We start from the raw sequence: 54,660 nt of genomic DNA, 5'->3' as shown, positions 1-54,660 counted from the left end.
GGCGCAGGGCCATGGCGAGCGCCGAGCCCTTGGGCGCCAGCGTGTAGCGGGCGAGCCAGTCGACGAGGCGCCGCAGGGGCTCGGACAGGGGCGCCACCCCGATCCGTCCCGTGACGGGCCGCAGGTTCGAGCCGGACGGGCTCTCGGCGAGGGCCCAGACGACGCCGATCGTCTCGCGGGGTCCGAGCGGCACCTGCACGACGTCGCCCTCGCCGAGCGCCATCCCGGGGGGGACGGCGTAGCTGTAGGCGGTGTCGAGGGCGAGCGGGATCAGGATCTCGGCGGTGACGGGCATCGGCTCGGGGGCATCGCGAACTGCATTCTGCATCCTGTCAGTGATTTGTTCTATATATGTACTCTCCACGTTCGTCGAAATGACGATTCAGTGCTCATGGTTGCCCCCGCAAGCCCAGCGCCAGCGGCAGGGCGAGCAGGCTCAAGCCCGCCATGGCCCGGAAGGCGTGCGCCCCGAAGGCCTCGTAGAGGTAGCCGGAGGCGAGCGTCACGGCCGCGCCCGCGAGCCCGAGCCCGACCGTGCCGTAGAGCGTCAGCGCCGTGGCGCGCAGCCGTTCCGGCACCTCCCGTTCGATCAGGCCGAGGCAGGCGAGGTGCAGGAGCGCGAAGGTCAGCCCGTGCAGGATCTGGGTGCCGGCGAGCCAGGGGACCGCGCTCGTCTCGGCCATCACGCCCCAGCGCAGGGCGCCGGCGGCGGCCGCCAGCATCAGCCCGCCGGCGCAGCCGATGCGGGCGAGCAGCCAGGGTCCCGCGAGGAGGAACACGAACACTTCCGCGGCGACCGCCTCCGACCACAGGAGGCCCGCCGCGCCGGCCCCGATCCCGGCCGAGCGCCACAGGATCATCGCGAAGGCGTCGTGCATCGCGTGCGCCCCGATGACGAGGGCGGCGGCCAGCACGGTGCGGCGGAAGGCCGGCCGTCGCGCGAGGTCCGCGAAGCCGCGCCAGAGTCCCTCGGCTCGCGCACGGATCCGCTCCGCCTCCGGCTCGGCCCGGGCCGGCGCGGAGGCGGCGGCGAGGCCGGTCCCGAGGAACAGGACGCCGCCCGCGACGATCGCGGCCGAGAGCCCGCGCGCCTCGATCAGCCAGCCGACGAGGCTCGTGGCGGCGATGAAGGCGGCCGAGCCCGCGCCGCGCACCCAGCCGTACTGGAAGGCCGCCCCGCCCCGCGCGCCCGCGAGCGCCAGCGCGTCGGCGAGCGGGGCCAGCGGCGCGGTCGCGACCGCGTAGGCGAGGCCGATCGCGAGGAGCGCCGGGAAGCCGTGGCCGGAAAGATGCAGGAGCGCGGCGAGCCCCGCCAGCACCGATGCGGTCGCGAGGATGGGGCGGGCGGCGGCCCGGCGGTCGGCGGCGCGGCCGGCGAGCGGGCCCGCCACGAGCCGCGTCAGCGTGGCGCCGGCGAGCACGGCGCCGATCTCCCCGCTCGAGAGCCCGCGCGCGGCGAGCCAGTTCGGCAGGAAGGGCGAGAGGCAGCCATAGGCCCCGTAGAGGGCGGCGTAGAGCAGGAGGAAGCGGGCGAGCCCGCTCCCCGATGCCGCCTCCCCCCTGCTTTCCGCGCGCGCCATGCCGATCGTGCCGGGACCGCCTTCAGGCGAGGGGCGCCGTCGCCCGTTCGAGCCAGGCCCGCGTCCCGTCGCCGAGATCCGGCCCGAGCGCCTCGCGGACGCGGGCGTGGTAGGCGTCGATGCAGGCGATCTCGTCCGCGTCGAGGAGCGCGGTCTCGATCAGGCGGCGGTCGTAGGGAGCCAGCGTCAGGGTCTCGAAGCCGAGCATGCTCCGCTCGCCCCCCGCGACCGCGCGGGGCTCGACCAGGATCAGGTTCTCGATGCGGATGCCGTAGACGCCGGCCCGGTAATAGCCCGGCTCGTTCGACAGGATCATGCCGGGCTTGAGCGCCACCGTGCCGGTCTTGGCGATGCGCTGCGGGCCCTCGTGCACCGACAGGAAGGCGCCGACCCCATGGCCGGTGCCGTGGTCGAAATCGAGCCCCGCCTGCCACAGCGCCGTGCGGGCCAAGGCGTCGATCTGCGCGCCCGTGGTGCCCTCCGGGAAGACCGCCCGCCCGATCGCGAGATGGCCCTTGAGCACGCGGGTGAAGCGGTCGCGCATCTCCGGGCTCGGCTCGCCGACCGCCACCGTCCGGGTGATGTCGGTGGTGCCGTCGGCGTATTGCGCGCCGGAATCGATGAGGAAGAGCTCGCCCGTCCGCACGGTCCGGTCGGTCGCCCGGGTCACCCGGTAATGCACGATGGCGCCGTTCGGGCCAGAGCCCGAGATCGTCGGGAAGGAGACGTCCCGCAGGAGCCCGCCCGCGGCCCGGAAATCCTCCAGCGCCTCGACGGCCGCGATCTCGCCGAGGTCCCCGCTTGCCGCCTCGCGGTCGAGCCAGGCGAGGAAGCGCGTCACCGCGAGCCCGTCCCGGTGATGGGCGGCGCGGGTACCGGCGATCTCGGCCGCGTTCTTCACGGCCTTCATGGCGGTGACGGGATCCGGCCCGACATCGGCGAGGCCGCCGGCCGCCTCGATCAGATCCTTGAGAGCGGCGGCGGCGGTCGCGGCGTCGAGCCGGACGCGGCCCCGGGCGAGCGCCCCGAGGGCCTCAGCGAAGCCGGCCCGCGGCGCGAGGTCGGCGAGCGGGGCGAGAGCCGCGCGGGCCTCGGCCGTGATCTCGGGGGAGACGAGGAACACCCCCGGGCGGCCCTCGCGGGGCACGATGGCGTAGCCGAGCGCCAGCGGCGTGTGCCCGACATCCGCGCCCCGCAGGTTGAAGGCCCAGGCGAGGTTGTGGGGATCGGAGATCACGAGGGCGTCGCAGCAGGCCTCGGCGAGCGCGGCGCGGATGCGCGCGAGCTTCGCCTCGGCGGTCTCGCCGGCGAGTTCCGGCGGATGCGGCACGACCGCGCCGGCTGGCGGGCGAGGCCGCCCGGCCCAGGCGGCGTCGATGGGGTTCTCGGGCACGGCCCGCAGCGCGGCGCCGGCCTTGGCGGCGGCCCGCTCCAGCCGGGCGAGGCCGTCCGGCGTGTGCAGCCAGGGGTCGTAGCCGAGCACGGCGTCGGGCTTCAGCGCCTCGGCGAGCCAGGCCTCGGGGGTCTTCTCGGCGAGCGGCACCACCGTGAAGACGCCGGTCTCGACCTGGTCGGGGGCCTGGAGGGTGTAGCGCCCGTCGACGAACAGGGCGGCGGAGTCGGCGAGCACGATCGCGGTGCCGGCCGAGCCGGTGAAACCGGTGAGCCAGGCGAGCCGCTCGGCATTGGCGGGCACGTACTCGGACTGGTGCTCGTCGGCGCGCGGTACCACGAACCCGTCGAGGCGCATCTCCCGCAGGCCGGCGCGGAGCGCGGCGGCGCGCTCGGGACCCTTGCGGTGGCTCGGGTCGTCGAAGGTCTGGAAGCGGCGGCGCTCGGTCATGGCGCAAGGGTTACGTCGCCCGCCGGGCGCCGGCAACCGCGGCGCGGAGGGACTGGCGTTCAGGCCAGTCGCGGCAGGCTCAGCGCGGCCGCGCCGCCGCGCCGCCCCGGCGCAGGACCAGCGTCGCCCAGCCCTCGATCACGCCCCTACCCGCGAGATGGAAGCCCTGATGGGCGTAGGTCGAGAGGATGCCGGGGACGTCGCGCTCGATCAGGCCCGAGAGCACGAGCGTGCCGCCGTCTGCGACGACGCGCGTCAGCGAGGGCGCGAGGCGCCTGAGCGGCCGGGCCAGGATGTTGGCGAAGACGAGGTCGAAATAGCGGGCGCGGCGCGCCAGCGGATGCTCGACGCCGGGCCCCTGGTAGAGCCGCAGGCTCGGCCCCAGCCCGTTCAGGCGTGCATTGGCGCGCGCGGTGAGGATTGCCTCCGGGTCGAGGTCGCCGGCGATCACGGGGGTGCGCAGCGCGCGCGCCGCCGCGAAGGCCAGGATGCCGGTGCCGGTGCCGACATCGAGGACGCGGGCCGGGCGGCCCCGCTTCAGCACGTCCGCGAGCGCCCGCAGGCAGCCGAGCGTGGTGCCGTGGTGGCCGGTGCCGAAGGCGAGCGCAGCCTCGATCTCGATGGCGAGATCGTGCGCCCGCACATGCTCGCGGTCGTGCGCGCCGTGGACGAGGAAGCGCCCGGCCCGCACCGGCTTCAGCCCCTCGAGCGAGGCCCGGACCCAGTCCTGCTGGTCGATCGTCTCGAAGACCGCCTCGTCCGCCTGGTCGCCCACGACGGGCCGGATCAGGTCGCGGACCATGTCCTCGTCGGGCGCGTCCGCGAAATAGGCCTCGAGCCGCCACGTCACCCCGTCCTCGGCCTCGAAGGCCGCCACCGCGGTCTCGGTGGGGTCGAACATCTCGCCCAGCAGATCGGTCGTGGCGCGGGCCGAGCGCTCGTCCGTGAGAAGGCGAAGCACGTGGGTCGGGCGATGGGGCGGCAGGCCTTCGATCATGGCGGCGCTCTAGCACCCGCGGCGGCGCGCCGCCAGCACGGGCAAGGCGGCCCAGCACGTTCCAGGCGCGCGGGAATTTCCGCCCGCGGATGCGTCAGAATGTTCATTCCTCGGGCGCAAGCTCGACCGGAACTGCGAGCGGGATGCCGCGTTCTCGCTGGCCTCTCACACGCGGCGGCGTCGACCGTCGCGGGTGGGATCGCGCGTCCCGACCCTGCAGCGCGAGCGTCCGCGCCGGGCCGTCCGGCCATTCTGCATCTCGAAGTTGCGTCCCCGCGATGAAAACCCGCCGCTCCGGCCGCAACGGGCCGATCGTCCTGACCGGGAAGCCCAAGGCCCGCCGCCCCGCGCGCGGACGCGAGGACGTGCTCGGCGCGGGCGCGCTCGAGGCGCCGCTGCCGGGCCGGCTCCTGGTGCTGCTGAGCCGGCTCCACCGGGCCGAGACGGCGCGCCCGGACGAGGATGAGGCCGGACGCCTGGGCACGGCTCCGCCGCTCCGGCGGATGTGACAGGATTCCGGTCGACCGACGGGAAACGGACGCTTGTTCGCCCGGTCCGCCCCCCTATGATCACGCGCGTTCCAGCCGGCCTTCACGGCCCGGCGGCGGCGCGAGGATCATCCCATGGCATCGACGCGACGGTACTGGCTCGCGGGCGCGCTCGCGCTCATCCTCGGTGCCGGACTCACGGCCGGGCTCACGGCCGGGCCCGCCCGGGCCGAGGGGCCCGTCGTGGTGTTCGCCGCGGCGAGCCTCAAGAACGCCCTCGACGACGCGGCCGCGGCCTGGAACCGGGAGACGGGCAAGTCCGCCAAGATCTCCTACGCGGCCTCGAACGCCCTCGCCAAGCAGATCGAGGCCGGGGCGCCGGCCGACATCTTCGCCTCCGCCGACCTTGCCTGGATGGATTATGCCGAGACGGCGGGCTCGATCCGGCCTGGCACCCGCAGCAACCTCCTGCGCAACGGCCTCGTGGTGGTGGCGCCCCGCGATTCCGCCGTCAGCCTCGCGCTGAAGCCCGGCGTCGATCTCGCCAAGGCGCTCGGCGGCGGGCGCCTCGCGGTTGGCAACGTCGAGGCCGTGCCGGCGGGCAAGTACGGCAGGGCCGCGCTCGAGGCGCTCGGCGCCTGGGACGGGGTGAAGGACCGGCTGGCCCAGGCCGAGAACGTGCGGGCCGCCCTCCTCCTCGTCTCGCGCGGCGAGGCGCCGCTCGGCATCGTCTACGCGACGGATGCGGCCTCGGACCCGGGCGTGCGCGTGGTCGCGACCTTCCCGCCCGACAGCCACCCGCCGATCCTCTACCCCGTCGCGCTCACCAAGGACTCGCGCAATCCCGACGCGGCGGCCTTCCTGAGCTACCTGAAGAGCCCGGCGGCGCGCCCCGCTTTCGAGCGCCAGGGCTTCACCGTGCTCGGCCAGGCGGGCGAGAAGTTCTAGCGCCCCTTGCCCGGTCTCAGCCCCGACGAGTGGACGGCCGTCGCCCTGAGCCTGCGGGTGGCGAGCGTCGCCATGCTGGCGAGCCTGGTTCCGGGGATCGCGGTGGCGTGGCTCCTCGCCCGCCGCGACTTTCCCGGCCGCGCCCTCGTCGACGGTCTCGTGCACCTGCCGCTCATCCTGCCGCCCGTGGTGACGGGCTACCTCCTGCTCCTCGCCCTCGGCCGCAAGGGGTTCCTCGGCGCGTGGCTTGCCGAGATCGGCATCGTGTTCGCCTTCCGCTGGACCGGGGCGGCGCTCGCCTGCGCGGTGATGGGGTTTCCCCTGATGGTGCGGGCGATGCGCCTGTCGATCGAGGCGGTCGATGCGCGCCTCGAGCAGGCCGCCGCGACGCTCGGCGCGCCGCCGCTCGCGGTCTTCCTGACGGTGACGCTGCCGCTCAGCCTGCCCGGGATCCTGGCCGGGGCGGTGCTCGCCTTCGCCAAGGCGATGGGCGAGTTCGGCGCCACCATCACCTTCGTGTCGAACATCCCGGGTGAGACCCAGACGCTCCCGTCAGCGATCTACACGCTCACGCAGGTGCCGGGCGGCGAGGCGGGGGCCCTGCGCCTCACCCTGATCTCGGTGGTGCTGTCCATGGGCGCGCTCCTCGCCTCCGAATGGCTCGCGCGCCGGGCCGGCCGCCGGCTCGCAGCGTGAGCGTCGCGGTCGCGCTGGCGCGGCGCATGGGCGCGTTCCGGCTGGACATCGCCTTCGCGGCAGGTCCGGGGCTCACCGCCCTGTTCGGCCGCTCAGGCTCGGGCAAGACCAGCGTCATCACCCTGATGGCCGGGCTCGGCCGGCCGGACAGGGGCCGCATCGTGGTGACGGGCGAGACCCTGCTCGACACGGACAGGGGCATCGACGTGCCGGCGCATCGCCGCCGCGTCGCGACCGTGTTCCAGGAGGCGCGGCTGCTGCCCCATCTCAGCGTCCGGGGCAATCTCGGCTACGGCCGCTTCTTCGCGAGAGGCCGGCCCGGGCCCGCGCTGCCCTTCGAGGCGGTGGTGGAGATGCTCGGCATCGGGCACCTGCTGCAGCGGCGCCCGGCCGGCCTCTCGGGAGGCGAGCGCCAGCGCGTCGCGATCGGCCGTGCGCTTCTCGCCAAGCCCCGGCTCCTGCTGATGGACGAGCCGCTCGCCGCCCTCGACGAGGCGCGCAAGGCCGAGATCCTCCCCTATATCGAGCGGCTGCGCGACGAGGCCGGGGTGCCGATCGTCTATGTCAGCCACGCGGTGGCCGAGGTGGCGCGGCTCGCCAGCACCGTGGTGGTGCTGGAGGAGGGGCGCGTCGCGGCCATCGGCCCGGCCGAGGCGATCCTGCGCCGGGCCGAGCTCCTGCCCGCCCACGAGGCGGAGGCGGGCGCCATCCTCGACATGGACATCGCGGGGCAGGACGAGGCGGCAGGCCTCAGCCGTCTCGCGGGACAGGCCGGCCGCCTCCTCGTGCCGCGGATCGACCGGCCGGCGGGCACGCACGTGCGGGTGCGGGTGCCCGCCCGGGACGTTCTGGTGGCGACCCAGGCGCCGATGGGCCTCAGCGCCCGCAACGTTCTGCCCGGTCGCGTCGCCGCGCTCGAGGCGCGCGGCACCTCCGTGATGGTCGAGATCGACTGCAACGGCGCGGTGCTCGCGGCCCTCCTCACCGGCGCCTCGGCCCGGGCCCTCGGCCTCGCGCCGGGCCTGCCGGTCTACGCGATCATCAAGAGCGTGGCCTTCGACCCGGCCGGCGTCGGGACCGGACGCGGCACCGTGGAGATCTGAGCGGCTCGCCGTTCTCGGTGCGCCGCGCGGATGCGCGACGGCGCGTGATCACGCCGCCTCCTCCACGAAGGCCCGCATCAGCAGGTGCGCGATCGCCATGCGCGGCGGCACGCTGCACCCCTCCGGATGCGTGCCCGCGATCATGGCGGCCACCTCGGCGCGGGGGAACCAGCGGGCATCGGCGAGCTCGGCCGGATCGATCGTGATGGCCTCGCTCTCCGCTTGCGCGACGCAGCCGATCATCAGCGAGGCGGGGAAGGGCCAGGGCTGCGAGGCGCGGTAGGCGACGGCGCCGACGCGGATGCCCGTCTCCTCGAGGCTCTCGCGGCGCACCGCGTCCTCGATCGTCTCGCCGGGTTCGAGGAAACCCGCGAGGCAGGAATACATCCCTTCCCGGAAGCGCGGCGCCCGCCCGAGCAGGCAGGCATCGCCCCGCCGGATCAGCATGATCACGACGGGATCGGTGCGCGGGAAGTGGTGCGCTCCGCAGGTGGGGCATTCGCGCCGGAAGCCCCCGGCCCGGATCAGCGTGGCCGAGCCGCAATTGGCGCAGAAGCCGTGGCGGGCATGCCAGGCGAGCAGCGACTTCGCGGTGGCGAGGAGGCCGAGCTCGTGGGCCGCGACAGCCCCCTCGGCGGCGATCGTGCGCAGGTCGAGGACGTGGAAGTCCGGATCCGAGCCGAAGGCGTCGGCCGCCTCCGGGTCGATGGCGGCGGCAAAGACCGGGCGCGCATCGAGCCGGCCGAGGAAGAGCGTGAAGGCGCGGGCCGGGGCCCGCTCCCCGTCCGCCGCGTCGAGGATCGCGGTGCCCGGCCGGCGCAGGACCACCCGGTCGCCCGCCAGGAGCACGAGCCGCGCCCCGTCCGCAGCGAGGGTCGGAACGGCGGCCTCGTCCCGCTCGGCCGAGTGGCGCAGGAGGCGGCTCGTCGCGTAGCCGAGCCCGTCGAGGGGATCGCGCGCCATCGCCTCAGGCCGCCGCGAAGAGCTGGCCGGCGCGCTCGACGAGCTGGGCGCGGGCATGCGGCGGGTAGGGACGGCGCTCGCCTTGGCCCCAGACGGGCCCGGGCCAGGCCGGATCCGAGCGGAAGCGCCCGACCACGTGCACGTGGAGCTGCGCCACCACGTTGCCAAGCGCCGCGACGTTGACCTTGTCGGGTTGCGCCAGCGCCCGCATCACGCCGGCCGCGAGGCGGACCTCGCTCCAGAGGGCGTCGGAATCCGCGGGCGCCAGGTCGGTGATCTCGCTCGCGCCCGCGCGCCGCGGCACCAGGATGAGCCAGGGGAAGCGGGCATCGTCCATCAGCAGCACGGAGCAGAGGGCGAGGTCGCCCACCGGTGCGGTGTCGGCGGCGAGCCGCGGATCGAGGGCGAAGGATTCGGCGGACATCGCGGCAGCATCTAGGGCAGGCGCGGCCACGGCGCGAGGGGGCAGGAGGGCGAGCGCGCCGAACAGCAGGCGCTCCAGCCGGTTGCCCCACCACCCGCATCGCCGCGAGACCGCATGGACCAGCCCCGCCCGAGTCCCTGAGCGACAGCCCTCAACCGCGCCCCCGCCCCGGCCGGCCGGACCGAGATCGAGAGCGCCGCCCAGGCGGCCACCGCGCTGGAGCCGCTGGCGGGGGCCGGGGCCAGCATCCTGTTCGCGCTCGGCGTCGTCGGCGTCGGCTTCCTCGCCGTGCCAGTGATGACGACGGGGGCGGCCTACAGCGTCGGCACGACACCGCCGCGGCCGACCACCACGATGTCGGCCTCGAGCGTTCCGTCCGGCGCCCGGTGAGCCTGCGCCACGACCTCGGCGCCCTCGGCGAGCAGCGCCTTCTCGCCGGTGGTGACCTGGGTGGTGCGCGTGTCCGCCGGGACCGTCAGGGTCCGCTCGCCGCCCTCGAAGCCGAGCACCAGCTTGCGCGGGTCGCCGCCCTCGAGATCGCGCACCCAGCCGCCGGTCAGCGTCCTGCCCGCACCGAGGTCCCAGGGCCGGTGGCCGGCGAGGAGGCCGCGCTGCGAGGGCGAGTAGACCGAGACGGCCTCGGCCTTCAGGCCGTTCCCCTGCGGCGCCGCGACGACGCTGATGTAGCTCTCGGGCTTGATGTCGCGCACTTGGCCCTCCGTGGCGGTGAGGAGGTTCGTCGTCCGGGCCAGCCGCAGCGTGACCGGGGTGCCCTCCCGGGAGCGCAGGGTCAGGCGGTCGTCGTCCCGCGTCACGATCGTGCCGGCATAGCGCGGCGGGGTCGCCTCCGCCCGCGCCGTGCGGGTGCCGGGCGCAAGACCCGCGACGAGACCCGCGACGAGCGCCAGGGCGGCGGCCGTGCGGGGCGCCCGCCGGACCGAGGTGTCGTGTGTGGGGCCGAGCGTCACGCTGCCGTCTCCGCGGATGCCGGCGCTGGCCGGGCCTGCGGGAACGAAGCTCGGCCGCCCGGGTTCCCAAGCCCCGCGGAGCCTGGGCGCAATGCCTCAATGCGCCATCAGAACCGGCAGGTCGGCATGCGAGAGAAGGTGGCTCGTCGGGCCGCCGAAGATCATCTGGCGCAGGCGGCTCTGCGTGTAGGCGCCCTTGATCAGGAGGTCGCAGCCGAACTCCTTGGCCTCCGCGAGAAACGTCTCGCCGGGCGTCCGGCGGCCGGCCGGCAGCGCCTTGTGGGCGGCGTCGACGCCCTCGCAGGCGAGCGCCCGGGCGAGGTCCTCCGCGCTCGGGCCCGGCACCGTGCCGCCCTCGACGCTGAGGACGAGGATGCGCTTCGCATCGCGCAGGAAGGGCATGGCGAAGGCCACGGCCCGCGCCGTCTCGGTGGAGCCGTTCCAGGCGATCAGCACGGCCTCCCCGAGGCTCGTCGGCGGGGTCGGCGGCGCGAGCAGGATCGGGCGTCCCCCCTCGAACAGCGCGGTCTCGAAGGTGGTCATCCGGGGCGAGCCGTCGTTCGAGCCCGGCCGTCCGACCACCGTGGCGGAGAACAGCCGGGCATACTGGCCGAGGAAGGCGTCGCCGGCCGGCACATCCTGGCGCCAGCGGTAGCGGGGGCCCGCGCCCGCCACGTTGGCGGGCGTGCAGAGCCCGTCGCGGGGGTGGCGCGGGATGCCCGCACCCTCCATCGCGGCGATGAAGCGAGTGCCGGCCTCCTCGGCCTCGACGCGGTCGGCCTCCTCGTCGCGCAGCCAGGTCATGCCGCCCACCATGTCGACGGGCACGTACTCGGCGAGCGCCGGGCGCAGCGACACGCCCTCGATCAGGCTGCCGAAGCGGCGCGCCGTGAGCATCGCGGTCTCGAACACGGAGGGGAGCGCGTCGTGGAGCGCGACCGGAACCAGCAGGGTCTTCATCGCCGTATCCTCCAAACCCCAACGCGGCCCCGGAACCGGCCGCATCCCGCATCGCGGCACACGAGGCTAGTGCCGTTTGCGCCGGCGGGAAACTCGCGAGGACCGCGCGCTCACACGGTTTTTCGCAACCGTCCCGGCCGGGTCGCGGGTGCCGGTTCGAGGAGCGCGCGGGCGCGGGCGGTGAGCGGACGCTCGACGAGGCGGTAGACGATCACGGCCGCCGGCAGGCTCAGCCCCACCATCAGGGCGAGGCAGCCCCAGGGGCCGAGGAGCGGCGCGACGCCTGAGCGCAGGAGTGCCTCTCGGGCGGCGCGCAGCACGAAGGGATGGACGAGGTAGAGGGCGTAGGACGCGTCGCCGAGGGCGCCGGCCCAGCGCAGCAGGGGATGTTCGGGCTCCGCCCTCGGCCGGCCGAGGGCGGCCGCCGCCACCAGGAGCGCGGCCGGCACGCCGAGGACGAGCGGCCGCAGGAAGCCGCCATCCGCGCCGAAGGCCTGCTCGGGCGGGAGCACTCGGCCCGCCGCGGCGAGCAGCGCCAGCCCCGCGAGCCCGAGCCCGAGGCGCGCCGGACCGGGCAGGATCAGCCCTTCCGCGCGGGCGAGGCCGAGGGCCGCCCCGAGGGCGAATTCGAGGATGATGGGGTTCGTCCAGAAGGCGAGCGGCAGCGGCAGGCCGGGCACGAGGGCATGCGCGAGGACGAGGGCCGCGAGCGCCGCGAGGACCCAGGCCACCGCCCCGCGCCGGGAGGCGCCGAGGCCGAGGGCGAAGAGGACGTAGAAGAACATCTCGCAGTTGAGCGTCCAGCCGAGCGTGTAGAGGGGCTGGGGCGTCCCGTCCGGCCGCAGCGCCGGCCAGAACAGGAAGGAGGCGGCGACGTAGCCGGGCTCGAGGAGCGCGGCCCCGTCCGTTCCGAGCAGTCCCGGCAGAGCGAGCGCGAGGCCGAGATACAGGAGCGTGACGAGCCAGTAGAGCGGCACCACCCGGGCGATCCGGTGGGCGAGGAACCGCGCCCGCGCGCCCGGCCGGCCGTAGAGCGGGCCCGCCGCGTAGACGATGATGAAGCCCGAGATCACGAAGAACACGTCGACGCCGGCCGGCCAGGGCAGGAATGCGCTCGGCACGAAGGCTTGGCCGGTGCGGGCCGCGATCGTGGCCGCCTCGTGCTGTCCGTGATGCATCGCCACGAGCCATGCCGCGACGGCGCGCAGGATCTGGACGAGGACGAGCTTCACGCGGCGGGTCCCGTGCGGCCAAGTCGCCGGAGATCGGGCATCGCGGCCGCGACATCCGGAGCAAAGCTTGAGCCTATAGCGCCGCGGATCAAGGAAATTAGCCCCAATCTTGTTAGGAACAAAGCCTGACGGTCATCGTTGACGGCCTGAAGTGCTCGCCGCGGCTCCGACCGATCATCAATCGTCTGGGCCGGATTCGTGCGTCGATAACCAGACATTGAGGTTCGATATGTTGAAGAAGTACGTTGCCATGTCCGCCGTGATGGCCGCCATCGCGACGCCTGCAATGGCGCAGGGCGTCCCCGGCGATTTCCGCCTGCAAGCCATGCAGGCGAATGCGTTCGAGATCCAGTCGAGCCAGATCGCGCTCGCGAAGTCGCGCAACCCGGCCGTCCGGAACTTCGCCCAGCACGCGATCCGCGATCATCGCGCCGCCAATGTGGCGCTCGCGGGCGGCGAGCCCGGCTATGTGGCGGGCGGCCCGGTCGGCGGCGTGATCGGGGCCCCCCTCGCTGTGGCGGGCGGCGCCGTCGGCGCGGCTACGGGCGCGGCGGCGGGCGCGGTTGGCGGCACGCTCGCGGGCGGCCCGGTCGGCGGCCTCGAGGGCGCGGGTGCGGGCGCGGCCCGCGGAGCGGCGGTCGGCAGCGGCGCGGCGGTCGGCGATGTCGACGCCACGGCCGGCACCACCCTCGTGCAGCCGGGGCCGGAGCAGCAGGCGATGCTCGCCGAGCTCTCCCAGACTCCGCCCGGCCCGCGCTTCGACCGCCTCTACGGCCGCCAGCAGCTGATGGCGCACCAGATGACCATCACCATGACGCAGGCCTACGCCGCGTCGGGCCCGAATCCGGCCCTGCGCAACTACGCCCAGCAGGCCCTGCCGGTGCTCCAGGAGCACTACGCCATGGCCCAGCGCCTGCCCGGCGCCCGCTGAGCGGCCGACATGATCGGGGCGCGCCGGGGACCGACGTCCGCGGCGGCGCCCCGGCGACACGGCGGGGTCACACCCGCCGTTTCCGTGTGCGCGGCTCCTCAGCTGCAGGCGATCGTCGCGGCGGGGCGCAGCGGCTGCCCCCCGGCATCGGTGATCGGCGCAAAGTCGCCCGTCTCGGGATTGCGCACGCGCAATTCGCCCGAGGCCACGCCGAAATGGGCGCCGTGGAGCTCGAGCCTGCCGGCCTCCACCCGCTCGCGCACGAACGGGAAGGTCATCAGGTTCTCGATGCTCTGGCTCACCATCGCGTGCTCCATGCGGGTGAGGTAGTCGGGCGCCGAGGAATCGCCCGCCTTCTCCTCCGCGGGCTTCACCAGCGAGACCCACTTGCCGATGAAATTGCCGGCCGAGAGCGGCTTCGCCTTGTTGGCATAGGCCTTGATGCCGCCGCAGGTGGCGTGGCCCAGCACCACGATGTGCTTGACCTCGAGCGCCTGCACGGCGAACTCGATGGCCGCCGAGGTGCCGTGATACTCGCCGCCGGTCTCGCAGGGCGGCACGATGTTGGCGACGTTGCGGATCACGAAGAGCTCGCCCGGGCCGACGTCGAAGATGACCTCCGGCGAGACGCGGCTGTCGCAGCATCCGATCACGAGGACGTCGGGGTCCTGGCTCTTGGCGAGCTGCGCGTAGCGCCGGCTCTCGCTCGGGAAGCGGTTGTCGAGAAAGGAGCGGTAGCCGTCCGTCAGCTTGTCGGGGAACATCGGGGCAATCTCCGGGGGTCGCGTGCGTATCGGATGGGAGGCGATGTAATTCCCATGTCCCGATGTCGTTGCCGACTCAAGCGTTCCGCCACGACAACGTGACCGGCCGGGCCGGGATATCCCCGGCGAGGATGCGCCGCGCGAGGCCCGCGAGACCGGCCGGCTCGATCCGCTCGCGGCTCGCCTCCAGCTCCTCCAGGCTCCACCAGCGGGTGCCGAGCACCGGGTTGTCCTCGGTCTCGGCGAGGCGGCGCGTGTCGATGCGGTCGTCGGGCAGCCGCACGACGAAGTAGCGCTCGCGGGCGTCGCGGGCCTTGCGGAACAGGTGGAACGGGCCTTCGCAGGTCGCGACCTCCGGGCCGATCTCGGCCCCGGCCACGCCGATCTCCTCCTCGAGCTCGCGCCGGCAGGCCGCGACATGGCTCTCGCCGGGCTCGAGCCCGCCGCCCGGCATGAACCAGAAGCAGCGCTGATCGGGCTCCCGCGGATCGATCGGCCGCACCGCCTCGTAGGCGATGAGGAGGAGGCGGTCGGCCGGGTCGAAGACCAGGGCGCGGGCGATGTGGCGGATCGGAAGGTCGCTCATGCGCGAAGCCCTAGAGCATGCTGCGAAAAGGTGGCAACGGTTTTTCGCAGCATGCTCTAACTCATTGAATCGATCATGTTTTCTGCGTTTTGACCGATTCGGTCGAAACGCAGCATGATCTAGCACGGGCGCGCGGCGGGCGCCCAGATCACGACCGGCAGGCCGTGCGCGTCGCGCTCCGGCGGATCGGGCAGCGGCACGGCCCGCCCGAGCCGGATGTCGCGGGCGACGACGAGGGCCGCCATCGCGTCGTGATGGTCGTCCGCGCCGACGCCGCGGGGCGGCGGCGAGGTCGCGAGCGTCTCCGGCAGGCCAGCCGCCACGAGCAGGGCGCGCCGCTCGGCGAGGCCCTCCGCCCGGGTCGGCCCCTTCTTGCGGGCGCGCAGAGGGCGGTCGCCGTTGAGGCGCCGGAAGGCGATCTCGGGATGGACCTCGTGCAGGCGCGCGCGCAGCTCCGGCCGGGCGCGCAGGAGCCGATCCACCTCGCGCACGTAGGCCAGGATGTTCCAGCACTGGATCGAGGGCGCGAAGGGCGGCTCGCTCGCGGCCCGCGAGAGCGCCTTCGCCTCCTCGTAGCCGTCCGCGTAGACCGCCGCGCGGGGCGGCACCGGGAAGACGCTGGCGCGGCCGGACGGGCCGAGACAGGCGCGGGCGGCCCGGTCGGCGGCGCGCCCGCCCCCGATCACCCGGTCCGGCAGGCCGATCGGCACGTCGATGCCGGCGCTCTCGGGCGCCTCCGGCCCGTCGAGGAGTTCGGCGACGCTGGCGAACAGGCCGGCGCGGTGGCGCCCGGGATCGTCGAGGTCGAGGAGGACGCCCGCCCAGGCGCCGCGGCAGCCGTCGAGCCCTGCGATCCAGCGCGCCATGCCGTCCCCGATCCGTCGCGTCCCGATCCTCGACCTGTCCTTGAATCGGTTCGGCCGGGACGGTATCGGCCATTGCGCCGGCGGGATATCCGGGCACGAGCAGGGGGGTCCGACAGCCATGACCGAGATTCGTCCCCGTCGCAGCGTCCTCTCCATGCCGGGCTCCAATCCCCGCGCCCTGGAGAAGGCGCGGGAACTGCCCGCCGACGTCGTGATGATCGACATCGAGGACGCCGTCGCGCCAGAGGCCAAGGAGGCGGCGCGCGCCGCGGTCGCCGCCGCGGTCCGGGGCGGCGCCTTCGGCCGGCGCGAGGTCGTGGTACGGATCAACGCGCTCGACACGCGATGGGGCGAGGACGACCTCGCGGCGATCGCGCACGCCGCGCCCGACGCCATCCTGGTGCCGAAGGTGAACGGGCCGGACGCGCTCGTGGCGGTGGGCTCGCGCCTGCGCGGGCTCGGCGCGCCGGCGCGCACCCGCGTCTGGGCGATGATCGAGAGTCCGCTGGCGATCCTGGAGATCGGCGCCATCGCGAGCGGGGCGCGGGACGTCGATACGCGGCTCTCCTGTCTCGTCCTCGGGCCGAACGACCTCGCCAAGGCGAGCCGCGTGCGCCTCGGCGTTCCGGGCCGGCCGGCCCTGCTGCCCTGGCTGATGAGCGCGGTCGCGGCCGCGCGCGCCTACGAGATCGACATCATCGACGGGATCTACAACGCCTTCCGGGACGAGGCGGGCTTCCGGGCCGAGTGCGAGCAGGGCCGCGATTGCGGCTTCGACGGCAAGATGCTGATCCATCCGAGCCAGATCGCGGCCGCCAACGCGGTGTTCGGCCCGAGCGAGGCCGAGACCGAGGAGGCGCGAGCGATCCTTGCGGCCTTCGCGCTGCCCGAGAACCAGGGCCGCGGCGCGATCCCCTTCCGGGACCGCATGGTCGAGCGACTGCACGCCGAGGAAGCGCGCCGGGTCTTGGCGATGGTCGACGCGATCGCCACTCGGCAGGCATGAGCGGGATGAGCCTCGACGTCTCGGTCCGCCTCCTCGACGAGCGCCTGACGGGCTGGGGCTTCCCGCGCTGGGGCTCGGCGGCGGCCGCCGGCCTCGACCTGCATGCCTGCCTCGACGCGCCGCTGGCCCTGGAGCCTCAAGGCCCCCCGGCCCTGATCCCGGCGGGATTCGCGGTGCTGATCCGCGACCCGGACTGGTGCGGCCTCGTCCTGCCGCGCTCCGGGCTCGGCCACCGGGAGGGGCTGGTGCTCGGCAACGGGACCGGCGTCATCGACGCCGATTACGAGGGCCCGCTCCTGATCTCGGCCTGGAACCGGAACCCGGGCGGCCCGGCGATCGCCGTCGCGCCCGGCGACCGCATCGCGCAGCTCGTCTTCACCCGGGTGGCGCGCCCGCGCCTCCGGATCACGCGGGACGAGGCGTCGGGCCCGGGTTCCGCGCGCGGCGAGGGCGGCTTCGGATCGAGCGGACGCCGGTGAGCGGCACCGGCTCGGGACCGCGCAATCCGCGCCCGAACGGCGTAGCATCCCGCCCCATGCGCTCCGAACCGCCGCCCGCCCCGCCGGCCCATCCCGTCCCCACCGCCCGGCTGCGGCTCGCCGCCGCGGCCGTGGTCGACATCGCCCTCCATGCCCGGCCCCAGCCCGTGAACGCCCGCATGCTGGCGGCCAGGCATGGCCTGCCGCCGCGCCATCTCGAGACGGTGCTGCAGGCGCTGGTGCGCCACGGGCTGCTCAAGGGCGTGCGCGGGCCGCGGGGCGGCTACGAGCTCGCCCGCGAGCGCCGCCGCATCAGCATCGGCGACATCGCGCGCGCCGCAGGGGGCGAGGGAGCGGGCGAGGGAGCGGGCGGGAGCGGCCCGGAGGAGAATGCTGCCGAGGGAGCGCCGTCCGCGCTGATGGCCTCCCTCGTCGAGCCGACGATCCTGGCCGCCCGCGCGGCGTTCCTCGCCGCGCTCGACGCCGTCAGCGTCGAGGACCTCTGCCGGAGGGCCGAGACCCTGCAGACCGTCCGCCCAGACCCGCCCGCGCCGCATTTCGACATCTGATCCCGAATTCGCGTGATCCCTTCGGTGCGGGCAAGGCGGTCAACGCCGAACCGAAGAGATCGAGCGGACGCCGTCTCCGGCATCACCGCGCCGCCGGCCCACCCTCCATCCCGAACTCCGCGATGCAGGCCTGCAGGCGGATCGCCGCGTTGATCAGCGCCATGTGGGTGAAGCCCTGCGGAGTGTTGCCGCGCTGCTCGCCGGTCTCGGCGTCGATCTCCTCGGCGAACAGCCCGAGGTCGTTGCCGCGCGCGATCAGCCGCTCGAAGACCGCGGTCGCCTCCGCGGTGCGGCCGGCGAGCGCGAGGCAGCCGACGCGCCAGAAGGCGCAGGGCGTGAAGGTGGCCTCGCGGCCGTCCAGCCCGTCAGGCGCACGGTAGCGGTAGATCAGGTCGCCCGCACCGAGCTCGCGCTCGATCGCCGCGAGCGTCGCCTCGATGCGCGGATCGCGCGCGTCGATCGCGCCGAACAGCACCACGCGCAGGACCGCCGCGTCGAGGATGTCGGTGTCGTAGATGCCCGCGAAGGCCTGCTTCTCGGGGTTCCAGGCCCGCGTCAGGTATTCCTCCCGGATCTCGGCGGCCGCCCGCTCCCATGCGGCGATGCGCGCCGGCGGAACGCCCGCGATGTTGCGGCCGATGCGGGCGGCATTGTCCAGGGCCACCCAGATCATCGCCTTGGTGTGGGTCAGGTGGCGGCGCTCCGTGCGTAGCTCCCAGATGCCGTGGTCCGGCGCGTCCCGGCAGGCGAGCGCCCGGGCGGTGAGGTTGTCGAGCACCTCCGGCAGGCGGTCGTTGACCTTCTCGGGCGGGTCGTAGCCGACCGCTTCCAGGAAGCCGCAGAGCGCCCGCATCAGCTCGCCGTAGATGTCGTGCTGGTCCTGATCGACGGCGGCGTTGCCGATCAGGACGGGGCCGACCCCGCGCCACCCGGAGAGGTGCGGCAGCGCCTCCTCGGGGGGCGTCTCGCCCGTGATCCCGTAGAGCAGCCGGGTGTCGCGGCCGAAGCTGCCGTCGGCCTCGCGCAGGAAGCGCAGGAATTCGGAGGCCTCGCGCACGTAGCCGAGCATCACGAAGGCCGTGACCGTGAAGCTCGCGTCGCGCATCCAGGTGAACCGGTAATCGTAGTTGCGGTTGCCCGGCACCGCCTCGGGCAGGCCGGCGGTGGCGGCGGCCACGATCGCGCCGGTCGGCGCGTAAGTGAGGAGCTTGAGGCAGAGCGCCGAGCGCAGCACCGCCTCGCGGTAGGGCCCGTCATAGGTGCAGCGGGCACTCCAGCGCTCCCAGTAATCCACCGTCCGGTCGAGGCAGGCGCGGACGCCCGCCGCGCCCTCGATCTCGGCGGCCCGCCCGTCCTCGCCGTGGGTGAGGATCAGGTAGGCGGTCTCGCCCGCCGCGAGGGTGAACGCGCAGGACGCGGCCTCGCCCTCGACCGCGAGGGGATGCGAGGCGGTGACCCGCAGGCGCTGGTCGCCGGCCTCGAACAGCACCGTTCCGGCCTCGAGCCGCGGCGCGCAGCGGCGGCGCGCGTAGTCGAAGGTCGGGCGGATCCGGAAGCGGCCGGACACGCGCCCCTGCTCGCAGGCGACGAGCCGGATCAGCCGGCTCTCGCCCTCGCCGTCCGGCCCCTCGTCCGGCTCGGCGTCCGGCGGCTTGACGGGCATCAGATCGGTCAGCCGCGCGCGGCCGCCGGCGGTCGTGAAGGTCGTCTCCAGCACGTTGGTGCCCGGCCGGTAGCGGCGCGTCGTGCCGGAACACCCGTCGAGCTCGATCCGGCAGGAGCCCCCCTTCTCGTCGTCGAGGAGGCTCAGGAACAGGGCGGGCGAGTCGTGGCGCGGCCAGCACAGCCAGTCGACCGAGCCGTCGCGCGCGATCAGCGCGTTCGCGTGGGTGTCGCCGACGATGGCGTAGTCGCTGATGGGCCTGGACACGGACACTCGCTCGGGCAGGGGTTCCCGGCGAGGTAGCGTCCGCTGCGATACGATCGATGCGCCTCGACAATCTGCCACATGGCCACGACAGACCGCACCCTGGCCGGGCCAGCCGTGGCGTTCGGGTGAGCACGATGCGCCCGTTTCGGTGCAAGGACGCCACACAAAACGGCAGGATGATTGCATGGTGTGCAGCGCCATCGCCGTTTCGAGGCCCGCGATCGCGGGCCCGCCGCGCCGAGGCGCCACGATCGCGTCGCCACCGTCCGGTCCCGCACGATTCTGCATGTCCGGGCGGCATCACCTGCACAATCATTCGGCATATAGCCGCGAAGAACAGCATATCCGCCCTCGAGAAGGCTCCCTCCTGCATGATTCCCATCGCCAAACGCGGGCTCGCCGGCCTCGCGCTTCTCGCCCTGTCCGCCTCCCCGAGCCTCGCCGCCGCGGGCAGCGTCGACAGCGGACAGGTGGCCTGGATCCTCACGGCCTCCGCTCTCGTGCTGTTCATGACGCTGCCGGGGCTCGGTCTCTTCTACGGCGGCCTCGTCCAGGCCCGGAACGTCCTGTCCGTCCTCATGCAGTGCTTCGCGATCTGCTGCATCGCCTCGGTGCTCTGGGCAATCTGCGGCTACAGCCTCGCCTTCGACGGGGACGGGCCCCTGATCGGCACGCTGAGCAAGGCGTTCCTCGCCCATCTCGACGCGGTGCGGGCGCCCACCCTCCTGCCCGAGAGCGTGTTCGCCCTCTACCAGATGACCTTCGCGGTGATCACGCCCGCGCTCATCATCGGCGCCTTCCCGGAGCGGGTGGCCTTCCCGTTCGTGGCGCTGTTCTCGGCCCTCTGGCTGATGCTCTGCTACGTGCCGGTGGCGCACTGGATCTGGGGCGGCGGCTGGCTCGCCGGACTCGGCGCCCTCGACTTCGCGGGCGGCATCGTGGTCCACACGACGGCCGGCGTCTCGGCGCTGCTGCTCGCCGTGATGGTCGGCAAGCGCCGGGGCTTTCCCAGCACGCTGACGCCGCCCCACAGCCCCGGCATGACCATGATGGGGGCCGGCATGCTCTGGGTCGGCTGGTTCGGCTTCAACGGCGGCAGCGCGCTCTCGGCCGACGGCAGCGCGGCGAACGCCATCCTGGCGACCCATCTCTCGGCGGCCGCGGGCGCCCTGGCCTGGACGGCGGCCGAGTGGGTGAAGATCCGCAAGCCCACCTCGATCGGCATCGTCACGGGCTGCATCGCGGGGCTCGCCACGATCACGCCCGCGGCCGGGTTCGTCTCGCCGGGCGCGGCCCTTCTCATCGGCACCGCCGGCGGGCTCGTGTGCTTCGCCGCCACGCTCTTCGTGAAGCAGCGCCTCCTGATCGACGATTCCCTCGACGTCTTCGCGGTGCACGGCGTCGGCGGCATGCTGGGCTCGCTCCTGCTCGCCGTCTTCGCCCTGCCGGCGCTCGGGGGCGCGGGTCTCGGCGAGGGCGGCACGGTCCTGCGCCAGCTCGGCGTGCAGGCGCTGGCCATCGCGGTGACCGCCCTGTGGTCGGGGATCGTCACCTTCGGACTGACCCGCCTGCTCGCCGCTGTGACGCCGCTCCGGGTCGATGCGGAAGCCGAGTACGAGGGCCTCGACATCGCGAGCCACGGCGAGCGGGCCTACGAGTACACGTGAGGCCTCTCCCCTCCCGTTGCCGGGCGGGGGGATCTCGGGGCTCACACGTCCCCGACGACGCCGGCCGCGTCCTGCGCCTGCAGCACGTCGGGGCGCGGCATCGAGATGATGTTGTAGCCCGAATCCACGAAATGGACCTCGCCGGTGACGCCGCCGGAGAGGTCCGAGAGCAGGTAGAGGGCCGAGCCGCCGACATCCTCGAGGCTGACCGTGCGCCGGAGCGGCGCGTGCGCCTTCTGGTGATTGAACATCAGGCGGGCATCCGCGATGCCGGCGCCCGCGAGCGTCCGCATCGGGCCGGCCGAGAGGGCGTTGACCCGGATGCCGTCGGGGCCGAGATCGGCCGCGAGGTAGCGCACGGACGCCTCGAGCGCGGCCTTGGCCACACCCATCACGTTGTAGTTCGGCATGACCCGCGTGGAGCCGCCATAGGTCAGCGTCAGGAGCGCGCCGCCGCGCCCCATGCGCCTGGCCGCGCGCTGGGCGATCTCCGTGAAGGAGAAGCACGAGATCGTCAGGGTGCGGGAGAAGTTCTCGCGCGTGGTGACGTCGACGTAGCGGCCCTTGAGCTGCGCCTTGTCGGAGAAGCCGATGGCGTGGACCACGAAGTCGAGCTCGCCCCCGAAGCGCTCGTCGAGCCCCGCGAAGGCGGCATCGACCGAGGCGAGGTCCTCCACGTCGCAGGGCAGCACGATGTCGGAGCCGAGCCGGGCCGCGAGCGGGCCGACGCGCCGCCCGAGCGCCTCGCCCTGATAGGTGAAGGCGAGCTGCGCGCCGTGCTCGTACAGGGTCTTTGCGATGCCCCAGGCGATCGAGTGATCGTTGGCCACACCCATGATCAGGCCGCGCTTGCCCGCCATCAATCCCGTCATGCGCCTGTCCGCCTCGATGCTGTGACGCCCCGCCTGCGCGGGGCCGGATGCCCCGGGGGAGGCTTAGCGCGGGGGTCGCGCGCCTGTCCAATCGCGGGCGGCCCCGGCCGGACGAGGAGCCCGCGCCGAGCGGGCAAAAGAAAAGCCCCGCCGCGGGGCAGGGCTCGGGGAACCGAGAGCCGGGACCGTCAGAAATACCCGCCGGTCTCCGACTTCGCGTCGTCGATCAGGCGCTGCTTGGCGTGGATCGCGGCGAGGCCGGCCAGGGCGAGGCCGCCGAGCGTTCCGAGGACGAGCCAGAGCATCTGCGGCGATCCCTCCTGTTGCGGGAAGAACGCCGGCGCGAAATTCCGGTTCCGGACCTGGGGCCGAAACCGGATCCGCGAGGCCGCATCAGGCGTCGACGTGCTTGAGCACCAGGGTGGCGTTCGTGCCGCCGAAGCCGAAGGAATTCGACAGGACGTGGCCGAGGCTCGCCCCGTCGCGGCGCGCGCGCAGGATCGGCATGTCGGCGAAGGCCGGGTCGAGCTCGTCGATATGGGCGCTCTCGCAGATGAAGCCGTTGTTCATCATGAGGAGCGAGTAGATCGCCTCCTGCACGCCGGTGGCGCCGAGGGAGTGGCCGGTCAGGGATTTCGTGGCCGAGATCGGCGGGCAGGCATCGCCCGTACCGAACACCTCGCGGATCGCCTCGATCTCCTTCTCGTCGCCGACCGGCGTCGAGGTGGCGTGCGGGTTGATGTAGTCGATCCGCGCGCCCTTCAGACCCTCGATCGCCTGCCGCATGCAGCGCACCGCGCCCTCGCCGGAGGGCGCCACCATGTCGTGCCCGTCCGAGGTCGCGCCGTAGCCCGCGATCTCGCCGTAGATGCGGGCGCCGCGGGCCTTCGCGTGCTCGTACTCCTCCAGCACCAGCACGCCCGCGCCGCCCGCGATGACGAAGCCGTCGCGGGCGGCGTCGTAGGCGCGGGAGGCCCGCGCCGGCGTGTCGTTGTACTTCGAGGACATGGCGCCCATGGCATCGAACAGGACGGAGAGCGTCCAGTCGAGGTCCTCGCAGCCGCCCGCGAAGATGACGTCCTGGCGCCCGGCCTGGATGATCTCGGCAGCGTTGCCGATGCAGTGGTTCGAGGTCGCGCAGGCGGACGAGATCGAGTAGTTCACGCCCTTGATCTTGAACCAGGTCGCGAGCGTGGCCGAGGCGGTCGACGACATCGCCTTCGGCACCGCGAAGGGGCCGACGCGCTTGGGGCCCTTCTCGCGCGCGATGGCCGCCGATTCCACGATGGTGCGGGTGGAGGGACCACCCGAGCCCATGATGATGCCGGTGCGGTCGTTCGAGACGTCGCCCTCCTCGAGCCCCGCATCGCGGATGGCCTGATCCATCGCGACATGGTTCCAGGCGGTGCCGCCGCCGTGGAAGCGCATGGCGCGCCGGTCGACCACCGCCTCGGCGTCGAGGTTCGGGGCGCCCTCCACCTGGCTGCGGAAGCCGTGCTCGGCATAGGCCTCCGAGCGGACGATGCCGGACTTGGCCTCGCGCAGCGAGGCCAGCACTTCCTGGGTGTTGTTGCCGATGGATGAGACGATGCCCATCCCGGTGATCACGACACGGCGCATGAACGTCAGACTTCTCCGCCGCGACGCCTGCCCGTGCGTCGCGCTCCCGTCAGGTAGGACGGCGCGGGCCTAATCTCAACCGGCGCGCTAAGGGGCGCCGGTGCCCGCGCGGGCATGCGTCAGGCCTGGAACAGGGCGACGCGCAGGTCCTGGGCCTCGTAGATGCGCTTTCCGTCGGCCTCCACCGTGCCGTCGGCGATGCCGAGCACGAGCTTGCCCTGGCGGACGCGCTTCAGATCGACATGATAGACCAATCGGGAGACGCTGGGCAGCACCTGATCGGTGAACTTCACCTCGCCGACGCCGAGCGCCCGGCCGCGGCCGGGAGAGCCGAGCCAGCCGAGATAGAAGCCGACGAGCTGCCAGAGGGCGTCGAGGCCGAGGCAGCCCGGCATGACCGGGTCGCCCTTGAAATGGCAGCCGAAGAACCAGAGGTCCGGCCGGATGTCGAACTCGGCCCGTACGTGCCCCTTGCCATGGGCGCCCCCCTCGCTGGCGATCGCGGTGATGCGGTCGAACATCAGCATCGGGGGCAGCGGCAGCTGGGCGTTGCCCGCGCCGAACAGCTCGCCGCGCCCGCAGGCGAGAAGGTCCTCGTAGCTGTAGCTCGATGCCCGGGCGGGGGCCGGCGGGGCGGTCTGGTCGGATGGCATGTAGGCGGTTCGGTCCTCGGTTCGCGGAAGGGGCGGGCCGTGCCGCCCGCCGGTGCGTGAAAATCGCGGCCTCGTTAGCACAGGGGGCCTGCGCCATCAAAGCCGTCCCGGGGCGGCGCGCCGCCCCGAATGGTATTCATTGTGCCAGCTTTCGTTCCTGAAGTAGCCTGCCGGCCGACAGCCCCGATGGACGCGGGCCGCAGCCGGGAGTCGCCGCCTTGACCTCGCAGGTCTCCATCCAGGCCCAGCCGCCATCGCCGGCCGCCCGCGGCGCGGGTTCCGCCGGCTCCGGCCTCTGGGCGCGGCGGGACCGCCTCCTCGGCACCGGGCTCGGCTTCGTGGCCGGGTTCGTGGACGCGGCGGGCTTCGTGGCCCTGTTCGGCCTGTTCACCTCGCACGTGACCGGCAACTTCGTGCTGATCGGGGCCGAGCTCGTCTCGACCTCGAGCGGCGTGATCGCCAAGCTCCTGGCCCTTCCGGCCTTCGTGCTGGCGGTGGCGGCGACGCGCCTGATCGCCCTCGCGCTCGAGCGCCGGGGCATCGCGCCGCTGCGCCGGCTGCTCGCGCTGCAGGCCGTGCTCCTCGCCCTGTTCTGCATCGCGGGCCTCGCGCTCGCGCCGCTGCGCTCGGCCGACGGGCCCGACGCGATCCTGGTCGGCATGCTCGGCGTCGCCGCCATGGGGGTTCAGAACGCCATCGCCCGGCTCGCCCTGGCGCATCTCGCCGCCACCACCGTGATGACCGTGAACGTGACGCAGGCCGTGATCGATGCGGTCGACCTCCTGCGCCTCGGCAAGGCGCGGGCCGGCGCCGCGCGCGGGCGTCTCGGGCGGATGTTGCCCGCGGTCGCCGCCTTCGCGGCCGGGGCGATCGCGGGGGCCTTCGGGGTGGCCCACCTGTCCTTCGGCTGCCTGATCCTGCCGATCGCGGTCCTCGCCGGGCTGATCGCTCTGCCGGAGCGTGCCGATGCGCCCTGAGAGCCGGATGGGATCAGCCGGCCGAGTTAGACTCGTCGTCGGGCGTCTCCCAGGCCCGCCGCCAGAGCCGATGCGCGTCGCTTCCCGGCGGGTAGGGGTTCGCCTCGGCGGGATCGCCGCGGTCGCGGGCGTGGCGTCCCGCCCGGCTCGCCGTCGCGGGGGAGATCTCGGCCTCGGCCTGGCCGGCCGGCGATGGATCGGATCGGGAAATGCTCACCTCCTGGTCCGGGGCGCCCGCGGCTGCGGCGGGCCAATCCCCGACAGGAAAGTGCCGGCAAACCGCTCGGGTTGCGGCAAGGCGGCACGTCCCATATAATCACGTTATCTTTCCGTCCGTTCGCGAGCGCTCAGTCCCGCCGATGTCAGATCTGGTGCCCCTGCAGGCCGTCCTCAACGCGCGGTCCTCCTCCCTCCCGGGCGAGGCTGCCGGAGCCGGCCGCCGCGGCTGCCCGCTCTCCGACCTGCGGGACCGCCTGCGCCGCGCCGGGCTTCGCCCGACGCGCCAGCGCCTCTCCCTCGGCTGGCTCCTGTTCGGCCGCGGCGACCGCCACCTCACGGCCGAGATGCTCTACGACGAGGCGATGCGCGCCAAGGTGCCGGTGTCGCTGGCCACCGTCTACAACACGCTCCACCAGTTCACGGAAGCCGGCCTGCTGCGCCAGCTCGCGCTCGACGGGTCGAAGGCCTATTTCGACACCAATCCGAGCGAGCACCACCACTTCTACCTCGAGGACGAGGGCCAGGTGATGGACATGCCCGATTGCGGCATCACCGTCGATTCGCTGCCCGAGGCGCCCGAGGGCATGGAGATCGCCGGCGTCGAGGTGATCGTGCGGCTGCGCCGCCGCCCGGGCAGCCGCAAGAGCTGATCCGCCGTCCCCGGACGCGAAGAACCCGAAAAGGCCCGGTCTCGACCGGGCCTTTCCCGTTCCGAGATCCGCTTACTCCACCTTCTCGTTCGGGTAGACGCCCCAGAGCCGGTCCTGCCGGATGTAGCCGTCGACGTCGCCGCGCTTGCCCGGCAGCGCCACGATGAGGCGGCACCACGTGCCGGTGCAGCTCTTCACGCTGCCGATCACGCCGGCCTGGAGGCGCGCCTCGTCCTCGGCGGCCTCGTCGGCGCGTGCCCGCAGGGGCACCGGGGCGGCCTTGTCGGCGCCTTTCGGAGCGTTCACGATCGCGGTGCGCCGGCCCGACAGGAGCGAGTGCAGCACCCAGCCCTCCGTCCCTTCCGAATCCCGGATGCGGCGCCAGGTCTCGAACTCGGCCACGATCTCCACCGGCAGGCCGGCCCGCTGGAATACCCAGAGGGTGCGGTGGTCCTTGGACGGCCCCTCGCGCAGGTTGACCCGGTCGGTCTTGAGGCTGGCGTAGCGTGGCAGCGGCAGCTTGGTGACCGGACCGACCGCGACGTCCGGCCCCGCGGCGGCCGGCGGCGCGGCCCGGGTCGGGCCGGCCGCGAGCGCGACGAGACCGGCGACGAGACATGCAGTCCAGCGCATCGCAAACCCCCTCCTGGCCCCGCCGGGCGGCCGGGCCACCCGCGAGCCTGCCTCGCGCGAGCCTGCCCCGGCGAGAGCGGCCTCGCGCCTCGGCGTGTCGAAATCCAGGCAGAGCGGCCCTGCCTCTGCCGAACTTGCTCCGCCGAGCTTGCCCCGCCGAACTTGGCGTGAACCCGGATTGTGTTCCGGCCCCTCTCTGGTAGAGAGGCGGAGGCCCGTTTCCGGATGGGCTCGACGCCGTCCGGACTTGTCTGGCGGACAGTGGTTAACGGAGCCTGAAGCCGTTCCGGCGCCGGCCGCTGCGACCGGCCAGGGCCAAGGATGCGTCGGCGCGGGCGCCTTGGGCCCAACCGCCGACCGGGGAGGAATGATGTCGTCGTTGAAGCGCAAGCCGCTCGTTGTGGTGACGCGGCGCCTGCCGGACGCGGTCGAGACGCGCATGCGCGAGCTCTTCGACGCGCGACTCAACCACGACGACAAGCCCCTCTCGCAGGAGGCTCTCGCCGTCGCGATGCGCGAGGCCGACGTGCTCGTCCCGACCGTCACGGACGAGATCGATTCCGGCCTCCTCGCGCAGGCCGGCCCGAACCTGCGGCTCATCGCGAATTTCGGCAACGGCGTCGACCACATCGACGTCGCGGTGGCGCTGGAGCGCGGCATCACGGTCACCAACACGCCGGGCGTGCTGACCGAGGACACCGCCGACATGACGATGGCGCTGATCCTGGCGGTCGCCCGCCGGGTGACGGAGGGCGCCCGCATCATCCCGGACGACGCCTGGGACGCCGGCTGGTCGCCGACCTGGATGCTCGGCCGCCGCATCACGGGCAAGCGCCTCGGCATCGTCGGCATGGGCCGGATCGGCCAGGCGCTCGCCCGCCGCGCCCGCGCCTTCGGCCTGCAGATCCACTATCACAACCGCCGCCGGGTGCCCGCGCCCATCGAGAGCAACCTCGACGCCACGTACTGGGAATCCCTCGACCAGATGCTGGCGCGGGTCGACATCGTGTCGGTCAACTGCCCGCACACGCCCGCGACCTATCACCTGCTCTCGGCCCGGCGCCTCAAGCTCCTCAAGCCCGAGTCGATCGTGGTGAACACGGCGCGCGGCGAGGTGATCGACGAGAACGCGCTCGCCCGCCTGATCGAGGCCGGCGAGATCTCGGCCGCCGGCCTCGACGTGTTCGAGCAGGAGCCGGCGGTGAGCCCGCGCCTCGTCAAGCTCGCCCGCGCCGGCAAGGTCGTGCTGCTGCCGCATATGGGCTCGGCCACCTTCGAGAGCCGCCTCGACATGGGCGAGAAGGTGATCATCAACATCAAGACCTTCATGGACGGCCACCGTCCGCCGGACCGGATCCTGCCGAGCATGCTCTGAGACGGACACGAGGGAGAGGAGGCGACCCGATGGGCAGCGAGACCGAGCGCCTCTCCCACGCCGTCTTCGACGTGGCCTCCGCGGTGGCGGGGCTGCCCGAGACCTGCGCCACCATGGTGGCGGACCACCGCTTCACCGAGGACGCGGCCGCGAGCGCCCGCGTCTTCCGGGTCTACCGGCCGACGCCGCCCCACACCCACGCCACCTGCGACGAGTACCTCTACGCCCTGTCGGGCCGCTGCCGCATGGCGTTCGGCGACGAGCCGCCGGTCGAGGTGGGGCCGGGCACGCTCGTGGTGTTCAAGCGCGGCGTGGTCCATTCCGTGCCCGAGATCCTGGAGGAGCCGATGGTATTCCTCTCGGTCGACACCCCGCGCCGCGAGCCGCGCGACATCCGCTTCGTCGCGGAGGGCACGGGCACGCCCGAAACCTTCATGCGGCAGCGGGATTGAGGGGCCGAGGGGCTTCAGATCACCTCGCTTCCCGCCGCCATCCGCCCCGTCCCGCCCTCGGCCTCCAGCGCCTGCGCGGCCTGGAACAGGCGCTCGCTCGTCAGCTTCAGGAAGTAGAAGCCGAATTCCGGGTTCTGGTAGTAGAGCTGCTTCACCTCCGAGTAGGCGATGCAGCGGGCCGTGCCGGGCTCGGCGCAGACGAGAGTGCCGGTGCGCAGGTTTCCGGGCGAGAGCATGCCGAGCTCGCCCACGATGGCGCCGGGCCGCACCGCGATCCCGCGCTCGGGGATGCGGAACAGGCCGCTCTCGACATAGAACAGCTCGTTGGCCGGCTCGCCCCTGCGGAACAGGGTCTCGCCGGCCGCGAAGCGCCGGCCCTCGCCGTAGGGCTTGAGCCAGTCGAGGGAGAGGTCGCCCGCCGCCGCCCGCTCGGTATCCCGCACGAGGCGGACCATCTGGTAGAGACGGAAGGCGTTGAAGGGGATCTGGATCGCCTCGGTGAGCACCACCGGCATGCTGCCGATCAGGATGCCGTAGGTGATGACGGCGCAGCTCGCCAGGAGGGCGATGATCCGCAGCGGGATCATCGTGCTCATGGCCGAGGCCGATATGGTCAGGACGGTGCCGAGATAGCCGATCCCTTCGACCCAGTTCATGCCAAGCCTCTCCCGCGACGCGGCAGGGGTGGCATCCCGGCCGGCGCATCGCAAGGGGCGCTGCTACAGGGCGTCCGCGGCCGCGTCGGCCGCCCGGGCGCCCTCCTCGTAGGCGCCGCCGGCCGTGCCCCATTGCAGCCGGGACAGGGCCTCGCCCGCGAACCACAGCCGCCCGCCGACCGGCGCCTGCAGGGCGCGGCGGGCCTCGGCGTGGCCCGGCGGCACCACGGCCCAGGAGCCGCGCGACCATGGGTCGTGCCGCCAGGCGCTGACGGCGGGGATCGCGAGGTCGCGCAGGCGCGCCTCGCCGAAATGCTCCGCCAGCACCGTGCGGACGAAGCGGCGCACCCCGTCCGGCCCGCCGCCCCGCGCGTCGATCGCCGCGGCCGAGGGCGCGTCGAGCTCGAAATAGTGGAAGGGCGTGCCGTCGAGCCGCGTGAGCAGGCCCGGCGGGCGGTGGCGCCCGCCCACGATGCTGGCGAGCCGGTCGGGTCCCCGGAACGGGCTCGAGGGCCAGTGCAGCACGGCGTGCTCGTAGATGCCCGTCCGGAAGCCGTCGATCGCCGCGCGGACCCCGCCCGGCAGCGCCGGCAGGAAGGTGGGGCTCGACCGCAGAACCGGGATCGGCACCGTCACGATGGCGGCCTTCGCGGCGAGGCTGCGGCCGTCGATCGTGGCGACGCTCACCCCCGGCCCCGACCAGTCGATGCGCGCGACCGGGCTCGACAGGGCGACGGGCAGCCCTCGCGCGAGGCGCGCCAGATAGGCGCCGTAGCCGCCCGCCAGGAAGAAGTTGTCGCCGTACTCCATGCTGGGGAAGTCGCGCAGCGAGACCTCGCCGAGCGGGCGGCCCGAGACGAGGCCGTGCACCAGCGCGACCCGCGCCCCCCAGGGTCCGAGGCTCGGCGGCAGGGCGCTCGCGGCCGGCCGGTCCGGCCCGTCGCCGACGGCCGCCGCGTTCATGTCCCGGTCGGCCAGCGCGAAGGCGCGGGCCGAGGCCGCGATCTCGTCCCGGCGCCCCGGCCGGCGCCCGACCCAGACATGGCCCTCCTGCGGCGCCCGGCGCAGCGGCTCGCCCCGGGCCTGGCCGAGCGCCACCAGCGGGTTGATCGGTCCGGCATGGAGCCAGTGGGCGCCGAGATCGACGGCGTGCCCGCGCAGCATCGTGGTGACGGCGCGGCCGCCGACCCGGTCGCGCGCCTCCAGCACCGCGACCGCGAGGCCGCGCTCGGTCAGCCGCCGCGCCGCCGCGATCCCGGCGGCCCCCGCCCCGATCACCACGATGTCGGGCGTGTCCGGCAGGGGAGCGAGAGGGGGGGCGAAGCTCGGGCGGTGGCGGGCATGGGCGGGAGATCGGGCGGGCGATCGGGCGGGCGGTTCCGGCTCTTTCATCCTTCGACCTTGCTGGGACAGTGTGCGGACAGCCCGTTACCGCCCTGGCGTGAAGATCTCGACGGTGCCGGACCGGGCGCCGCCGGGCTTCGGGCTGCCAACGAGCGTGTAGAGGCGGCCCTCGTAGCCGACGGCGCCGAAGCCGTGGCGGGCGCTCGGCAGGCGGGCGAGCGCCCGCCAGACGTTGCCGGCCGCGTCGTAGGCCTCGACCGCGTCGAAGGTCCTGTCGCGCGATTCGCCGCCGATGACGTAGACCTCGCGGCCGAGCACCGCCGAGGCGCTGCCGCTGCGGGCGGTCGGCAGGGGCGCGGCCTCCGCCCAGCGGTCGGCGCCCGGGTCGTAGACCTGCGTCGCCGCGAGGTTGCGGCCGGGATCGCCGTCGACGCGCCCGCCCGCCGCGACGATGCGGCCGTCGATCGCCTGAACGGCGAGGTGGTCGCGCGGCGTCGGCAGGGGGGCGGCCTCGCTCCAGGTGTCGGTGGCGGGCTCGTAGACGCGATGGGCGGGCGTGTTGCCCCGGTCCGTCAGGCTGCCGCCGATCACGTGGATGCGCTCGCCGAGGCTCGCGGCGCCGCCCGCCGCCTGCGGGCCCGGCATCGCGGCCCGCGGCGTCCAGGAATCGGTCTTCGGATCGTAGGCGAACACGGTCGCGACGGCGTTCCAGCCGTTCGTGTAGCCGCCGAACACGTAGAGCCTGCCGCCGGAGGCGGCCGCCATCGCGTGGTGCACCGGGTACGGGAAGGCCGCCCCCTTGCTCCAGGCGTCGCGGGCCATGTCGTAGATCAGGATCTCGGTGGCGCCGTTGTAGTCGCCGACCACGTAGGCTTTCCCGTCGATGGCCGCGACCGCGACCTCGGAGCGCTCGGCCGGCGCGGACGAGCCGCCCGTCCAGGCGCCGGTCTCGTGGGCGGGCGCGGGCGGGGCCGCCGTGGCGAGCAACAGGGCGGCAAGCATCGCGGGCGGGCGCATCGGGGGGCTCTCCGGCACGGGACGAACGGGTCTTGAACGCGCGGAGCCCGGATAAGGTGCGGACCGATCACCGCGATGTGCACGGCCGGCCGCGCGCTCCTGCCTCACCGGCCGCCTCGCGCAAATCCGGCGCGATCCCGCTAAAAGTCCTCGCGATCGCGGCCGATCGCGGTCACACGGGGTCCGTGATCGGCCGCGATCGCGCCGGATGCGCGGCGGGCCCCCTCCGCGCACGGGACAGGGGGCCGGCGCCCGATCCGCTCGCGACGCGCATGTCGCCCGCCGCGTCGTGCGGCGTCGCGAACATCAGGGGAGAGAACCCACATGCTCATCCAGGCGGCCCTCGCGGCCCTGCGGCAGGTCTTCTCGCCGCCGCTGCGCGCCATCCTGTGGAAGTCGCTCGCGCTCACGCTGGGGCTGCTTCTCCTCGTCTGGTTCGGGCTGACGCGGCTGATCCAGTGGTTCCAGGCGAGCCATCACATCTCGGCGGATTACCCGTTCCTCGACACGCTGGCCTATTTCCTGGCGGGCGCGGGCCTGTTCGTGGCGCTCGCCTACATCATGCCGGCCGTCTCGATCCTGGTGGCGGGCTTCTTCCTCGACGACGCGGCTGAGATCGTGGAGCGCACCGACTTTCCGGCCGAGCCGGCCGGGCAGGCCCTGCCGCTCGGCAAGGCGATCCTCTACGCGGTGCGCTTCGCGGGCCTGGCGCTGCTCGTCAACCTCGCGGCCCTGATCCTGTTCTTCGTGCCCGTGGTCGGGCTCGTCGCCTTCTTCGCGGCGAACGCCTACCTGCTCAGCCGCGAGTATTTCGAGATGGCGGCCGCCCGGTTCCGGCCGCTCTCCGAGGCCGCCGCCATGCGCCGCCACTACGGCGCCACCACGCTCGCGGCGGGCTGCCTGCTCGCCGGCCTGATGGTGGTGCCTGTGGTCAACCTGCTGACCCCCCTCTTCGGCATCGCCCTGATGGTGCACGTGCACAAGGGCCTGAGCCGGCGCAGGCCGCTGCCGGCGCCGGCCGCGCCGGGGCGGATCCGCTGAGCGGGCATCGCCGCGCGCCCTCCGGCGCGCTCCGGCCTCAGTTGCGGGTGCCCCAGCGGGTGCCCATCCGGCTCGGATTGGCCGCGTTGGGGCCGATCGAGGGGCCGCTGGCCCGGCCGGGCCGGTGCTGCGAGCCCGGATCGAGGGGGTTCTTGGCGAGCGTGTCGGGCACCTCGGCCTGGCTCGACTCGCCGCGCCCGGTGGCGAACTGGCCGGCCTTGCGGAAGCGCCAGAGATAGCCCGGCACCACCGCCTCGGCCGCCGTCGGGATGATGCCGAGCGCCTCGAAGCTGCGCCCCTCCGCCTTGGCGGCCTCCGACACCACGTTGTCCTTCTGCAGGAGGATCACCTGGTCGCGGGTGAGCTTCAGGTCGTCCGGCAGGAGGCCGAGGGTCAGGGTGTTGGCGATCTCCATCGCGCGCGCCTGGAGCCTCGCCGCGGGCAGCGGCAGGGCGATGACGACGCGCCGGCGCCTGATCGTCTCGAGCATGTAGCGGACGAGGTGCTCCAGCGTCGCGACCTCGGGGCCGCCGAGCTCGTAGACCCTGCCGGCCGGCACCCGGCCCTCGACCGCCCGGGCGATCGCCTCGGCGACGTCGCCCACGAAGACGGGCTGGAAGCGGGTTCCGGCGCCGGCGAGCGGCAGCACCGGCAGGGCGCGCGCGAGGCTCGCGAAGCGGTTGAAGAAGCTGTCGCCGGGCCCGAAGACCAGGGAGGGCCGGAATACGATGGCGTCGGGGCAGGCCGCGAAGACCTGCGCCTCGCCCTCCGCTTTCGTCCGGGCATAGGCCGAGGGCGAGTCCGGGTCGGCGCCGATGGCCGAGACGTGGATCATCGCGGCGCCGACCCGCGCGGCCTGGCGGGCGATCTCGCCCGCCCCGTCCGCCTGCAGGCGTGAGAAGGTCTGGGCGCCGGCCTCCTGCAGGATGCCCACGAGGTTGATCACCACGTCCGCGCCCTCGACCGCGCGGGCGACCGAGGCGGGGTAGCGCAGGTTCGCCTGCACGGCCACGATCTGCCCGACCTTGCCGAGCGGCTGCAGGAACAGGGCGAGGTCGGGCCGACGCACCGCCACGCGGATGCGGTAGCCCTGCTTGGCCAGCGCCCGCACCACGTGGCGCCCGAGGAAGCCGGAGCCGCCGAAGATGGTGACGAGCTGCGAGGTGGGCCGTGTCAGGGGCAGGGTGTCGAAACCGGTCATCGCCTGTTCTCGATGCTCTTGCCCAGGCGCGCGGGCGCCCGGGTCTGTCGACGGGCTGTTTAGACCAATTTGCGCCGATGGGGAGAGGAAGGCGAGGCGAAATGCGACGCTCGGGGGATCTGGGCGCGGAGCGCGGGCGCCCGATCCCGCGGCGGCGGGCCGGGCGGCCTCGATGCGTGACCCCTTCCGCCCGCGCGGGGGAAAGCCGGCTCAGGGGCTGCCCGGTCCCTTCGCCAGCCCGGCGAGGGTGAACAGGTCCACCGACAGCTTGGCGCCGACCACGAAGGCGTCGGGGATGTTGCGGGTGCGGTAGGGGAAGCGGGTCTGGTCCGGGTTGACGATGTATTGCAGGTTCGGCGTCAGGCGGATCGCCGGGGCGACCTGGATGCCATAGTTGAGTTCCATCATGACCTGCTGGGTCGGGATCGGCCGGGCGATGCCGAGCGAGGCCTGCGCGAGATAGATATTGCTCAGCGCCAGCGGGCTGAACTTCTGCGTGTTGATGACGAAGCCCACCGTATCGTAGGGCCGCCCCGCGAAGGTGCCGGTCTGCAGCGCGCCGATCTCGAGGAAGTAATCCTCGATCAGCCGGCCCGAGGTGCCTGCCATGGCGACGCCGAACAGCGTCAGGCCCTGCGGGGCGGTCGGATCGGGGCGCCAGACCATCTGGTCGAAGCGCGCGTAGACGCCGGAGCGCCCGAACCGGGTGAGGGCATTCAGGCCCGTCAGCACGGCGGCGCGGCCCGTCGCGTCGCGCACCGGATCGGAGTAGGCCGAGGTGTCATACCAGCCGCCGATGCCGTAATTGCGCGGCAGCGGGTCGTTGGCGAAGGTGGTGGAGTAGCCGAGCTCGAACGGCACGATCGCGCCGGTGGCGCCCTTCGTCGAGAAGTCGAGGCCGTTGTCGCCGGGCTGCTGGTGGAGCGGGTTCACCTCGTAGGCGCCGACATGGAAGAACACCGAGTCGGTGAGCCAGGCCTTGGCGTGGCCGCCCCAGCTCGAGACGGGCCAGAAGGTGAAGTTCGAGGTCTTGAACACGAAGGTCGGGTTGCCGCAGGCGGAATTCGTCTGGAAGCTGCAGTAGATCGGCGAGTTCAGGAAGGCGATGTTGGCGACGAGCCGCCCCACCTCGATGTCGAGGCGGTTGTCGAGGAGCTTCTGCTGATAGCTCAGCAGGGTCAGCCGCGTGGTCTGCCCGCCCCCGAAGATCTCCTGCACGCTCGTGTTGTTGCCGATGTAGTCGTTCGAGAGGCTGCGCCCGTGGCGGTTCGTCACCGCCACGTGCACCGAGGCGCCGTCGATGCCGGCGAGGCGGTTCAGGTCCGCGTCGAGGCCGAAGAAGAGCTGGCCCGCCCAGGCCGCGCCCTGGCGGATGCCGCCGACCGGGTTCGTCGCCCCCTGCCCGGTATAGTTGAGGAGGAGGCTCAGGCCGTTGCCGAGGTCGAAGGTGCCGGGCGACAGGGTCGGCGGGGTCGCGGTCTGGCCGAGGACGTCGGCGGCCTCCGCGGCGCTGTCGCCGCCGCCGAAGCCCTGCCCGTCCTGCGGCGGCGGGCTCACCGGGCGCAGGCGGTTGGCCGGACGCGGCACCGTCGCCGGCACGGCGATGCCGGTTCCGGCCCCCTGCGCCCCTTGCGCCCGCGCCTCGACACCTCCCACCGCGCCGAGTGCCAGCGCGGCCATCATCAACCCCACCCTCATGTCCGTCCCCCTGATGTGCTTGTTGAGCATTTTTGTTGCCCCGATCTGCGCCGGGTTCGGTTTTCGCAGAATTTTGAAGTATTTTCTGTCAGTTGTCCGGTCGATCAACTTGCCTATCCAAGACTAGACCGGATGCGCGGCGCCCGTCCGTGTCCGCGGCGCCTCAGGGCACGCGTTTCTTCAGGAGCCCGACCATGAGCGCGGTCACGACCGTGCCGGCCACCAGCGCGATCACGGCGCCGGTCAGGTTCGTCACCGCGTTCGGGATCGGCAGCACGAACAGGCCGCCATGTGGCACCTTCAGCTCGACGCCGAGGCTGAGCGCGGCGGCGCCGGCGATGGCGGAGCCCGCCACCATCGAGGGGATCACCCGCAGCGGATCCGCCGCCGCGAAGGGAATCGCGCCCTCGGTGATGAAGGCGGCCCCGAGCACCGCCGCGGCGCCCCCGGCCTCGCGCTCGGGGGCCGTGAAGCGGCCGGGGAAGAGGCGGGTTGCGAGCGCGATGCCGAGCGGCGGCGTCATCCCGCCGATCATCACGGCGGCCATCGGGGCGTAGACGCCCGAGGAGATCAGCGCGGCCGCGGAGGCGTAGGCGGCCTTGTTGATCGGGCCGCCCATGTCGACCGCCATCATGCCGCCGAGGACGAGGCCGAGCACGAGCGCGCCCGCCCCCTGCATGCCCTTGAGCCAGCCCGTCAGCGCCGACAGGATCGCGGCCACCGGCACGCCGACGACGTAGACCATCAGCAGCCCGGTCACGAGGGTGGCGAGCAGCGGCAGGATCAGGACGGGCTTCAGCCCCTCGAGGTTCCGGTGCAGCCGGATGTGGCGGTTGAGGAAGCGCGCCGTGTAGCCGGCGATGAAGCCCGCCGCGATGCCGCCGAGGAAGCCGGCCTGGAGGTTGGCGGCGAGCATGCCGCCGATCATGCCGGGCGCGATGCCGGGCCGGTCCGCGATCGAGTAGGCGATGTAGCCGGCGAGCGCCGGCACGATCAGCGCGAAGGCCCCCTTCGCGCCGATCTCGCCGAGCGCGTAGCCGAGGGTGCCGGCGTTCCCCGGCGCCATCGCGTCGATGCCCCCGAAGGCGAAGGCGAGGGCGATCAGGAGGCCGCCCGCCACCACGAAGGGCAGCATGAAGGAGACGCCCGTCATCAGGTGCTTGTAGGCGCCGGCCTTCGTCTCCGCGGCCGCGGGCCGGGCGGGGCCGTCCACCCCCGCCTTCGCGTCGGGCTCGCCCGCCGCCTGCGGGCGCGCCTCCGCGAGCGCGGTCGCGATCAGGCCCTTGCCGTCGCGGATCGCCGCCTTGGTGCTCGTCGCGTAGACCCGCTTGCCGGCAAAGCGCGCCCGGTCGACGCCGGTATCGGCCGCGATCAGCACGATGTCGGCCGCCGCGATCTCGTCCGCCGTCAGCGCGTCGCGGGCGCCGACCGATCCCTGCGTCTCGACCCGGACCGCGTGGCCGAGCACCTTGGCCGCGCTCTGGATGCCTTCGGCCGCCATGAAGGTGTGGGCGATGCCCGTCGGGCAGGAGGTGACGGCGACGATCCGCTTCGCTGTCGCCCCGGAGCCGGCGTCGGCCAAGCCCGCGCCGGCGCCGAGCACCCGGTCGATCACGGCGTTGACGTCGGTGAGCACGTCCTCGATCGCCACCTTCGCCCGCCGCAGGGTCCCGAACCGGCCCTCGCCGAGGTCGCCCGAGCCGACGAGGAGCACCGCCTCGGCGCCCCGGATCGCGGATTCGGGCAGCGGGTTGCCGCCGGTGCCCGGGCCGCGCAGCTCCAGCGCGATCGGCTGGTTGCGGCGCCCCGCGGCCCGGCGCAGGGCCTCGACGGCGAGAACGGCGTGGGTCGAGAGGTCGCCGCCTCCCACCACCGCCAACAGCTGTGCCATGGTTTCCTCCAGGATCTCTCGGATTCTCGTTCAGGCGCCACGATGCGCCGGGCGGCGGGTCACTGCTCCCGGCGGCGGCGCAGGCGCGCCGCGGCCCTCGTCACGGCCCGGCCTCCTCGACCCGGATCGTGCGGGCGATCGCCTCGACCGCGTCGCGCCCGGGCAGGTTGGCACCGGGCCCCGTCAGCTTGCCGGCCGCGAAGGCGAGCGCCAGGCGGGCGGTGTCGGCGAGCGGGCGGCCCTCGTGAAGGCCGGCGACGAGGCCGGCCACCAGCGCGTCGCCCGCCCCCACGGTGCTCGCCACCTGCGTGGCGGGCGGATGGGCGTGCAGTACCTCCGCCTCCGTCGCGAACAGCGCGCCCTCGGGCCCGAGCGAGACCGCCACGAGGGGGATGCCGCTCGCCCGGAGCGCGCGCGCCGCCGCGATCACGTCGGCGAGGCCGCTCAGCGGGCGGTCCGCCCATTCCTCCAGCTCGTGCCGGTTCGGCTTGATCGCGTAGGGCAGCGCCTCGCGCCCGGCGGCGAGCGAGGCGGCGAGCGCCGGGCCGGAGGCGTCGAGAATCACGCGGGCGCCGCGCGCCTTCAGCTCCCGCGTCAGGCGCGCGTAGGTGTCAGCCGGCAGGCTGCCGGGCAGGCTGCCGGCCAGCACCGCGATCCCGTCCGGCGCCGTCATGTCGACGAGCACGGCCCGCACCGTCTCGAGGATGCCGGGCGTCACGTCGAGGCCCGGCAGGTTGATGTCCGTGGTGTCGGAGGCGCCGAGGTCGAGGAGCTTCAGGTTGGTGCGGGTCTCGCCCGGGATCCAGACGAAGCGGTCGTCGATGCCCTTGGCGGCCAGGCATTGCTCGAATGGCGCGGCGTTGTCTTGGCCCAGGATGCCGGTGGCGGCCACCGGGATGCCCCAGTCGGCGAGGCAGCGGGCGACGTTGACGCCCTTGCCGCCCGCGTCCGAGCGCACGCTCCGGGCGCGGTGCACGGCGCCGGGGATCAGCCGGTCGAGGGTGACGGTCCGGTCGATCGCCGGGTTGAGCGTGAGGGTGACGACGGCGCTCACGCGGCATCCCCGATCCCGGCCGTGTCGAGGGCGCGGACCGCGGCCGCGTCCTCCTGCGCGCAGGCGCGGGCGGCGAGCGCCCGGAGCTCGCCCATCTCGGCGGCGCGCAGCCGCGCCTTCACGCCGGGCAGGTCGCGCGGCGTCATCGAGAGCTCGTGCACGCCGAGGCCCGCCAGCAGGCAGGCGCCGAAGGGATCGCCCGCGATGCCGCCGCAGACCCCGACGAAGCGTCGGTGCCGGGCCGCGCCCTCGCAGGTCATGTGGATGAGCCGCAGCACGGCGGGGTGCAGGGAATCGGCCTCGGGGGCGAGCTCGGTGTTCTGGCGGTCGATCGCCAGCGCGTACTGCGTCAGGTCGTTGGTGCCGATCGAGAAGAAGTCGCAGTACTGGGCCAGAGCGTCGGACTGGATCGCGGCGGCCGGCACCTCGATCATGATGCCGAGCGGCACCTCCGGCGCGCCGGCCTCGGCGCGGATGCGCTCGCAGGTCTCGCGCAGGCGCAGCACCTCCGGCACCGAGGTGATCATCGGCATCATGATGGAGAGCGGCGCGTCCTTTCCGCCGGGGGCGCCCGGCGCCACGCATTCCCGGGCCGCCCGGTAGAGGGCCCGCAGCTGCGGCTCCATCAGGTCGGGCCGGCGCAGCAGCAGGCGGGCGCCGCGCACGCCGAGGAACGGGTTCTCCTCCCGGGGCAGCTGCAAGTGGGCCACCTGTTTGTCGCCGCCGATATCGAGCGTGCGCACGATCAGCGGGCGCCCGTCGAGAGCCTTCAGCATGTCGCGGTAGGTCTCGAACTGCTCGTCCTCGCTCGGGCTCTCGCCGCGCTCGAGGAACAGGAACTCGGTGCGCATCAGGCCGACGCCCTCGGCGCCCTGGTCCAGCGCGAACGGGACCTGCTCGGGATTGTTGACGTTCGCCCCGATGGCGATGGCGTGGCCGTCGCGGGTGCGGGCTGGCCGCGCCCGCTCGCGGGCCTCCTCCGCGGCCGTCTCGCGCTGGCGCTCGCGCCAGGCGGCGGCCGAGGCGATGTCGGCCTCGCTCGGGTCGAGGTAGAGGCGGCCCGCGCTGCCGTCGAGGATCGCGCGGGTGCCGTTCCGCAGTGCCAGGAGCCCGGCCCCGCCCGCCACCACGGCCGGGATGCCGAGCGTGCGCGCCAGGATCGCCGTGTGGGAGGTCGGCCCGCCCTGGGCGGTGGCGAGCCCGATCACGCGGGCCGGGTCGAGGCCGGCCGTGTCGGAGGGCGCGAGGTCGGGCGCGATCAGGATGCAGGGCTCGTCCGGCAGGTCGTGCCCGCTCGTCAGCGCGGGGTCGATCTGCGCCAGCACCCGCCGCCCGACGTCGCGCAGGTCCGCGGCGCGGCCCGCGAGGACCGGGTTGCCGAGCGCGGCGAGCTGGCCGGCGAGCCGGTCCACGGCCCGGCTCCACGCGAAGGCGACGCCGTGGCCCTCGACCATGAGCTGGCAGGCCAGCGTGATGAGATCGGTATCGGCGATGAGCTCGCCTTGCGCCCTGAAGATCCCGGCATCCGCCTTGCCGAGCCGGCGCTCGGTGTCGTCGGCGAGCGCCCTGAGCTGGTCGCCCGTCGCCGCGAGCGCCGCGTGCAGGCGGTCGCCGCCGCTCGTCAGCGGCTCCGGCTCGTCCGGCACCGTGATCTCGGCGGAGGCGAGCACGTGGACCGGCCCGATGGCGATGCCGGGGCTCGCGCCGATGCCGGGCAGGATCCGGGGGCCGTCCGCCGGGTTCCAGCCCGCGACCGGGCTCGCTTCCCTGGCGGCGGCCTCGGCCGCGCGCTGGGCGGCGGCCTTCTCGCCGGCGCTGAGGCCGGTGACGGCGGCGCAGATCCTGGCGAGCGCGCCGGCCTCGTCGTCGCCCTCCGTCGAGATCACCACGGCGTCGCCGCAGCGCAGTCCGAGCTGCAGCAGCGCGATCAGGTTCTTGGCATCCGCCACCCGGGATCCGTGCCGCACCTGGATGCGGGCCGGGCAGGCGCGGGCGGTCTCGACCCAGTGCGAGGCCGGGCGGGCGTGCAGGCCGGTCGGATAATCCACCGTCCAGTCGAAGCGCTGGCGCAGGTCCGTCGCGGGGCCGGCGGAGCCCGGCGCCGCCGGATCCTCGGTGAACGCCTCGGCGATATCCGCCTGGCGCGTCGTGGTGCGCAGGCGCTCGAGGCGCGCCTCGTCCTGGATCAGGCGGGTGAGCCGGCGCAGCACCGTGATGTGGGTGTCGGACTGGGCCGCGATCGCGACCACGAAATGGGCGGTCTGGCCGTCGTGCCACGCGATGCCGTCCGGCACCTGCAGCACCGCCAGGCCGCTCTCGCGCACGAGGTGGCGATCGTCGACCATGCCGTGCGGGATGACGACACCGTGACCGAGGTAGGTGTTGGCCACCTCCTCCCGCCGCCTCATGCTGTCCGCGTAGGCCGGATCGATGCAGCCGGCCGCGATCAGGAGCTGGGCCGCCTGCGCGATGGCGTCCTCCTTGTCGCGCGGCGCCACCGCCGTGCGGACGAGAAGACGGGGCGTCAGGTTCGGCGTCGGCGCGAGCATGGCGTGCTCCTCCCGCATGATTCGTGTATTCGTTGTTGCGGCTACTGAAAACGTTTTCAGTATCACTGTCAATCACTCGACTGCTTCACGCATCCGTGAAGGCTTGCCGCGGAGGAGGCGCCGTGGCACAACCGGTCGTATGTGGCTGCAAACGTTTCCCGTACCATGAGTGTCGGTATCCGCGACGTGGCCCGCGCGGCGGGCGTCTCGACCGCGACGGTGTCGCGCGCGCTCGGCAAGGGCCCGGTGAGCGAGGCGCTGCGCGAGCAGGTGCAGGCGGCGGTGCGCGCCACCGGTTACCGGCCGAACCTCTCGGCGCGCCGCCTGCGCTCGCAGGCGACCCAGACGATCGGCCTGATCGTGGCCGATATCCGCAACCCGTTCTTCACGGCGGTGAGCCGGTCCGTCGAGGACGCCGCCTTTCAGGCCGGGATGCGGGTCATCCTGTGCAACACCGACGAGGATCCCGAACGGGAGGCGATGTACCTGCGCCTGATGCAGGAGGAGCGCGTCACCGGCGTGATCTTCGCGCCGACCCGGGCCACGGCGCAGGGGCTGAAGGCCGGCGACCTCGACTTTCCGGCGGTCTTCATCGACCGGGCCGGCCCGCCGGGCAGCTACGATGCCGTCGTGCTCGACAACGCGGCGGCGGCCGCCGCCCTCGTCGACCATCTGGCCGAGCAGGGCTTCCGGCGGATCGGGGGACTGTTCGGCTCGACGAGTTCCACCGCGCAGGAGCGCCGCGCCGGCTACGAGGCGGCGATGGCCCGCCACGGGCTGGCGCCGGCCGCCCGCGCCTGCCTGCCGAACGCGGCGGCCGCCGAGGCCGAGGCGGCGCGCTGGCTCTCTGGCGAGGCGCGGCCCGAGGCGCTGATCCTGTCGAACGGCCTCATGCTGATGGGCGCGGTGCGGGCGGCCCGCGGGCTGTCCCTGCCGGTGCCCGGCGGGCTGGCGCTGGCGGGCTTCGACAACGAGCCCTGGACCGAGCTCGTCGAGCCGGGGCTCACCGTGATCGAGCAGCCCGTGGCGGAGATCGGCGCCGAGGCGATGAGCCTGCTGTTCGAGCGGATCCGGACGCCGGACCAGCCCGTGCGCAAGGTGGTGCTGAGCGGACGCCCGGTGCTGCGGAGCTCGAGCCGGCGGGGGTGATCACGGAACCCGCGGCCCGCGCCTGCCGAGCCGCAGCAGCACCGCCACGGGGATCAGCCCCACCAGCACGATGAGGAGGGCCGCCACCGCGCCGTCCTCGTAGGTGCCGCGCACCGCCTCGCCGTAGAGGTGGGTCGCCAGCGTCTCGACGTTGAGCGGGCGCAGCAGCAGGGTGGCGGGCAGCTCCTTCACGCAGTCGACGAAGACGAGCAGCGCGCCGCTCACGATCGCCGGCCAGGTCAGGGGCAGCTGCACGCGGGCGAGCGTCGCGACGGGGCCGCGCCCGAGCATCCGGGCCGCGTCCGGCAGGGTGCCGGGCACCCGCGCGAGGCCCGCCTCGCAGGTGCCGACCGCCACCGCGAGGAAGCGCACGAGATAGGCGGTGACGAGGGCACCGCCGGTGCCGAGGCCGATCAGCGCCGGGGCCGCGCCGAACACCGCGCTCGTGGCGGCGGCGAGCGCCGAATCGGCGAGCGCGAGCGGCCCGAGCAGCCCGATCGCCAGGATGGTGCCCGGCAGCGCGTAGCCGAGGCTCGCGAGCTGGATGAAGCCGGGCCCCAGCCGGCGCGAGAGAAGGCGGGGGCTCGCCGCCACGAGGAAGCCGATCGCCCCCGCGATCAGCGTCGCGCTGCCCGCGTACAGGACCGTGCTGAGGATCTCGGCCGGCAGCCGCTCCGGCAGCCCGGCCCGGGCGATCCGGCCCGCGGCCGAGTGGGCGAGATAGGCGGCCGGGATCAGGAATCCGAGCGCGATCGGTGCGAGGCCGAGGGCGAGCGCCGCCAGCCCCCGCATTCCCGTCAGAGGCATGCGCGCGAGGCCGCGCGGGCGCTGCGCCGAGCCCGCGAAGCCGCGCCCGCGCCGGGCCCAGCGCTCCGCCGCCACGAGGCCGATCACCACGACGAGCATGACGAGGGCGATCTGCGCCGCGCCCGCGAGGTCCGAGCGGTTGACCCAGGTGGCGTAGACCTGGACCGTCAGGGTCCGCACCCCGAGGAATTCCGCCGCCCCGATGTCGTTGAGCGCCTCCATCAGGGCGAGGCTCGCCCCGAGCGCCACCGCCGGCCGGGCGAGCGGCAGGGCGACCCGCAGGAAGGTCGCGGCGGGCCCCCGCCCCAGGGTGCGGGCGGCCTCGAGGAGGTTGCCGGCCTGCATGAGGAAGAGCGCCCGCGTCGGCAGGTAGACGTAGGGGTAGAGCACGAAGCCGAGCAGCAGGATGCAGCCCGGCAGCGAGCGCAGGTCCGGCAGGGAGAGTTCCCGCGGGTTCGTCAGCCCGAGGCCGGCGCGCAGGAGCGACTGCACGGGCCCGAGCGGGTGCAGCAGGTCGAGATAGGCGAAGGCCACGATGTAGGTCGGCACCGCGAGCGGCAGCAGCAGCCCGATCTCGAGGAGGCGCCGGCCCGGAAAGTCGAAGGCCGCCACGAGCCAGGCCGTGCCGGTGCCGACGAGGACCACGACGAGCCCGACCCCCGCGAGCAGCCCCGCCGTCTGCGCCACGGCCTGCGGCAGCACGTAGGCGAGGAGGTGCGGCCAGAGCTCGCCCGAGCCCTGCAGCGCCGCGAGCGCCAGCGACACGAGCGGGCTGAGGACGAGGCCGATCAGCGCCAGGGCGGCGATCGCCCAGATGGGCGTCCCCGGCACGGGCGGCGCGCGCAGGCTGCGTGCCAGCGGGAGGCTCATGGCCGGGCCGTTCCTCCTCGAACTTGCGCGACCCTCGCCGCCCGACGCGGCGCTCCCGCCCCTTGCGGGGAGCGGGCGCGCCGCGCCGGGCGGCCGATCACGGCCTCAATTGTCGAAGCCGACCTTGTCGACGAGGAGGCTCGCGGCCTTGCGGTTGCGGGCGATCTCGGCGACCGGGACGGCGTCGATGGTGAGCGGCCCGAGCGCCGTCAGCAGCGGGTCGACGGGCGCGCCGGCCTTCACGGGGTACTCGTAATCCGTCCGGGCGTAGATCCCCTGCGCCTCGTCCGAGACGAGGTATTCGAGGAGCTTGACCGCCTCGTCCCGGTTCGGTGCGTTCCTGGCGACGACCGCGCCCGAGACGTTCACGTGGGTGCCGCCGCCCGCGAAGGTGGGCAGCACCACCTGGATGGCCTCGCCCCATTTCTGCTGCTCGGGGCCGCCGCGGCCGGAGCGCATCAGGCCGACATAGTAGGAATTGCCGAGCCCGAGCTCGCAGGTCTCGGCCAGGATGTCGCGCGCCACGTCGCGGTCGCCGCCGGCGGGCTTCTTGGCGAGGTTCGCCTTGAGCCCGCGCAGCCAGCCTTCCGTCTTCTCGGGGCCGTGCTTGACGAGGTAATGGGCGATGAGCGCCGTGTTGTAGGGGTGCTGGCCCGAGCGCAGGCAGAGCTTGCCCTTCCATTTCGGGTCGGCGAGGTCCTCGTAGGTCAGGGCGTTCAGGCCGGCGAAGTCCTTGGCATCCGCGTAGGCGACGCGGGCGCGGGTCGAGAGCGCGAACCAGCGGCCGTCCGTGTCGCGCAGCTGGGCGGGAACCGCGGCTTCGAGGGCGGCCGACCGGACCGGCTGGGCGAGCCCGCGGTCGACGATGTCGATGAGGTTGCCGATATCGACGGTCATCAGCACGTCGGCGCTGGCGCGGGCGCCCTCGGCGGCCACGCGCTCGGCGAGCCCCTTCTCGACGAAGACCGTGTTGACCGTGGTGCCGGTCCTGGCCGTGAAGGCGTCGAGGAGCGGGCGGATCAGCCCGGGCTCGCGCGTCGTGTAGAGGTTGACCTCCGCGGCCCGCGCGCCTGCAGCCCCGGCGAGCAGCCCGGCGATGATCCCGATAGTCCCGATCCCTGCCCGCATCCGGCGTCTCCCCGCTCTGATCACAAGACGAGGTTCAAGGCGGATCAGCATCGGAAAAGCAAGTGCGAAGTCTTTGATTTAAAACAGTTAAAAACTAAACCGCCGGAAATCCGGGAAAATGGCCGGGATCGGACCAGGCTCGGGATTTAATCCGTGCCGGCCGAAAAAATAAAGGCGTCCGGAACCGTGCGGACGAGGCCGACGGCATCGCCCGGGCGCAGCGAATCATCGGGCGACACCGCGAGGCTCAGGGGCTCCGCGAGGCCCTCGGCGGCGATCTCGAGCCGCGCGTGGCTGCCGAGATAGGCCCGGCCGGCGACGCGCCCGGTCAGGCCGTCCCCGGCCGCGACGAGGCGGATCGCCTCCGGGCGCAGGCAGGCCAGCACGGGCGCGCCCTCGGCGAAGCCCGGCGCGGGAAGGCGGCCGAAGGGCGTCTCGACGACGCCGCCGCGGCAGCGGCCGGGGATCTCGACGAGGTCCCCGAAGAAGCGCGCGGCGAAGCGCGTGGCCGGGCGCCGGTAGAGGTCGGCGCCGCTGCCCGCCTGGACGACGCGGCCCGCCCGCATCAGGGCGATGCGGTCGCAGAAGGCGAGCGCCTCCTCGGGATCGTGGGTGACGAGGAGCGTGGTGATGCCGGCCGCCCGCACCACGGCGAGCGTATCGGCCCGCACGCGGTCGCGGGTGCGCCGGTCGAGGTTCGAGAAGGGCTCGTCGAGGAGGAGGATGCGGGGGCCCGGCGCCAGGGCGCGCGCGAGCGCCACGCGCTGGCCCTCGCCCCCCGAGAGCGTCGCGGGGTAGCTCGCGGCCCGGTTCGCGAGCCCGACCTGCCCGAGCCGCGCCGCCGCGACCGCCGCGGCCTCGTGCCGAGGCAGGCGGTTGAGGCCGAAGCGCACGTTCTCGGCCACCGTCAGGTGCGGGAACAGCGCGTAGTCCTGGAACATCAGCCCGACGCCGCGGGCCTCCGGGGGCAGGCCCGGATCGACCGCGCGCCCGTCGAATCGGATCTCGCCGTCCTGCGCCCGCTCCAGCCCGGCGACGATCCGCAGGAGCGTGCTCTTGCCGCAGCCGGAATCGCCGAGCAGCCCCAGGATCTCGCCGGGGCCGGCCTTGAGCGAGACTCCGTCGAGGGCGCGCACCGATCCGAACCGGCAGCCGATCCCGGCGAGTTCGAGGCGGGCGGGCGCCTCGGCGGGCGGGATCGCCGGATCGGCGGGGATGGGTGCGAGGGGCGCGGGCATGGGTGGCCGCTCCATAGCGCATGGGCGGCCCGAGGCAACGCGCGCCGCGACCGCGTCGCGCGCCCCGCCTCGATTGCGCCGACCGAGAAACGCCCTAAGCTCGCGTCCCAGCGTAACCGTGCTGCCCCGGCACGCGTAAGATTACGATGACCCGCCTCCTCTTCCTTCTCTCCCTCCTCGCCGCCAGCCTCGCCGCTCCCGCCGCGGCGCAGGGACCGAAGACGCCCGCCGACCTCGTGCGCGCGAGCCTCGTGGCCGAGCCCGCGGCGATCCGCGCGGGCGAGCCCTTCACGGTCGGCATCCGGATGGCGATGAAGCCGAACTGGCATGTCTACTGGCGTAATCCCGGCGATTCCGGGCTGCCGCCGGAGGTGGTCTGGACGCTGCCGGCCGGCTTCTCGGCCGGGCCGATCCAGTGGCCGGCACCCGAGCGCATCCCCGTCGCGACCCTGATGAACTACGGCTATGCGGGCGAGACGACGCTGCTCGTCACGCTGACGCCGCCGCCGAGCCTCGACCCGGCCGAGCCGCTGCATCTCAAGGCCCGGCTCGGCTACCTCGTCTGCGAGGAGATCTGCGTGCCGGGCTCGGCCGAGCTCGCCCTGACGCTGCCGGCGGGGAGCGGGCCGGCCGCCCCCGACCCCGCCAACGCCGCCCTGTTCGCCCGCGCCCGCGAGGCGCTGCCGAAGCCGGCGCCGGGCCCGGCACGCCTGTCCCGGGAGGGCGAGCGCCTCGTCCTCAGCCTCGACGCGCCGGACCTCGCCCGCCGGGGCGTCCGCTCGGCCGCCTTCTTCCCCTATTCCGAGACGGCGATCGACAACGCCGCCCCGCAGGATCTGGCGATCGGCGGGGGCACCGTGCGGCTGACGCTCACCCGCGCAAACCCGGGCGAGCCGGCGCCGAGCGACCTGCCGGGCGTGCTCACGGTCGAGACCGATTCCCCCGACGGCCCCGCGCGGCAGGCCTTCGGCCTCGGCGCGGCGCCGCCCCCGCCGGCCGCGGCCGCGCAAGTTTCCGACGAGGCGGCCCCAGCGCCCGTCGCGGCACCGGACGAGACGCTGACCCTGTGGAGCGCGGCCGGCCTCGCGTTCCTCGGCGGGCTCCTCCTCAACCTGATGCCCTGCGTCTTCCCGGTCCTGTCGATCAAGGTCATGAGCCTCGTGCGGCACTCGGGCGAGTCGGCCGCCCGGGTGCGGCTGCACGGGCTCGCCTACACGGGCGGCGTGCTGGCGAGCTTCGTCGGGCTCGCCGGGCTCCTCGTCGCGCTGAAGAGCGGGGGCGCCGGGATCGGCTGGGGCTTCCAGCTGCAATCGCCGATCGTGGTGGCAAGCCTCGCCTACCTGCTCCTCGCGATGGGCCTCAGCCTGTCGGGCGTCGTGCATCTGGGCTCCAACCTCGCCGGGATCGGCGACGGCCTGACCCGGCGGGCGGGGCTCGAGGGCTCGTTCTTCACGGGCGTGCTCGCGACGATCGTCGCCACGCCCTGCACGGCCCCCTTCATGGGCGCGGCGGTGGGCTTCGCGCTGACGCAGCCGGCGGCCGTGAGCCTCCTCGTCTTCGCCAGCCTCGGCCTCGGGCTCGCCCTGCCCTTCCTGCTGCTGACGGCATTCCCGGGCGCCCTGCGGCGCCTGCCGCGGCCGGGCGCCTGGATGGAGACGCTCAAGGGCCTCCTCGCCTTCCCGGTCTACGCCACCGTGGCGTGGCTCGTCTGGGTCCTGTCGCAGCAGGTCGGCCCGGCCGGCCTGTTCTCCGGGCTGATCGGCCTAGTCCTCGTCGGCTTCGCGGCCTGGGCCTGGGAGCGCGGCCGGCTCGCCCCGCCGCTGGCCGGCCGCCTCGCACGGGGCCTCGCGGGTGCCGCCCTCGTCGCGGTCGGCGGCCTCACCGTTACCCTCGACGCGGATCGCGCCGGGACCGCCGCCGCGCGGGCGGAGGGCACGGAGGCCTTCACGCAGGCGCGCCTCGACGCGCTCCGGGCCGAGGGCCGCCCGGTCCTCGTCAACCTGACGGCGGCGTGGTGCATCACCTGCCAGGTCAACGAGCGCACGGCCCTGTCGACGGAGGCCGTGCGCGCCGCGCTCAAGCTGCGCGGCGTCACCTATCTCAAGGGCGACTGGACGAACCAGAACCCCGAGATCACGCGGATCCTCGAGCGCCACGGCCGCAGCGGCGTGCCGCTCTACCTCCTCTACGCGGGCGCCGCCGAGCCCGCGATCCTGCCGCAGATCCTGACACAGGGGACGGTGCTCGCCGCCCTGGAGCCGATCCCGCCGGTCACGGAACCGCGCAGCGCCGCGCTGAGATAGGCGCGGGATTCCCCCTCTCCCTTCTGGGCTGACACATTTGACATCGTAACGGGCGACGGCCCGGAGGACGCGACGCGCCCCCCTCTCCCGTTCGGGAGAGGGTCGGGGTGAGGGGTGCGACTTGTCCGGACAAACCTGATCCCTCACCCGGTCCGCGTGCCGCGGACTCGACCTCTCCCGCACGGGAGAGGTGAGAGGCGTGCACCGCCAAGCCCGCTCGCGGGCAGGAGCGTCCTCGCCCGATCGTGGCTTGACGATCCCGAGCCGCCCGTCCAGCACCGCGGCCATGCTCGCGCGCGCCACCTCCGGCTGGATCGTCTTCCGCAACGGAGATTTCCGCCTGTTCGGGGCGGCCCGCTTCCTCACCGGCCTCGCCTACCAGATGCAGGCGGTGGCCCTCGGCTGGTTCGTGTACGACCTGACGCGCTCGGCCCTGGCGCTCGGCCTCGTCGGCCTCGCGAGCTTCCTGCCCGCGATGCTGAGCGCCCTCGTCACCGGCCACGTCGCCGACACCTACGACCGCCGCCTCGTGGCGGCCGCGGCCTTCGGGGTGCAGGCCGCCGCGAGCCTCGCGCTGCTCGGGGTCGCGGAATTCGGCACCGGCGCGGTCTGGCCCGTCTACGCCCTCGTGATCCTCGTCGGCACGGCCCGGGCCTTCGCCAACCCGGCGCTCCAGGCCCTCCTGCCGACGCTGGTGCCCCGCGACCTGTTCGGCCCGGCCATCGCCTGGAACTCGTCGCTCTGGCAGAGCGCCTCGGTGCTGGGGCCGGCGCTCGGCGGCTTCCTCTACGCGCTGGGTCCGGCCGTGGTGTTCGGGGGCGCGGCCGTGAGCTTCGCGCTCGCGGGCGGGCTCATCGCGGCCGTGCGCTTCCGGCCGGCGCGCCTCCCCGAGCGGCCGCCCGTCACCTGGGCGACCCTGTCGGCGGGTCTGTCCTACATCTGGGCGCAGCCCGTGGTTCTCGGCGCGATCAGCCTCGATCTCGTGGCGGTGCTGCTCGGCGGCGCCACCGCCCTCCTGCCGATCTTCGCGGCCGAGGTGCTGCATGTCGGCCCGCTCGGCCTCGGGGCGCTGCGCAGCATGCCGGCGGCGGGCGCCGTCGTGATGGCGATCCTGCTCGCCACCTGGCCGCTCCAGCGCAAGGCCGGCGCGCGCATGCTGCAGGCGGTGGCGGTGTTCGGCCTGGCGATCACGGTGTTCGGCCTGTCGCGCTCGCTGCCGCTCTCGATGGCCTGCCTGTTCGTCACGGGCGCGGCCGACATGATCAGCGTCTACGTGCGCCAGAGCTTCGTCCAGGGCGAGACCCCGGACGCCATGCGGGGCCGCGTCTCGGCCGTGAACACCGTCTTCATCGGTGCCTCGAACGAGCTCGGCGAGTTCGAGTCGGGCACGCTCGCGGCGCTGATCGGGGCGGTGCCGGCCGTGGTGGCGGGGGGCCTCGCCACGATGCTGGTGGCTCTCCTGTGGGGGCGCCTGTTCCCTGCGCTCAGGGCGCGCGACCGGCTGCTGACGGAGCGCTGACCAGCGCGGGGCCGTCCGGGGTTCTCCCCGCGCCCCGCCAGGGAGCGGGGAGGCCTGCTCATTTCCCCGCGAGCAGCGGCGACCAGGTCGGGTCGGAGGCGTAGCTCGGCGTCGGCACCGGCTGCTCCACGCGGCCGGTGATGTCGACCATGTAGAGCTTGCCGCCGCCCTGCCCGCCGGGATCGCGGAAGAACAGCACGTACTGGCCGTTCGGCGCGAAGGTCGGGCCCTCGTTGTGGAAGCCCTCGGTGAGCACGCGCTCGCCCGAGCCGTCCGGCTTCATCACGCAGATGGCGAAACCGCCTTTCCGCTGGCGCGTGAAGGCGATGAGGTCGCCCCGCGGCGACCAGGCCGGCTGCGAGGCCGAGCCCTCGCCGAAGGAGATCCGGTGCGGGTTCGAGCCGTCCGCGCCCATCACGTAGATCTGCTGCGAGCCGCCGCGGTCGGATTCGAACACGATCTGACTGCCGTCCGGCGCGTAGGTCGGCGAGGTGTCGATGGCCATGCCCTGGGTGATCGGGCGCTGCGCCTTCGAGGCGAGGTCCATCGTCACGATGTCGGCGTTGCCGCCCTGCTGCACGCTGAGCACGAGGCGGCGCCCGTCCGGCGAGAAGCGCGGGCTCGCGCTCATCGAGTCGAAATTGCCGACCGCCTGGCGCGCGCCCGTCTCGAGGTTGATCACCTGGATGCGCGGCTGGTGGCCCGTCTGCTGCGCCATGAAGGCGATGTCCTGGGTGGCGGGCGAGTAGCGCGGCGCCACGATCGCGTTCTCGCCCGTGGTCAGGGCCCGCACGTTGGCGCCGTCCTGATCCATCACCATCAGGCGCTTGCGGCGGTTCTCCTTCGGGCCGGACTCGTCCACGAAGGCGATGCGGCTGTCGAAGAAGGGGCCGATCCCCGTGATCTTGGTGTAGACCGCGTCCGAGACGAGATGGCCGGTGCGGCGGGCATTGGCCGGATCGGTGGCGTATTGCTGGCCGGTCATCTGCTGGCCCGAGGTCACGTCCCAGAGCCGGAACTCGACCTTGAGGCGCCCGGAGCCGTCGCGCGAGACGCGGCCGGTGACGAGGCCCTGCACGCCGGTGGTGCGCCACTTCTCGAAGTTCGGGGCCGCATCGAATTGCGGCGCTTCGGGGAAGCGCCCCTTCTCCAGCGGCGCGAAGTAGCCCGAGCGGCGCAGGTTGTTCGTCACCACGCTCGAGACGAGGCTGCCGAGGCTCGGGTCGCCGGAGAAGTCCGTCACGGCGATCGGCATCGGCTGGAAGGCGCCGCCGCCGATGCGCAGCTGCAGCTGCGCGAAGGCCGGCGTCAGGCCGCCGAACAGGGCGAGCGCGAGGGCGGCGAGCAGCGTGGCGACGGTGCGGCGCCGCGGGGACGGGCGATGGGGCATGATTCTGATGTTCCGGGAACGTCTGCGCTGGCAGGGAGGGATCGCCCGGCGGGTCAGGCCGCCGAGAACTCGAACTCCGCGTTGATGGCTTTCCAGTCGTTGTAGAACGGCGCGTACTGGGCCGGGATCTTGTAGGGCGCGCAGCGCCGCACGGCGCGCAGCGCCGCCTGCGCGATCGACTGGTCGACCGCGCTGGCGCCGCCGCGCATGATCCGGGGCTCGGCGGCGAGCGAGCCGTTCGGGTTCAGGCGGATGTCGAGCATCGGCAGGACGACGCCCTGGGCCGCGCCGGGCGGGGCCGAGTAGCAGCGCTCGATCTGCTGCTGCAGCATGCCGACGAGGGCGTCGCGCAGCGACGGCGACAGGCGCTGGGCCGTGCCGGTGGCGGCCCCGAGCGCCGCCGTGCGCTGGACGTCGTGGCCGGTGGCGCCCGTCGATTGCGAGGGCGCCTTCGAGGCGAGCATCTGGCGGATGTCGCCCGCGCTGAACTTCTCGGCGAGCTCGGCCTGGCGCTTGGCCTTGGCCTCGGCATCGGCCTTGGCCTTGGCGTCGGCGAGCGCCTTGGCCTTGGCCTTGGCGGCCGCCTCCGCCTTGGCGGCGGCTTCCGCCTTCTCGCGCTCGGCCTTCGCCTCCGCGATCTCCTTCTGGCGCTCGGCCTCGGCGGCCTTGGCCTTCGCCTCGGCCTCAGCCTTGGCTTTTGCCTCCGCTCTGGCCTTCGCCTCCGCCTTGGCCTTGGCGGCCGCCTCCGCCTTGGCCTTCGCCTCGGCAGCCTCGGCCTCGGCCTCCTGGCGCTCGATCAGCTTGTCGAGCTGCTCGCGCTTGGCGGCCTCGGCCTTCTCGGCGGCGGCCTTCTCGGCAGCGGCCTTGGCCGCCTCGGCTTTCTTCTCTTCGGCTTTCTTGGACTCTTCGGCCTTCTTGGCCTCGGCCTTGGCGGCCGCCTTCTCGGCCTTCTCCTGCGCCGCCTTCTCGGCCGCCTTCTCGGCGGCCTTGGCAGCCTTCGCCTCCTCGGCCGGATCGGGCTCGTTCGCCCTGAGCGGCATCTCGTCGGCGTTGGCGAGCTTCATGTCGGCGGTGCGGGTGGGCGCGGCCGGCGCGTCGACCTTGGCGTTCTCCGGCTCGCGCTCCTCGACCTTCTCGGCCTTGCGGTCGGCGCGCGTGGCGGCGTTCGGCATCGGCTTGTCGGCGTTGCGCTCGCCGCGGGTGATCTCCGAGAACTGGTTCTCGGTGATCACCTCGACGGGCACGCCCTCCTGCGCCTCCGGCAGGGCCTCGGCCGAGATGCCTACGAGCGCCACGATCAGCAGCGCGGCGTGCACGCCGGCCGAGATCCAGACCCCCGGTTCCCTGCGGTCGAAGGAGAGCGCCACGGCGAAGCGTCCGCTATCTCTGCTCGGGCTCGGTGACGAGGGCCACCTTCTTGAAGCCCCCGCCCGTCACGATCGCCATCACCTGCGCCACGCGCCCGTAATCGACCCGCTTGTCGCCGCGCACGAAGACGCGCTCGTCGAAGCCCGACTTCGAGACCTCCGTGAGCCTCGGCACGATGGCGTCGTCGCTGAGCTCGTCCTCGCCGAGGAAGATCTGGCCGCTCTGGCGGATCGAGAGCGTCACCGGCTTCACGTCGGAGTTGAGCGGGCTCGCCTTCGATTGCGGCAGGTCGAGGGGAACGCCGACCGTCATCATGGGAGCCGCCACCATGAAGACGATGAGCAGCACGAGCACGACGTCGATGAACGGCGTCATGTTGATCTCGTTGATGGCGGCGCTGCGCCGGCCGCGCCGCCGCCGCTTGGTGCCGCCCTGCGCCGCTGCGTGGGCCATGCCCATGATGCTGGTCCTCGCGTCCGGTTGGGGGTCAGGCGGCGAGCGAGAGCCGCTCGTCGATCTGGCGGGAGAGGATCGCCGAGAACTCGTCGGCGAAGCCCTCGAGGCGCGACTGCGACTTCGCGACGCTCGCCTGCAGCTTGTTGTAGGCGAGCACGGCGGGGATCGCCGCGAACAGGCCGATGGCGGTGGCGAACAGGGCCTCGGCGATGCCCGGCGCCACCACCGCGAGCGAGGTGTTCTTCGAGGCGGCGATCGACGTGAAGGCGGTCATGATGCCCCAGACCGTGCCGAACAGGCCGATATAGGGGCCGGCCGAGCCGATCGAGGCGAGGAACAGGAGGCGCGAATCGAGGCGCTCGACCTCGCGCTGGATGGTGACGTCGAGCACCTTGTCGATGCGCTGGCTGAGCGACTGGATCTGACGGCCCGAGCCCTCGAAGGAGCGCTTCCACTCGCGCATGGCGGCGACGAAGAGCGCGGCGAGGCCCGTGGCCGGGCGGTCGTTGAAGGAGCGGTAGAGCTCCTCCAGCGAGCGGCCGGACCAGAACGCGTCCTCGAACGCGTCCATCTCGGCCTTGGTGCGGCGGAACAGCAGCGTCTTGTCGACGATGATCGACCAGCACCAGATCGAGGCGCCGAGCAGCCCCAGCATCACGATCTTGACCACGAAATGGGCCTGCAGGAACAGGCCGAGCAGCGTCATGTCGGCGACGGGCGCCTGCGCCGCCTGCATGGCATCGGCTGGGTTCATGGCTAGGTCCTCAAGTCCCGGGCGGACCGCGCCGCGGCGGGCCTGCCCTCGCGCTCCAGTCCGATCGTCGAGCGATATCAGCGGAGATCGCCGTCGAATCTGTCGAAAGTATGGGCCGAGCTTAACCCTCCCGGCCGACGTCTTGACCGGATGAGTTAAGGGGGCGGCAGGGTTAAGGATTGGTTGCGGTCCGCGCCACGGGCCGGCCGCGACAGGGCCCGGCGCAGGGATTCGGGCAGCCGGATCGCCCGGCCGTCGCGCACGCAGGCCACCACCACCTCGGCGCGCACCAGCGTCTCGTCCCCGCGCCGCACCGCCTGCGTCAGGTGCATGGAGGCCCCGCGCAATTCGCGCGTGCCCGTCAGCACGGTCAGCGCGTCGTCCATCCGGGCGGGCTTGAGGTAGTCGATCTCCATGCGCCGCACCACGAAGACGAGGCCGTCCGCGTCCCGGTGCAGGTCGGACTGGTCGCCCGCGAGCCCGCGCAGCAATTCCGTGCGTCCGCGCTCCATGAAGCGCAGGTAGCTCGCGTGGTAGACGAAGCCCGAGAAGTCGGTGTCCTCGTAGTAGACGCGCACCGGCAGCGCGTGGGATCCGGTCCAGTCGAACTCCGTCACGCGGCGCTCACGCATCGTCCCCGTCGCCCGCGAACAGCCCGGCCTGGCTGCCGGCTTCGCGTTTTGGCGTTGTGAGGCCGAGATGTCGGAAGGCGTGGGGCGTGAGGATGCGTCCGCGCGGGGTGCGCTGCACGAAGCCCTTCTGGATCAGGTAGGGCT

At 73.5% G+C, this 54,660-nt stretch carries 53 protein-coding genes (1 of these 53 only partly in view); 18 read left to right on the top strand and 35 right to left on the bottom strand.

All coding sequences use genetic code 11. From position 1 onward, the window contains the following. The 4 genes from WDW90_RS06085 to WDW90_RS06070 form a co-directional block, all read right to left on the bottom strand. A protein-coding gene (locus WDW90_RS06085; protein WP_336486427.1) for a primosomal protein N' crosses the window boundary here: on the bottom strand, positions 1 to 295 show its 5' portion. The gene continues 1,865 nt to the left of window position 1, outside the view; only the first 295 of its 2,160 coding nucleotides appear in the window; it begins with the start codon at positions 293 to 295; its stop codon lies off the left edge, out of view. 94 nt (positions 296 to 389) lie between these two features. Further along, entirely contained in the window at positions 390 to 1,580 is a 1,191-nt protein-coding gene (locus WDW90_RS06080; RefSeq protein WP_336486426.1) for an MFS transporter, read from the bottom strand. A 22-nt stretch (positions 1,581 to 1,602) separates the two neighbouring features. Then, the gene (locus WDW90_RS06075; protein WP_336486425.1) at positions 1,603 to 3,423 is read right to left on the bottom strand and encodes an aminopeptidase P family protein; all 1,821 of its coding nucleotides are present in this window, start codon (positions 3,421 to 3,423) and stop codon (positions 1,603 to 1,605) included. 79 nt (positions 3,424 to 3,502) lie between these two features. Further along, entirely contained in the window at positions 3,503 to 4,420 is a 918-nt protein-coding gene (locus WDW90_RS06070; RefSeq protein ID WP_336486424.1) for a 50S ribosomal protein L11 methyltransferase, read from the bottom strand. Between the two features lie 278 nt (positions 4,421 to 4,698). Between WDW90_RS06070 and WDW90_RS06065 the strand changes: the two genes are divergently transcribed. The 4 genes from WDW90_RS06065 (at position 4,699) to modC (ending at position 7,655) form a co-directional block, all read left to right on the top strand. Beyond that, complete coding sequence (locus WDW90_RS06065; protein ID WP_336486423.1) at positions 4,699 to 4,929, top strand: hypothetical protein; 231 nt, start codon at positions 4,699 to 4,701, stop codon at positions 4,927 to 4,929. A gap of 114 nt (positions 4,930 to 5,043) precedes the next feature. Then, positions 5,044 to 5,856 (top strand): molybdate ABC transporter substrate-binding protein, encoded by an 813-nt coding sequence (gene modA / locus WDW90_RS06060; RefSeq protein ID WP_336486422.1) that lies wholly within the window; start codon positions 5,044 to 5,046, stop codon positions 5,854 to 5,856. Positions 5,857 to 5,862: 6 nt separating this feature from the next. Further along, positions 5,863 to 6,552 (top strand): molybdate ABC transporter permease subunit, encoded by a 690-nt coding sequence (gene modB / locus WDW90_RS06055; protein ID WP_336486421.1) that lies wholly within the window; start codon positions 5,863 to 5,865, stop codon positions 6,550 to 6,552. Beyond that, positions 6,549 to 7,655, top strand: a complete 1,107-nt coding sequence (gene modC, locus WDW90_RS06050) for a molybdenum ABC transporter ATP-binding protein (RefSeq protein ID WP_336486420.1) — start codon at positions 6,549 to 6,551, stop codon at positions 7,653 to 7,655. Before modB ends, modC begins: the two co-directional genes overlap by 4 nt. A gap of 48 nt (positions 7,656 to 7,703) precedes the next feature. Here the strand turns inward: modC and nudC are convergent, their stop codons facing one another. After that, a complete protein-coding gene (gene nudC / locus WDW90_RS06045; RefSeq protein WP_336486419.1) occupies positions 7,704 to 8,618 on the bottom strand; it encodes an NAD(+) diphosphatase in 915 nt (304 codons plus the stop codon). Between the two features lie 4 nt (positions 8,619 to 8,622). Further along, positions 8,623 to 9,042: an HIT domain-containing protein gene (locus WDW90_RS06040; RefSeq protein WP_336486418.1), complete on the bottom strand. Its 420-nt coding sequence runs from the start codon at positions 9,040 to 9,042 to the stop codon at positions 8,623 to 8,625. Positions 9,043 to 9,228: 186 nt separating this feature from the next. Between WDW90_RS06040 and WDW90_RS06035 the strand changes: the two genes are divergently transcribed. After that, positions 9,229 to 9,432, top strand: a complete 204-nt coding sequence (locus WDW90_RS06035; protein WP_336486499.1) for a divalent metal cation transporter — start codon at positions 9,229 to 9,231, stop codon at positions 9,430 to 9,432. Here WDW90_RS06035 and WDW90_RS06030 read toward each other — a convergent pair. The 3 genes from WDW90_RS06030 to WDW90_RS06020 form a co-directional block, all read right to left on the bottom strand. Further along, positions 9,357 to 10,010: a hypothetical protein gene (locus tag WDW90_RS06030; RefSeq protein WP_336486417.1), complete on the bottom strand. Its 654-nt coding sequence runs from the start codon at positions 10,008 to 10,010 to the stop codon at positions 9,357 to 9,359. The genes WDW90_RS06035 and WDW90_RS06030 overlap by 76 nt on opposite strands. A 96-nt stretch (positions 10,011 to 10,106) precedes the next feature. Beyond that, entirely contained in the window at positions 10,107 to 10,970 is an 864-nt protein-coding gene (locus WDW90_RS06025) for a universal stress protein (protein ID WP_336486416.1), read from the bottom strand. A 110-nt stretch (positions 10,971 to 11,080) separates the two neighbouring features. Further along, entirely contained in the window at positions 11,081 to 12,202 is a 1,122-nt protein-coding gene (locus WDW90_RS06020; RefSeq protein WP_336486415.1) for an acyltransferase family protein, read from the bottom strand. Positions 12,203 to 12,431: 229 nt separating this feature from the next. Here WDW90_RS06020 and WDW90_RS06015 point away from each other — a divergent pair, with 229 nt between their 5' ends. After that, a complete protein-coding gene (locus WDW90_RS06015) occupies positions 12,432 to 13,133 on the top strand; it encodes a DUF4142 domain-containing protein (RefSeq protein WP_336486414.1) in 702 nt (233 codons plus the stop codon). Between the two features lie 98 nt (positions 13,134 to 13,231). On the opposite strand, the gene WDW90_RS06010 is transcribed toward WDW90_RS06015, so the two are convergent. From WDW90_RS06010 to WDW90_RS06000, 3 genes are all read right to left on the bottom strand, one after another. Beyond that, complete coding sequence (locus tag WDW90_RS06010; RefSeq protein WP_336486413.1) at positions 13,232 to 13,897, bottom strand: carbonic anhydrase; 666 nt, start codon at positions 13,895 to 13,897, stop codon at positions 13,232 to 13,234. A gap of 76 nt (positions 13,898 to 13,973) precedes the next feature. Next, entirely contained in the window at positions 13,974 to 14,483 is a 510-nt protein-coding gene (locus WDW90_RS06005; protein WP_336486411.1) for an NUDIX hydrolase, read from the bottom strand. 119 nt (positions 14,484 to 14,602) lie between these two features. After that, the gene (locus WDW90_RS06000) at positions 14,603 to 15,349 is read right to left on the bottom strand and encodes a DUF429 domain-containing protein (RefSeq protein WP_336486410.1); all 747 of its coding nucleotides are present in this window, start codon (positions 15,347 to 15,349) and stop codon (positions 14,603 to 14,605) included. Between the two features lie 118 nt (positions 15,350 to 15,467). On the opposite strand from WDW90_RS06000, the gene WDW90_RS05995 reads away from it, so the two are divergent. From WDW90_RS05995 to WDW90_RS05985, 3 genes are read left to right on the top strand one after another with little or no spacing between them, the layout of a single operon-like run. Then, positions 15,468 to 16,355 (top strand): HpcH/HpaI aldolase/citrate lyase family protein, encoded by an 888-nt coding sequence (locus WDW90_RS05995; protein ID WP_336486409.1) that lies wholly within the window; start codon positions 15,468 to 15,470, stop codon positions 16,353 to 16,355. Continuing rightward, positions 16,352 to 16,834: a dUTP diphosphatase gene (dut, locus tag WDW90_RS05990; protein ID WP_336486408.1), complete on the top strand. Its 483-nt coding sequence runs from the start codon at positions 16,352 to 16,354 to the stop codon at positions 16,832 to 16,834. Before WDW90_RS05995 ends, dut begins: the two co-directional genes overlap by 4 nt. Positions 16,835 to 16,890: 56 nt before the next feature. Next, positions 16,891 to 17,403 carry an RrF2 family transcriptional regulator gene (locus WDW90_RS05985; protein WP_336486407.1) on the top strand — a complete coding sequence of 171 codons (513 nt, stop codon included), beginning with the start codon at positions 16,891 to 16,893 and terminating at the stop codon, positions 17,401 to 17,403. A gap of 82 nt (positions 17,404 to 17,485) precedes the next feature. Here the strand turns inward: WDW90_RS05985 and WDW90_RS05980 are convergent, their stop codons facing one another. Then, positions 17,486 to 19,333, bottom strand: a complete 1,848-nt coding sequence (locus WDW90_RS05980; RefSeq protein WP_336486406.1) for a glycoside hydrolase family 15 protein — start codon at positions 19,331 to 19,333, stop codon at positions 17,486 to 17,488. A gap of 371 nt (positions 19,334 to 19,704) precedes the next feature. Here WDW90_RS05980 and WDW90_RS05975 point away from each other — a divergent pair, with 371 nt between their 5' ends. Then, entirely contained in the window at positions 19,705 to 21,000 is a 1,296-nt protein-coding gene (locus tag WDW90_RS05975) for an ammonium transporter (protein ID WP_336486405.1), read from the top strand. Positions 21,001 to 21,041: 41 nt separating this feature from the next. Here WDW90_RS05975 and fabI read toward each other — a convergent pair whose 3' ends face one another. The 3 genes from fabI to fabA all read right to left on the bottom strand — a co-directional run bounded on the left by fabI (position 21,042) and on the right by fabA (position 24,145). Beyond that, on the bottom strand, positions 21,042 to 21,872 hold the full coding sequence (fabI, locus tag WDW90_RS05970) for an enoyl-ACP reductase FabI (protein ID WP_336486404.1): 831 nt from the start codon (positions 21,870 to 21,872) through the stop codon (positions 21,042 to 21,044). A gap of 393 nt (positions 21,873 to 22,265) precedes the next feature. Continuing rightward, positions 22,266 to 23,492 carry a beta-ketoacyl-ACP synthase I gene (gene fabB / locus WDW90_RS05965; RefSeq protein WP_336486403.1) on the bottom strand — a complete coding sequence of 409 codons (1,227 nt, stop codon included), beginning with the start codon at positions 23,490 to 23,492 and terminating at the stop codon, positions 22,266 to 22,268. 119 nt (positions 23,493 to 23,611) lie between these two features. Beyond that, entirely contained in the window at positions 23,612 to 24,145 is a 534-nt protein-coding gene (fabA, locus tag WDW90_RS05960) for a 3-hydroxyacyl-[acyl-carrier-protein] dehydratase FabA (protein WP_336486402.1), read from the bottom strand. Between the two features lie 338 nt (positions 24,146 to 24,483). On the opposite strand from fabA, the gene WDW90_RS05955 reads away from it, so the two are divergent. After that, complete coding sequence (locus WDW90_RS05955; protein WP_336486498.1) at positions 24,484 to 25,122, top strand: YoaK family protein; 639 nt, start codon at positions 24,484 to 24,486, stop codon at positions 25,120 to 25,122. Positions 25,123 to 25,135: 13 nt separating this feature from the next. On the opposite strand, the gene WDW90_RS05950 is transcribed toward WDW90_RS05955, so the two are convergent. Further along, positions 25,136 to 25,339 carry a ribosome modulation factor gene (locus WDW90_RS05950; RefSeq protein WP_336486401.1) on the bottom strand — a complete coding sequence of 68 codons (204 nt, stop codon included), beginning with the start codon at positions 25,337 to 25,339 and terminating at the stop codon, positions 25,136 to 25,138. A 142-nt stretch (positions 25,340 to 25,481) separates the two neighbouring features. Here WDW90_RS05950 and irr point away from each other — a divergent pair, with 142 nt between their 5' ends. Continuing rightward, positions 25,482 to 25,991 (top strand): Fur family transcriptional regulator Irr, encoded by a 510-nt coding sequence (gene irr / locus WDW90_RS05945; RefSeq protein ID WP_336486400.1) that lies wholly within the window; start codon positions 25,482 to 25,484, stop codon positions 25,989 to 25,991. 72 nt (positions 25,992 to 26,063) lie between these two features. Here the strand turns inward: irr and WDW90_RS05940 are convergent, their stop codons facing one another. Beyond that, complete coding sequence (locus WDW90_RS05940) at positions 26,064 to 26,624, bottom strand: SH3 domain-containing protein (protein ID WP_336486399.1); 561 nt, start codon at positions 26,622 to 26,624, stop codon at positions 26,064 to 26,066. Positions 26,625 to 26,994: 370 nt separating this feature from the next. Between WDW90_RS05940 and WDW90_RS05935 the strand changes: the two genes are divergently transcribed. Together WDW90_RS05935 and WDW90_RS05930 are read left to right on the top strand one after the other, a co-directional pair. Beyond that, positions 26,995 to 27,999: a 2-hydroxyacid dehydrogenase gene (locus WDW90_RS05935; protein WP_336486497.1), complete on the top strand. Its 1,005-nt coding sequence runs from the start codon at positions 26,995 to 26,997 to the stop codon at positions 27,997 to 27,999. 29 nt (positions 28,000 to 28,028) lie between these two features. Beyond that, on the top strand, positions 28,029 to 28,451 hold the full coding sequence (locus WDW90_RS05930) for a cupin domain-containing protein (RefSeq protein WP_336486398.1): 423 nt from the start codon (positions 28,029 to 28,031) through the stop codon (positions 28,449 to 28,451). A 14-nt stretch (positions 28,452 to 28,465) separates the two neighbouring features. Here WDW90_RS05930 and WDW90_RS05925 read toward each other — a convergent pair whose 3' ends face one another. The 3 genes from WDW90_RS05925 to WDW90_RS05915 form a co-directional block, all read right to left on the bottom strand. Beyond that, a complete protein-coding gene (locus WDW90_RS05925) occupies positions 28,466 to 29,107 on the bottom strand; it encodes a cyclic nucleotide-binding domain-containing protein (protein WP_336486397.1) in 642 nt (213 codons plus the stop codon). A gap of 63 nt (positions 29,108 to 29,170) precedes the next feature. Further along, on the bottom strand, positions 29,171 to 30,499 hold the full coding sequence (locus tag WDW90_RS05920; protein ID WP_336486396.1) for a flavin monoamine oxidase family protein: 1,329 nt from the start codon (positions 30,497 to 30,499) through the stop codon (positions 29,171 to 29,173). Between the two features lie 36 nt (positions 30,500 to 30,535). Next, positions 30,536 to 31,468 (bottom strand): Kelch repeat-containing protein, encoded by a 933-nt coding sequence (locus WDW90_RS05915; RefSeq protein ID WP_336486395.1) that lies wholly within the window; start codon positions 31,466 to 31,468, stop codon positions 30,536 to 30,538. A 324-nt stretch (positions 31,469 to 31,792) separates the two neighbouring features. On the opposite strand from WDW90_RS05915, the gene WDW90_RS05910 reads away from it, so the two are divergent. Then, positions 31,793 to 32,509 carry a sulfate transporter family protein gene (locus tag WDW90_RS05910; RefSeq protein WP_336486394.1) on the top strand — a complete coding sequence of 239 codons (717 nt, stop codon included), beginning with the start codon at positions 31,793 to 31,795 and terminating at the stop codon, positions 32,507 to 32,509. Between the two features lie 37 nt (positions 32,510 to 32,546). Here WDW90_RS05910 and WDW90_RS05905 read toward each other — a convergent pair whose 3' ends face one another. From WDW90_RS05905 to ptsP, 5 genes are all read right to left on the bottom strand, one after another. Beyond that, a complete protein-coding gene (locus WDW90_RS05905; protein ID WP_336486393.1) occupies positions 32,547 to 33,710 on the bottom strand; it encodes a complex I NDUFA9 subunit family protein in 1,164 nt (387 codons plus the stop codon). 210 nt (positions 33,711 to 33,920) lie between these two features. Further along, positions 33,921 to 35,408 (bottom strand): carbohydrate porin, encoded by a 1,488-nt coding sequence (locus tag WDW90_RS05900; protein ID WP_336486392.1) that lies wholly within the window; start codon positions 35,406 to 35,408, stop codon positions 33,921 to 33,923. Positions 35,409 to 35,571: 163 nt separating this feature from the next. Beyond that, positions 35,572 to 37,299, bottom strand: coding sequence for a fructose-specific PTS transporter subunit EIIC (locus tag WDW90_RS05895; RefSeq protein WP_336486391.1), 1,728 nt, complete (start codon positions 37,297 to 37,299; stop codon positions 35,572 to 35,574). Positions 37,300 to 37,399: 100 nt separating this feature from the next. Further along, on the bottom strand, positions 37,400 to 38,353 hold the full coding sequence (pfkB, locus tag WDW90_RS05890) for a 1-phosphofructokinase (RefSeq protein WP_336486390.1): 954 nt from the start codon (positions 38,351 to 38,353) through the stop codon (positions 37,400 to 37,402). After that, on the bottom strand, positions 38,350 to 40,902 hold the full coding sequence (gene ptsP, locus WDW90_RS05885; RefSeq protein ID WP_336486389.1) for a phosphoenolpyruvate--protein phosphotransferase: 2,553 nt from the start codon (positions 40,900 to 40,902) through the stop codon (positions 38,350 to 38,352). Before ptsP ends, pfkB begins: the two co-directional genes overlap by 4 nt. Before the next feature lie 165 nt (positions 40,903 to 41,067). On the opposite strand from ptsP, the gene WDW90_RS05880 reads away from it, so the two are divergent. Further along, positions 41,068 to 42,051 carry a LacI family DNA-binding transcriptional regulator gene (locus tag WDW90_RS05880; protein ID WP_336486388.1) on the top strand — a complete coding sequence of 328 codons (984 nt, stop codon included), beginning with the start codon at positions 41,068 to 41,070 and terminating at the stop codon, positions 42,049 to 42,051. Here WDW90_RS05880 and WDW90_RS05875 read toward each other — a convergent pair whose 3' ends face one another. The 3 genes from WDW90_RS05875 to WDW90_RS05865 all read right to left on the bottom strand — a co-directional run bounded on the left by WDW90_RS05875 (position 42,052) and on the right by WDW90_RS05865 (position 46,094). Beyond that, complete coding sequence (locus WDW90_RS05875; RefSeq protein WP_336486387.1) at positions 42,052 to 43,728, bottom strand: ABC transporter permease; 1,677 nt, start codon at positions 43,726 to 43,728, stop codon at positions 42,052 to 42,054. Between the two features lie 105 nt (positions 43,729 to 43,833). Beyond that, a complete protein-coding gene (locus tag WDW90_RS05870) occupies positions 43,834 to 44,856 on the bottom strand; it encodes an extracellular solute-binding protein (protein WP_336486386.1) in 1,023 nt (340 codons plus the stop codon). A 146-nt stretch (positions 44,857 to 45,002) separates the two neighbouring features. Further along, positions 45,003 to 46,094 (bottom strand): ABC transporter ATP-binding protein, encoded by a 1,092-nt coding sequence (locus WDW90_RS05865; protein WP_336486385.1) that lies wholly within the window; start codon positions 46,092 to 46,094, stop codon positions 45,003 to 45,005. A gap of 146 nt (positions 46,095 to 46,240) precedes the next feature. Between WDW90_RS05865 and WDW90_RS05860 the strand changes: the two genes are divergently transcribed. Then, positions 46,241 to 48,397: a protein-disulfide reductase DsbD family protein gene (locus WDW90_RS05860; RefSeq protein WP_336486383.1), complete on the top strand. Its 2,157-nt coding sequence runs from the start codon at positions 46,241 to 46,243 to the stop codon at positions 48,395 to 48,397. 286 nt (positions 48,398 to 48,683) lie between these two features. Next, a complete protein-coding gene (locus WDW90_RS05855; RefSeq protein ID WP_336486496.1) occupies positions 48,684 to 49,916 on the top strand; it encodes an MFS transporter in 1,233 nt (410 codons plus the stop codon). Positions 49,917 to 49,974: 58 nt separating this feature from the next. On the opposite strand, the gene tolB is transcribed toward WDW90_RS05855, so the two are convergent. The 6 genes from tolB to WDW90_RS05825 all read right to left on the bottom strand — a co-directional run. Next, positions 49,975 to 51,306, bottom strand: coding sequence for a Tol-Pal system beta propeller repeat protein TolB (gene tolB / locus WDW90_RS05850; protein WP_336486382.1), 1,332 nt, complete (start codon positions 51,304 to 51,306; stop codon positions 49,975 to 49,977). 53 nt (positions 51,307 to 51,359) lie between these two features. Continuing rightward, positions 51,360 to 52,673 carry a cell envelope integrity protein TolA gene (tolA, locus tag WDW90_RS05845; RefSeq protein WP_336486381.1) on the bottom strand — a complete coding sequence of 438 codons (1,314 nt, stop codon included), beginning with the start codon at positions 52,671 to 52,673 and terminating at the stop codon, positions 51,360 to 51,362. A 13-nt stretch (positions 52,674 to 52,686) separates the two neighbouring features. Next, positions 52,687 to 53,133, bottom strand: a complete 447-nt coding sequence (locus WDW90_RS05840) for an ExbD/TolR family protein (RefSeq protein WP_336486379.1) — start codon at positions 53,131 to 53,133, stop codon at positions 52,687 to 52,689. Between the two features lie 28 nt (positions 53,134 to 53,161). Continuing rightward, positions 53,162 to 53,884 (bottom strand): protein TolQ, encoded by a 723-nt coding sequence (gene tolQ, locus WDW90_RS05835; protein WP_336486378.1) that lies wholly within the window; start codon positions 53,882 to 53,884, stop codon positions 53,162 to 53,164. Between the two features lie 155 nt (positions 53,885 to 54,039). Beyond that, a complete protein-coding gene (ybgC, locus tag WDW90_RS05830) occupies positions 54,040 to 54,516 on the bottom strand; it encodes a tol-pal system-associated acyl-CoA thioesterase (protein WP_336486377.1) in 477 nt (158 codons plus the stop codon). Continuing rightward, on the bottom strand, positions 54,509 to 54,660 hold a 152-nt coding region (locus tag WDW90_RS05825), incomplete at its 5' end, for a Holliday junction DNA helicase RuvB C-terminal domain-containing protein (RefSeq protein ID WP_336486495.1). The genes ybgC and WDW90_RS05825, both read right to left, overlap by 8 nt.

The organism is Methylobacterium nigriterrae, from assembly GCF_037106235.1.
GTDB classification, from domain to species: domain Bacteria; phylum Pseudomonadota; class Alphaproteobacteria; order Rhizobiales; family Beijerinckiaceae; genus Methylobacterium; species Methylobacterium nigriterrae.
Note: the sequence above shows the minus strand (reverse complement) of the source record. Positions and strands in the feature narration are given on the sequence as shown.

What these genes read in the sequence shown, in the direction of transcription:
- WDW90_RS06080 (WP_336486426.1), bottom strand. Translation starts at nt 1,580, where the DNA reads ATGGCGCGCGCGGAAAGCAGGGGGGAGGCGGCATCGGGGAGCGGGCTC.
- WDW90_RS06075 (WP_336486425.1), bottom strand. Translation starts at nt 3,423, where the DNA reads ATGACCGAGCGCCGCCGCTTCCAGACCTTCGACGACCCGAGCCACCGC.
- WDW90_RS06070 (WP_336486424.1), bottom strand. Translation starts at nt 4,420, where the DNA reads ATGATCGAAGGCCTGCCGCCCCATCGCCCGACCCACGTGCTTCGCCTT.
- WDW90_RS06065 (WP_336486423.1), top strand. Translation starts at nt 4,699, where the DNA reads ATGAAAACCCGCCGCTCCGGCCGCAACGGGCCGATCGTCCTGACCGGG.
- modA (WP_336486422.1), top strand. Translation starts at nt 5,044, where the DNA reads ATGGCATCGACGCGACGGTACTGGCTCGCGGGCGCGCTCGCGCTCATC.
- nudC (WP_336486419.1), bottom strand. Translation starts at nt 8,618, where the DNA reads ATGGCGCGCGATCCCCTCGACGGGCTCGGCTACGCGACGAGCCGCCTC.
- WDW90_RS06040 (WP_336486418.1), bottom strand. Translation starts at nt 9,042, where the DNA reads ATGTCCGCCGAATCCTTCGCCCTCGATCCGCGGCTCGCCGCCGACACC.
- WDW90_RS06025 (WP_336486416.1), bottom strand. Translation starts at nt 10,970, where the DNA reads ATGAAGACCCTGCTGGTTCCGGTCGCGCTCCACGACGCGCTCCCCTCC.
- WDW90_RS06015 (WP_336486414.1), top strand. Translation starts at nt 12,432, where the DNA reads ATGTTGAAGAAGTACGTTGCCATGTCCGCCGTGATGGCCGCCATCGCG.
- WDW90_RS06010 (WP_336486413.1), bottom strand. Translation starts at nt 13,897, where the DNA reads ATGTTCCCCGACAAGCTGACGGACGGCTACCGCTCCTTTCTCGACAAC.
- WDW90_RS06005 (WP_336486411.1), bottom strand. Translation starts at nt 14,483, where the DNA reads ATGAGCGACCTTCCGATCCGCCACATCGCCCGCGCCCTGGTCTTCGAC.
- WDW90_RS06000 (WP_336486410.1), bottom strand. Translation starts at nt 15,349, where the DNA reads ATGGCGCGCTGGATCGCAGGGCTCGACGGCTGCCGCGGCGCCTGGGCG.
- WDW90_RS05995 (WP_336486409.1), top strand. Translation starts at nt 15,468, where the DNA reads ATGACCGAGATTCGTCCCCGTCGCAGCGTCCTCTCCATGCCGGGCTCC.
- dut (WP_336486408.1), top strand. Translation starts at nt 16,352, where the DNA reads ATGAGCGGGATGAGCCTCGACGTCTCGGTCCGCCTCCTCGACGAGCGC.
- WDW90_RS05985 (WP_336486407.1), top strand. Translation starts at nt 16,891, where the DNA reads ATGCGCTCCGAACCGCCGCCCGCCCCGCCGGCCCATCCCGTCCCCACC.
- WDW90_RS05975 (WP_336486405.1), top strand. Translation starts at nt 19,705, where the DNA reads ATGATTCCCATCGCCAAACGCGGGCTCGCCGGCCTCGCGCTTCTCGCC.
- fabI (WP_336486404.1), bottom strand. Translation starts at nt 21,872, where the DNA reads ATGACGGGATTGATGGCGGGCAAGCGCGGCCTGATCATGGGTGTGGCC.
- fabB (WP_336486403.1), bottom strand. Translation starts at nt 23,492, where the DNA reads ATGCGCCGTGTCGTGATCACCGGGATGGGCATCGTCTCATCCATCGGC.
- fabA (WP_336486402.1), bottom strand. Translation starts at nt 24,145, where the DNA reads ATGCCATCCGACCAGACCGCCCCGCCGGCCCCCGCCCGGGCATCGAGC.
- irr (WP_336486400.1), top strand. Translation starts at nt 25,482, where the DNA reads ATGTCAGATCTGGTGCCCCTGCAGGCCGTCCTCAACGCGCGGTCCTCC.
- WDW90_RS05940 (WP_336486399.1), bottom strand. Translation starts at nt 26,624, where the DNA reads ATGCGCTGGACTGCATGTCTCGTCGCCGGTCTCGTCGCGCTCGCGGCC.
- WDW90_RS05935 (WP_336486497.1), top strand. Translation starts at nt 26,995, where the DNA reads ATGTCGTCGTTGAAGCGCAAGCCGCTCGTTGTGGTGACGCGGCGCCTG.
- WDW90_RS05930 (WP_336486398.1), top strand. Translation starts at nt 28,029, where the DNA reads ATGGGCAGCGAGACCGAGCGCCTCTCCCACGCCGTCTTCGACGTGGCC.
- WDW90_RS05925 (WP_336486397.1), bottom strand. Translation starts at nt 29,107, where the DNA reads ATGAACTGGGTCGAAGGGATCGGCTATCTCGGCACCGTCCTGACCATA.
- WDW90_RS05920 (WP_336486396.1), bottom strand. Translation starts at nt 30,499, where the DNA reads ATGAAAGAGCCGGAACCGCCCGCCCGATCGCCCGCCCGATCTCCCGCC.
- WDW90_RS05915 (WP_336486395.1), bottom strand. Translation starts at nt 31,468, where the DNA reads ATGCGCCCGCCCGCGATGCTTGCCGCCCTGTTGCTCGCCACGGCGGCC.
- WDW90_RS05910 (WP_336486394.1), top strand. Translation starts at nt 31,793, where the DNA reads ATGCTCATCCAGGCGGCCCTCGCGGCCCTGCGGCAGGTCTTCTCGCCG.
- WDW90_RS05905 (WP_336486393.1), bottom strand. Translation starts at nt 33,710, where the DNA reads ATGACCGGTTTCGACACCCTGCCCCTGACACGGCCCACCTCGCAGCTC.
- WDW90_RS05900 (WP_336486392.1), bottom strand. Translation starts at nt 35,408, where the DNA reads ATGAGGGTGGGGTTGATGATGGCCGCGCTGGCACTCGGCGCGGTGGGA.
- WDW90_RS05895 (WP_336486391.1), bottom strand. Translation starts at nt 37,299, where the DNA reads ATGGCACAGCTGTTGGCGGTGGTGGGAGGCGGCGACCTCTCGACCCAC.
- ptsP (WP_336486389.1), bottom strand. Translation starts at nt 40,902, where the DNA reads ATGCTCGCGCCGACGCCGAACCTGACGCCCCGTCTTCTCGTCCGCACG.
- WDW90_RS05880 (WP_336486388.1), top strand. Translation starts at nt 41,068, where the DNA reads ATGAGTGTCGGTATCCGCGACGTGGCCCGCGCGGCGGGCGTCTCGACC.
- WDW90_RS05875 (WP_336486387.1), bottom strand. Translation starts at nt 43,728, where the DNA reads ATGAGCCTCCCGCTGGCACGCAGCCTGCGCGCGCCGCCCGTGCCGGGG.
- WDW90_RS05870 (WP_336486386.1), bottom strand. Translation starts at nt 44,856, where the DNA reads ATGCGGGCAGGGATCGGGACTATCGGGATCATCGCCGGGCTGCTCGCC.
- WDW90_RS05865 (WP_336486385.1), bottom strand. Translation starts at nt 46,094, where the DNA reads ATGCCCGCGCCCCTCGCACCCATCCCCGCCGATCCGGCGATCCCGCCC.
- WDW90_RS05860 (WP_336486383.1), top strand. Translation starts at nt 46,241, where the DNA reads ATGACCCGCCTCCTCTTCCTTCTCTCCCTCCTCGCCGCCAGCCTCGCC.
- WDW90_RS05855 (WP_336486496.1), top strand. Translation starts at nt 48,684, where the DNA reads ATGCTCGCGCGCGCCACCTCCGGCTGGATCGTCTTCCGCAACGGAGAT.
- tolB (WP_336486382.1), bottom strand. Translation starts at nt 51,306, where the DNA reads ATGCCCCATCGCCCGTCCCCGCGGCGCCGCACCGTCGCCACGCTGCTC.
- WDW90_RS05840 (WP_336486379.1), bottom strand. Translation starts at nt 53,133, where the DNA reads ATGGGCATGGCCCACGCAGCGGCGCAGGGCGGCACCAAGCGGCGGCGG.
- tolQ (WP_336486378.1), bottom strand. Translation starts at nt 53,884, where the DNA reads ATGAACCCAGCCGATGCCATGCAGGCGGCGCAGGCGCCCGTCGCCGAC.
- ybgC (WP_336486377.1), bottom strand. Translation starts at nt 54,516, where the DNA reads ATGCGTGAGCGCCGCGTGACGGAGTTCGACTGGACCGGATCCCACGCG.